The sequence below is a fragment of the Corynebacterium gottingense genome (genome assembly GCF_003693265.1).
Taxonomy (GTDB): Bacteria; Actinomycetota; Actinomycetes; order Mycobacteriales; family Mycobacteriaceae; genus Corynebacterium; species Corynebacterium gottingense.
The window spans coordinates 1-57671 of sequence record NZ_RDRE01000009.1; the positions used below are offsets into that span (position 1 = coordinate 1).

A 57671-nucleotide genomic window follows, 5' to 3' on the forward strand; every position below is an offset into this window, starting at 1 on the left:
TCGTCCTCGTCGGTCGCAGTCACCGTAGTGCCCTCAGGATTATTCACCTTGACACCAGTCGACTGCTCCTCATCAGTCGGCTTCACCTCAGACGGATTCTCGACACCCTCAACCGAAGTCGTCGGCGTCTCATCCTTCGGCTTGGTGATCTTCACATCAATCGGATCACCAACCGGCTTGCCGTCCTTGTCCTTGACAACAACCGTGCCATCCTGCGACGCAGTACCCTCCGGCACCGACACCTTGATCTCACCGGTGTCCGGATCAACCGTGACCGTCGCATCCTTAATCGGGTTACCGTCCTTATCCAGGACATCACCAGTCATGCCATCAGTCGGATCCTTAACCTTGTCATCCAAGGCCTTCTCCGAACCATCAGCCACAACCTCATCGGTCGCAGAACCGTCGGTAATCGACGGCGCAGGCGTCTCATCCTTCGGCTTGGTGATCTTCACATCAATCGGATCACCAACCGGCTTGCCGTCCTTGTCCTTGACAACAACCGTGCCATCCTGCGACGCAGTACCCTCCGGCACCGACACCTTGATCTCACCGGTGTCCGGATCAACCGTGACCGTCGCATCCTTAATCGGGTTACCGTCCTTATCCAGGACATCACCAGTCATGCCATCAGTCGGATCCTTGACCTTGTCATCCAAGGCCTTCTCCGAACCATCAGCCACAACCTCATCGGTCGCAGAACCGTCGGTAATCGACGGAGCAGGCGTCTCAGTCGGAGCATCGGTCGCTTTGAAAGCGCCACCCTTGGTGCGCTCACCATTTGGAGACTCTGCAACGAGGGTGTACTCCGTACCGTCCTCGAGCTTAAGCTTGCCGGATTTGAACTCGCCCTTTTCGATAGCGGCGGCGTCGTCAAGCGACGCAACGGCAATAGCGTCAGCATCCTCATAGTTCAGGTTGCCGTCTTCGTCTTCGCCCAGCTTGCCAGTCGGCACAGCCACAATCTTGACCGGTGCGGCGTCAGCATTCGTGACATCAAGCAGCGGGATGTCCTTGCCCTGAGTGTCCTTATCCTGCTCACGCTTAATGGTGCCCGACAAAGATTCGATCGACGGGAGGACCTGATCCGAAGCCGGCTTCGGAGCAGCAGGCTTGAAGGACTTCGCGTCTACCGGATCGGTGTCATCGGTAAGGACCTCGACATCGTCGCGAATACCATCGCCGTCAGTGTCTACAGCCGACGAGTCGGTACCAAGTTCACGTTCGTAGTCGTTAGTGAGCCCATCCCCATCGGAATCCGCAATGTTGAGGAAGTCGGACTTGAGCGTGCTCCTCAGCAGCGTCGGCTTAGCACCGCCATCTTGCTTTTCGTCGTTCGGCAGGGCCTTAGGCCACTTGTCCGTAAAGTCAACCGAGATCCAGGAGGTGGTGTCGATGCGCTTGCCGTACGGGGAATTGGCGAGGTTTTCAGCCCCCTCCTCAAGCTGGTACTCGATGGTAAAGCTGCCGGTGGCGTTAGCTGGGATTCCCACGATGCTGTCCATATTGACCCACACTTGGTCCTTGGTCTTTGGGTCAATGTCGGTCCCGTGTGGGACGTAGGACAGTTCGGGGCGAGTTGCGGTAGTAGCGAACCCTGTCTCCTTGTCGAAGTCCATCTTCCACTTCTTCGCACCCTTAACTGGATTGCCTTCCATATCAGACTTGTACACCGTGACGTCGGTGATGTGCTTCGCTACATCAGGGCTGATGTACTCGTTAAGAATCCAGTTCCAGTAGCTGTTGCCACCAAAGTTCCTAATTGCCATCGTGGCGGTGGTAGTGGATTTGATGGAGCCCTTCTCTTGGTCATACTTCAGCTGCTTGGAGATACCGTCTTGGTACACATTCTTGCCGGTGCCCTCGAAGGTGTTTGAAGGAACCCCGTCTACTTGTGCAAGCTGATTCTTGCCAACGATGTTGACATGCTGAACAGAGTTATTGAAGATTCGACCATCCTTGCGAACCCAGTAGTAGTCAACCTGCGAACCCTCTGCCGGAAGGCCAAGATCCTCAATCTTCTTGCCATTCTTCAAGAAGATCTGAATATAGGACGCATACGGGGCACCAGATGCGCCAGGAAAGTTCCTAGTATTTTCGAACTTCAGTCCCCATTCAGAACCCTTTGGGTCACGCTTGGTAAATGAACCCTGTGCGTCACCCTCAGTACCAACCAACTCGATGCGAGCGATCTGGGAGTAGAGGGCCTCATCACGGAATCGGATGTACTGGCCGTTCGCATCCGTATCCCCCTTCGGGGTCTTACCAGTATTCCAAATCGCCTTCCTTAGATGCGGAACCTTGAAGACGTACTGCGGGTTGTTTTGCTGTGCATCGGTAAACTCGGGCACAAGACCGGCATAGAGAAGGCCGTCCTCCTCACCGTTGTCATTGATTCGCCCGGAAGCCGCCGGAATGTAGTTACCGTCGGCGTCGGTAATTTCAGCCGCTTGCGCCATCTGAACGGTAGTCGGTGCAGCGACCGGCTGCGCAAATGGAGCGACAAGCGCAAGCGAAAGCGCTGCTGCCGCAATCGACGTCCCGCGGCGGCGGGCAACATTGTGCTTCTTCATGCTATGAAATCTCCCTTCCACGAAGATGTTCTGAACAACGAGAAAGCCAGAGAGCGCGTAGACCAAACGGCCGCGTCAGCTGACAGCGGAAAACGCCACGCAGACTTTCACACCTGTCAATCTAGTAAAAAACACCCGCGCTAGGTCTAAACGTGCCCCACCGGACGCCCGGACTCTAAGGTACAACTATTTGCACGTTCATTTACCTATAAAGGGGCAACAACCGTCATTGAACTGCACCTTTAAGACGAGGAAGCGGATTTGACAATGGTCCACGAACAAGTTCCTCACGGCCATCACCAAAGTCGAGACCCCACAAAAATTCTCAGCAAGCCACTCAGCAAGCATTGCAACATTGTTCGACTGTGAAAACCCTATCGTTTACGAGAGGGAAAAATATAGTCCGCCTTGACATTCTCCACACCCCCAGCTCAACCTCCATCTTCGCCCACCACGACGGTCCGCCCCAGCCTTCATGGATACACAAATGTAGCGAACATATTTTTTCTGCACGAACGTTCAACTTGCGGAAACTGGTCGAACTTAAATGTTGCCAATAATTGTCGATTCAGCCGCTGGTGATACCCCCTAGGGGGGGAGCAACGAGAGAATCGAGTGCCACTGTTTCTCGCGCAACACTCCGAAAAGGCGCGAGTTACCGCTCCGCTTCTAACTGCTTCGCCGCCTCTGCGGCGCGCGCTTGGGCCTCGTCGATTGTGTCCGCGGTGGCCAGCACCATCACGGTGTCTTCGTGAACCTCGACCGTCACCTCGTCGACGGCCATTGCTTGCGCGATCTGTGCGGTGGAGGGGTTCACGCCGTGGAGGAAGGCGGCGGCGCCGGGGGAGGTTAAGGTGGCGTCGATAGGCAATCCTGCGGTGGCGCGCGCGTGCAGATCGAACTGGTTGACGCGCTGGGTCACGCGCGTGAGCAGGCCGTCCGCGTCAGGGCGGGGCGTGGCCTGGGAGAAGTAGACCTCGTCGCCGTCGACAAAGAGCTCGATGGAGTACACGCCGCGCCCTGCGATCGCACCGCTGATACGCGCTGCAATCGAGCGGGCGTTGTCGGCCGCGGCCTGCGACAGCGCCGCTGGCTGCCAGGTTTCCACGAGCTTGCCGTCTTCGTGGCGGGTGCCAATCGGCTCGCAGAACCAGGTGGCCAACTCCCCCGTCGCCGGGTCGATGGAACGGGCGGTGAGAATGGTGACCTCGTAATCAAAGTCAATGTACTGCTCCACCGCCACCGGCTCGGAGGCGCCCTCGGAACCGCAGGCCGTCTGCGCCTTGGCAAACGCCCCGCGCAGCTCGGAGGCCTCGCGCACCACGGACTGGCCCTCGCCGGCGGTGGAACGGCCCGGCTTGACCACCAGCGGGTAGCCCACCTGCTCCGCGCACGCCTCGAGCTCTTCCACGGTGTCGACGAACTTGTACGCCATCGTCGGCAAGCCAAGCTCCTCGGCCGCGGTGCGGCGCACGCCCTCGCGGTTGCGGGTCATGCGGCAGGCCTCCACCGTCGGGAAAAGCTCGCAGCCCGAGGTATCCACCAGCTCACGCAGCTTGGTCAGGTCCGTGCCCTCCCCCGCCACGGTGATGCCCGGGGTCATCGCACCCGGCGCGCCCTGCTCAAACGTGCCCACCTGCACTTCGTAGCCTAAACGGCGGAAAGAGGTTGCAAGCTCCTCCTCTACCGCAGACGTGCCAAGGATGAGCACCTTCGAGCGCTTCGCCGTATTCATAGGCGCCTACTTTATGTCCCGGCACTGCCCTGGGCAAACAGGCGCGCTGGGGAAACGGTGACGAGTTACCGCTCCATGACGTCGTTACGCACGATCGTCTGGTCGCGGCCCGGACCAACACCGATGTAGCTCATCGGCGCGCCGGACAGCTCCTCGAGGCGCAGCACGTAATCCTTCGCCTTCTGCGGCAGCTCGTCGAACGTGGTGCAGCCGGTGATGTCCTCGTCCCAGGCGGGCATCGTTTCAAAGATCGGCTCCGCGTGGTGGAACTGGGACTGGGTCAGCGGCATCTCGTCGAAGCGCTCACCGTCAACGTCGTAGGCCACGCAGATCGGGATCTCGCCGATGCCGGTGAGCACGTCCAGCTTGGTGAGGAAGAAGTCCGTGAAGCCGTTGACGCGGGCGGCGTAGCGGGCCACCACCGAGTCGTACCAGCCGCAACGGCGCTTGCGCCCCGTGTTCACACCGACCTCACCGCCGACTTCCTGCAGGTAGTCGCCCCACTTGTCAAACAGCTCCGTGGGGAACGGGCCCGCACCCACACGGGTGGTGTACGCCTTCACAATGCCCAGCGACGCCGTGATCTTGGTCGGGCCGATGCCCGCACCCACACACGCGCCGCCGGCAGTGGGGTTGGAGGAGGTGACGAACGGGTAGGTGCCGTGGTCCACATCCAGCATGGTGGCCTGGCCGCCCTCCATGAGCACGTGCTTGCCCTCGTCCAGTGCCTTGTTCAGGGTGTACTCGGCGTCAATCACCATCGGCTTAAGGCGCTCGGCGTAGGACATGAAGTACTCAAAGATCTCGTCCGCCTCGATGGCCTTGCGGTTATACATCTTCACCAGCATCTGGTTTTTCACATCCAGCGCGGACTCGATCTTCTGGCGCAGGATGGACTCGTCAAAAATGTCCTGCACGCGAAGTCCCACGCGCGCGACCTTGTCGGCGTAGGTGGGGCCGATGCCGCGGCCAGTGGTGCCGATGGCACGCTTGCCCAAGAAGCGCTCCTGCACGCGGTCCAGCGTCTGGTGGTACGGCGCAACCATGTGGGCGTTGCCGGAAATGCGCAGGCGCGAGGCGTTCGCGCCCCGGGCTTCAAGCCCGTCGATCTCCTCAAACAGCGCCTGGAGGTTGACCACCACGCCGTTGCCAAGGATCGGGGTGGCGTTCTCGCTGAGCACGCCGGCGGGCAGCAGTTTCAGCTCGTACTTCTCGCCGCCAACGACGACGGTGTGTCCGGCGTTATTGCCGCCGTTCGGCTTGACCACGTAGTCAACCTTGCCGCCGAGAATGTCGGTGGCCTTCCCCTTGCCCTCGTCGCCCCACTGGGCGCCCACAATGACGATGGCGGACATGCTCACTCCTTATATCAGGCAGTAATCCGCGCTTATTGTAGCGTGAGCCTTATGCGTCTTATTCATTGCGCGTGCGCTACCGATTCCTCCATCCCGGGTGCCGAGCACCACCAACTCCCCGCCGTACCGACGCGCAAGGACCTGCGCTTCCTCGACGCCGCGGCGAAGGAGTGCCTGCCGGAAGACCCCACTCCGTCGCTCGCGGAGATCCAGGCCTCCCCCAACGTCGCGCACCTTGGCCAGCCGGCGCCTGCGCCGCAGCAGCCCGACGAGCGCTTGCGCATCGTCGTCTCCGGCACCGACAAGGCGCTCGCCGCCGTCCTCACCCGGATGATGCGTGGCGACTACCTGTGGGCGGAGATCGCTTACCTCCCCGTCGATCCCTCCTCGCCCGCAGCGGTGGCGTGGGGATTGAGCGGGCTCGACCGCGACGCTCTCATCTCCCTTGCCACCTCTGGGCCAGTCGTGCCGTCGCCGTGCGTGCGCACCGACACCGGCGAAGTGGTCGCGGGGGCAGCCGCGATCTACCACGACGACGGCGCAAGCGAGTACGTCGGCGAGATCGTCGTCGACTCGGAGCGGCTCCTCTACCGCAGCGGCTCCGAGCCCTCCGCGCGCTTCCACGGGCAGTTTGGCGCGCGCTTGGTACCTACCCCCGGCGCCCCGGGAATTGCGTCCTCCGCCCTGACAACTCCGCTGGTGCCCACCGGGCCTGTCTCCAGGCGCTCACCGGCGCAACTAGAGCGGTTGCACCGCCTCCCCCTCCTCCGCGGACTCACCCGCAACGCGGGCGTTGCGCCCGGTCAGACGGATTCCTCGCGCGTCCTCACCGGCCGCGCGCTGCAGTCCGGTGGCGACGCCATCACCGTCGAGCTCGACGGGGTGGTACGCCCCCGAACGGTGGAGCGGGTGACCTTTTATCGGCACCTCCGCGACATCCAGAGCGTCAAAATGGGGGCAGATTCTGGGATGTGACACATCTCACATAGGCGATTTCTTTACGCCCATACTGAGGTGGCCGTTATCACTTCGAGACGTTTACCCAGCGCGCACACAGCACCTCAAGTCATCCAAACGTCACGTTCTTGCAGGTCACCGCTAGCGGACGGGGGATTGTACCGGCGGTCCACGAATCCGTCATTAGTTCATTTTTTCGATATGCCTCAATCGGGCCGGACTAAGACGGCCGTTCAAGCGAGAATCTCAAATCCGCCCTACATTCGTTCTTGTTCGCAACGCAGCGAAGCGCGAGCCAGTGCTCGCAGGCTTCGTCGCTAAGCGAGACAGTCCACACAATGGGCTGAGTTAGATAGACCCCTGAACGAACTCGAAACACGAAGGAGCTTTTCAGCACCATGGCTAACACCAACCGCATCGAAGATCTGGCAAACGCCACCGCATACGACGTTGACGGCGACAAGATCGGCGGCGTCAAGGACGTCTACGTCAACGACACCTCCGGCCAGCCGGACTTCGTGTCCGTGAACCACGGCCTGTTCGGCGCCGGCACCTCCATCGTTCCGCTGCGCGGCCACACCCTGCGTGACGGCGAGCTGCACCTCGCATTCCCGAAGGGCCGCATCGAGGACGCTCCGGATCTGGACGAGAACGGCCACCTCACCACCGAGGACCAGGATGCGTTCTACCGCCACTACGGCCTGACCGACACCAAGGACGTCACCACCTACGACACCGGCCGCCACGCTGCTGCTGGCACCGGCGCCGCTGCTGGTGCTGCAGGCGTCGCAGGCGCCGGCGCTGCCGCTGGTGAGCGCGAGGTGACCACCGACGAGACCGCTCGCGCAAACGCTGCTGCCGGCACCCGCGAGAACGTCGCTGACACCGACAAGGACGCGATCATCCGCTCCGAGGAGCAGCTGAACGTGCAGAAGGACCGCGTTGAGTCCGGCCAGGTTCGCCTGCGCAAGTACGTCGTGAACGAGACCGAGACCGTCGAGGTCCCGGTTGAGCGTGAAGAGGTTCGCGTTGTCCGCGAGCCGATCACCGACGCTGACCGCGCCAACTACGACGGCAAGATCGGCGAGCAGGAAGCTTCCGTCACCCTGCACGAGGAGCGCGTCAACGTCTCCAAGGAGTCCGTCCCGGTGGAGAAGGTTGCCCTGGAGAAGGACACCGTTCAGGACACCGAGCGCGTCTCCGAGGAGCTGCGCAAGGAGCGCTTCGACACCGACGGTGTCGAGGGCGTCGTCGACGGCAAGAACACCAAGAAGTAAGCCCCTCCGCCGGTAGGTAACCGGCACACCCTTTCACGAGAGCCCGGTGGGTACCACTTCCCACCGGGCTCTCGCACGTCTTCGGGTGGACGCTATTCGTCGTAAAGCTCAGGCGGATACTTGGGCGAGGAGGACGTCGGCGCGAGCACCGATGCCGCGGACTCGTGGGACATGCCGCTGACTTCGAGCAGATCGACGATGAGCGAGCGCGTCTGCGCCAGGATGGCGTACGCCGAGAGCACGGCATCCTCCGGCACCGCGTCCATCGACGCGCGCTGGCCCGCCACGCGCAGCTCGTTGACGATGCGGGGGATGGCAATCGCCTGCGCGCGGCGCGAATCAACCCCGTAGACCTCGGAGAACTCCATGCAGATGTGCGAGAGCGTATCGATGAGCTCCACCTGCTGCTCCGTCACCGCATCCCCGTCCTCGCACAGCACGTGCGCGCGGCGCGCCAGCACGCGAGTCGTGCGGACCGCGTTATCCACCGGCGGGATGACCAGCGAGAGCGAATTGATGTAACGGCGCACGCTCCACAGGAACGGGGAAATGCGGATCGACTCCTTGCCGGACTTCACCGCCGACGCCATCTGGTCAATATCCGTCTGCGAGCTACGGATGGCCTCGAAGGCTTCGTCGATGATCTCGGGATCGCGCTCGCGCAGCCCGTTCGCAACGTCGTTAAGCACCGAGCACAAAATGCCCATCACCTTCGAGATCTCCGACCTCGCGCTCTGCATCGGCGCCTGAGGAAGCAGCGCGAGCGTCACCATCGAGACCACGACGCCGACGATCGCGTCGAGCGTCCTATCAATGCCGGTGACCTCCGCGCCCGGCGGCATGATCGTGGCAATGAGGACCGAACCGATCGCGACCTGGTTAATTGCCAGCTGCGACTTGGTAAAAAACGACGCGATCGCGAGCGATCCGGAGACGATCAGCGCGATCTGCCAACCGCCCTCGCCCAGCCGGTAGAAAAGAAGGTCCCCCACCAGCACACCAATCGTGCCGCCGATAGCCAGGTCCCATGCCTTGGAGAGGCGCTCTCCGCCCGTCATGCCGATCATGATGATCACGGAAATCGGGGCGAAGAACGGGCGCTGGTGGCCGAGCAGATCCTTGGCAATCCAGTACGCGAGGCCCGACGCGATGCCGATCTGCAGGATGGGCAGTAGGCGCTTCCGCACGCGCAGCAGGCGCGACTGCACCGACTGATCGACCTGTTTCAGCCGTTCTTTCGTAGTCAGCCGGTGCTTCGCGCTTCCGGCGTCCTTCTGTTCCTCCATGGTGCCTACATTAGCCACCGGGCGGGCGCGCGCACGAGAAAGCGCCGCCCCACCGCGACGAATCAGCGGGGGACGGCGCTACTGGTCTGCGAAAGCCCTTACTTGGACACGGTGTGACCCACGGAGCGCAGGTCCTGGCAAGCCTCGATGACACGCTGGGTCATCGCAGCCTCTGCCTTCTTCATGTAGGAGCGCGGGTCGTAGACCTTCTTGTTACCCACCTCGCCGTCGATCTTCAGGACGCCGTCGTAGTTCTCAAACATGTGCGACGCGACCGGGCGGGTGAACGCGTACTGGGTGTCGGTGTCAACGTTCATCTTCACAACGCCGTAGCCCAGCGCCTGCTCGATCTTCTCCTTCTCGGAGCCGGAGCCACCGTGGAAGACGAAGTCGAACGGCTTGGAGCCAGCGTCCTGGCCCAGCTTCTTCGCGGCAACCTTCTGGCCCTCGTCCAGGACCTCGGGGCGCAGCTCGACGTTGCCCGGCTTGTACACGCCGTGGACGTTGCCAAAGGTAGCGGCCAGCAGGTAGCGGCCCTTCTCGCCGGTGCCCAGGGCGTCGATGGTCTTCTCAAAGTCCTCCGGGGAGGTGTAGAGGTTTGCGCCGTGCTTTGCCTGCACGCCGTCCTCCTCGCCGCCGACGACGCCGATCTCCACCTCGAGGATGATGTTGGCGTTATGTGCCTTCTCCAGCAACTCCTGCGCGATCTCCAGGTTCTCATCGATCGGGATAGCGGAGCCGTCCCACATGTGGGACTGGAACAGCGGCAGCTCGCCGCGGTCGACGCGCTCCTGCGAGATGGCAATCAGCGGACGGACGTACTCGTCCAGCACTTCCTTCTGGCAGTGGTCGGTGTGCAGCGCGATGTTCACGTCGTAGTGCTTCGCAATCTCGTGTGCGAATGCTGCCAGCGCCTGCGCACCCGCGACCTTGTTCTTCACGCCCAGACCGGAGCCGAACTCAGCACCGCCGGTGGAGAACTGGATGATGCCGTCGGACTCAGCCTCGGCAAAACCCTTGATGGCTGCGTTGATGGTCTCGGAGGAGGTGCAGTTGATGGCCGGGAATGCGTACCCGCCCTTCTTGGCACCGTCCAGCATCTGGTTGTAGATCTCGGGGGTTGCGATTGGCATGGGGAATGTCCTCCCTTGTTGCTCTTGGTAGTACGTAGCCCAGTATGCACCTTTTACAGTCCGGTTGCACGAGAAATTCTCGCGGCCGCCTCGAGCAGCATCCATCCCGACAGTTGCACGGAGAGATCGCGTTCGTCGATACGCACTAAGCCCACGGCCTCGCTTATCGACGCCGGCCCAAACCCATAGTTATGCGGCAGCAGCGCATCCTCTGTCCACTCCGCGGCGAACACGGGCAGGCCATCGACTTCCAGCCGGTGCTGCCACAGCGATTCCGCCGAAGCGCGGACCAGCCGCGCGGCGATCTTCCTCGTCGCAATGTTCTCCCGGCTGTCCCGCGGCAGGCGCACCGCCACCTCCGCCAGGTAGCGGGCGAGGATCCCCTTGAACAGGCCGCCGTCGCCGTCGCCCGACTCATACTTCGGGCTGATGATCACGCCCTGCGGGGTGGCCAGGTGCAGGGCGATGGCCTGCACGATCGCGCGGATGTGCGTGATGTAGAACACGGAGGCGTCGGCGCGCTCCGAGTTGGCAAAGGAGTCGATCGGTTCGTCGTGGTCCAGCCCCGCATCGTCGCGAAGCGCAAGGGCGACCTCGAGGCTGGCACCGAGCACCGTGCCCTGGTTGTAGGTGTAGATTTTCTCCACGACCTCGGGGCCGTGCATGCGCATACGGATCCCGTCCTCAAGCAGGCCGTTCTCGCGCACCAGGTTGTCAAAGATCCAGTCCAGGATCTCCCGCGACTTGTCCAGCCGGCCGGTGCGCGCGAACAGGATCGCTGCCGGGCCGTTGGACGGCACGTTGTAGAAGGTTTCGGCGCGGCGCCACGGCAGGACACCCGTGACGGGGTCGATGCCCTCGAGCAGGTCGAACTCGAGCTTGTCCAGCGCCTTCGACCGGTGAATGCCGTCGAGCTGGAGCGCGCGGTTCCAAGCGAGGGCCAGCCAGGCCTTGTCGTCGTAGTACTTGTTGGCGGTGAGCCGCCACACCGAGCGCACGCTCATCGCGCGCAGCGTGTCCTGCAGGCGGTGGCGGCGCTCCAGCGACGGCTGGCGCAGCGCCGCATCAACCTGGCAGTCGATGTAGTGTGCCTGCCACCAGAAGTGCCAGTGCCAGTACAGGCGGTCCTTCACTCCCGGCGGCCAGGTCACGACGGCGAGGTTGGTGCCGGGCATGCCCCACAGCTTCTGCGAGTGGCGCCTGTGAATGGCCTGCTCCGCCAGGTCGGCCCGATGCGGCCACACTGACCCGGATTCTGACACCTACTGCTCCCATCACACGCGACTAGCTCGTACTCCCTATATATTGCCAGAGCCCCCAGAAGCGTTTCAGTAGAATCGGAGAATACCTACCACGCCTGGCTCAGGTCCGCGTGCTGGCGCACCCACGCGTGCATCGCGATGCCCGCGGCGACGCCCGCGTTGATGGAGCGCGTCGAACCAAACTGCGCAATCGAACAGGTCATGCTGGCCGCGTGCGCCGTCTCCTCCGTTATGCCGGGGCCTTCCTGCCCGAAGACCAGAACGCAGCGCTCGGGCAGCTCCGCCGTCTCCAGCGGGACGCATCCGGGGGTGTTGTCGATGGCCACGACCGGGATGTCCTCCGCACGCGCCCACGCGGCAAAGTCCTCCACCGTCGCGTGGTGGTGGATGTGCTGGTAGCGGTCCGTCACCATCGCGCCGCGGCGGTTCCAGCGCTTGCGGCCAATGATGTGCACCTCCTTGGCCAGGAAGGCGTTCGCGGTGCGCACCACGGTGCCGATGTTCATGTCGTTTTCGAAGTTCTCGATCGCCACGTGAAACGGGTGCCGCTTGCGGTCGAGGTCCGCGACGATCGCCTCCATGGACCAGTAGCGGTAGGCGTCGACCACGTTGCGGCGGTCACCATTGGCCAGGAACTCTGGGTCCAGGTGGGCGTTCTCAGGCACGGGCCCCTCCCACGGCCCGACGCCGTGGCGGCCCTCATTCCACTCGGTGGGCCCCTTCGCGGGCCCCTTCGCGGGCTCCGTGTCTGCGGGCTCAGGCAAGGCCGAGGTCCTCGAGGCCGAGGAGGAAGCGGTACTCCAGGCCGGCGTCCTTGAGCACGGCGTCCGCGCCCGTCGCGCGGTCCACCACGGTGGCGACAGCGACGACCTCGGCGCCCTCCTCGCGGCAGGCCTGCACCGCGGTGAGCGGGGAATTGCCGGTGGTGGTCGTGTCCTCGACCACAAGCACCTTCTTGCCCACGATGCTCGGGCCCTCGATGCGGCGCTGCATACCGTGCTTCTTCGCCTCCTTGCGCACCACGAAGGCGTCGATGTCGCGCCCGTCCGCGTGCATGATGGCGGTGGCGACCGGGTCCGCGCCCAGGGTGAGGCCACCGACGGCGTCGAACTCCAGGTCCTTGGTCAGCTCGCGCAGCTGCGCGCCGATGAGGTGGGACGCCTCGTGGTGCAGGGTCGCGCGGCGCAGGTCCACGTAGTAGTCGGCCTCCTTGCCGGAGGACAGCGTCACTTTGCCGTGGACGACGGCCAGTTCCTTGACCAGTTCTGCCAGCCTTGCTTTGTCACTCATCAGTGTTCCTTTCCATGTGCTGTTCAGGGTCTGTGTCCGGCCTGGTGCTCGGGCGCGAGTCGTCGAAGATGGACGGCGGCCGCTGCTCGCGACGCACCCGAGTCAGGTCCGCCGGCGCGTCGGCGTCGGCGGGGTGGCCGTCGGCGATGGGCGCGACCTCATCGCCGCCCAGGTCGCTGTAGTCAATGTCGCCGCGGCGCGCCCCGGTGATGCGGGTGGGCATCTCCAGCGGCTCGTCCGGCCGCTGCACGGTCTCCGCGCTTGGCGACGCCTCCTCCACCAGCGCCGGAGCGGGAGCCGGCATCTCGCGGGTGGGGTAGCCGAAGCTGAGGGGTTCGGCGGATTCGGGCGGGAGGGTGCGGGCGGCGTCGGCAAGCAGCGCGAGCGGAGCGAGCGTTTCGTCCCACTCGTCGGCCGCGGAGGCGCGATCCATCTCCGCGAGCACCCAATCCGACTCGAACCAGGCGGCGGTGACGCTCTGCGGCAGCTTGGACAGCGCCGTGCGCACGCGGACGTCCATGAACCGCTCGACCGGGCCCGCGTGGGTGCCCAGCACCGTAAAGCCCTCGGCGTGCGTCACTTCCACCAGGTCAGCGGAGGAATCCGCGTGGAAGCCCTCGCGGCGCATATCCACTACGACGTCGCTGACGCGACCGGTGTCCATCGCGATAACGGTCACGCCGCCCAGGTCCATGACGTGCACGGTGTGGCCGTAGATCGCACCTGAGGCGATGTCCTTGGGCACCGCACCTGCCGACGCCGCACCACGCTGCCACTCCCCCACCAGCTCGTCGGAGTGCTTGGCAAAGTCGAAGCCGTGCCCCTCGGCCCACGCGCGGCGCTCGCGCCTCGACGCCCCGGGGAACTGCAGGCCAGACTTCCGGTGCGCCCGGCGCGCGGGCTGCGGTGCGGGTTCTGGTTCAGGCGCTGGTTCTGGTTCTGGTTCGGGCTCGGGCTCCGGTTCTGGTGCCGGCGCGGGTTCTGGCTCTGGTGCTGGCTCGGGCTCCGGCGCGGGCTCGGGTTCCTCGCGCGATTCTTCCTCGTGGAGCGGAACCCAGCGCTCCGAGGCGGGCTCGGCCGGCTCCGCTGGCTCGGCCGGTTCAGCGGGTTCCGCCGGTTCGGGGCGCTCGTGCGCGGGAGCGGGGGCGGGTGCTGCGGCGCTTCCGCGATCACTGGAATCGCGGGAGTCAGCGAACATGAGGTAGCCGCCGGCTGCGAGCGCGATCAACGCGAGAACAAAAAGTAAAGGTGCCATCGCGTCACGATATTACTGCGTCGGCCCAACATCCGGGCGGTTGAGGGGACGGCGCGGCCTACAGGTCCGTGGCCACCGGATTGGTCTTGTTAGCGCTCCACTGCGACCAGCCGCCGACGTAGTGGGTGACCACCGGCAGACCTACATGCTCCATCACGGCGAGCAGGAGGGCCGAGTGGTTGCCGGAACCGGAGTAGGCGATGACCTGCGCAGGATCCGTGTTCTGGGTCAGGCCCACCTGCGCGAAACGATCGCGGATCTGGTCCTCCGGCAGCAGCGTCTGCGACTCCTTGTCAAAGAGGTCGTAGACGGGCAGGTTGATGGCACCCGGGATGTGGCCGGCGCGGAGGTCCAGGATCTCCCTGCGGCCGTCGAAGCGGTCGGCCCCGCGGGCGTCGATAAGCATGCCCTCGAAATCGCGGACTTCCTGCATGGAGGCGGTGGGGAGGTTGCCCGGCTGGACTGCCTTACTGCGCTTGACCACGGGGCTGCCCGGGCCGGCGAGCGAGTCGAAACCGTTGCGGTCCCAGGCAGCGAACCCACCGTCGACGATATGGACGTCCTCGACACCCATCCAGCGCAGGATCCACCAGGCGCGGGCCGCGTAGAGGCCAATGCCCTGGTCGTAGATGAAGACGGGGCGGCCGTCCTCGATGCCCCAGCTGTGGATCGCGTGCTCCGCCACTTCCGGCTTGGGCAGTGGGTTGCGGCCGACGCGGCTGCCCGGCATGCCTGCGAGCTGCGCAGCCGGATCGCAGAACTGCGAGGTCGGGATATGCTCGGAGAAGTACTTCGACAGCGCCTTCCCCTCCTGCGGTTCCCACAAAGACGCCAAGATGGTGTACTTCCTGCCGGTCTGAATTCGTTGCCGAAGGTCGTCGGCGGAGACAAATACGCTCATGGGCGCCAGTGTAGCGCCGGGACGCGAGGCACACAGCGCGTAAGCGCGTTAGGCCATGTAGCCCGGCGCTTGTTGGATCGCGCCCTCCGCCTCGAGCCCGTCGAGCCACTCGCGGATCCCCTCGCGCGGGCAGTCCGGGCCGATGCTCGCGGCGAGCATGCCGCCGGGGCCAAGTTCGACGCGGCACCCAAACGCGAGCAGCGTCTCCGCAATCTCGTGCGGCTGCTGGGTCTCGGGCAGGATGCGCATTGTCGACGCCCCACCCCTGACCACCACGGTATCCACATGCCAGTTGCCGCCAACGCGCACGCACTCGACGATGTCGCCGACCGCCAGGGACGTATCCACAAACGGCACACTCGCCACAACGAAGTGGTTCCCACCCAAACTGTGCGCGGCCAACTGCTCGTTTTCCACACCCGGCATGGCAACGCGGGCGAGGATCTTCGTTGGATACTGCATATCTCGGAGCCTACCGCCCGCGTCAAATGCGTGAGTGCGTTTTGGGACGAGCGGGTGCCGGGGACACCTCGTTACCCCCAGCACATATTCAGCCATACAATGGTTCGCGTCACATCCATTCTCCGATCCTGAGGAGGCAGACCTTCATGACAACCGCTACTTCCATGCGCGCCGCCGTGGTCAAGGAATTTGGCCCCAAGTTGCACGTAGAAGACATCGACCTACCCACTCCGGGGCCCTTCCAGGCGCTGGTGAAGCTGCACGCCTCTGGCATCTGTCACACCGACCTGCACGCAGCGGAAGGCGACTGGCCGGTGAAACCCGCGCCGCCGTTCGTCCCCGGCCACGAAGGCGTCGGCGAGGTTGTCGAGCTCGGACCGGGCGAGCACCCCGTCCAAGTCGGTGACATGGTCGGCAACGCTTGGCTCTGGTCTTCGTGCGGGGAGTGCGAATTCTGCCGCACCGGGCGCGAGACCTACTGCGCTAAAGCCGAGTACGGCGGCTACACTGTCGACGGCTCCTTCGGTCAGTACATGCTGGTAGACACCCGCTACGCGCCGCGCATCCCCGACGGCGCAGACCCGGTGGAGGTCGCGCCGATCCTGTGCGCGGGTGTGACCGTCTACAAGGCGCTCAAGGTCACTGAGACCAAGCCCGGCCAGTTCGTGGTGATCTCCGGCATCGGCGGACTCGGCCACGTCGCCGTGCAATACGCCGTCGCGATGGGCATGCGCGTGATCGCCGTCGACATTGCCGACGACAAGCTGGAGCTGGCAAAGAAGCTGGGCGCAGAATTCACGGTCAACGCGAAGGAGCAAGACCCCGCCGAAGCGGTGCAGGCATACACCGAAGGTGGCTCGCACGGCATCGTGGTCACCGCCGTCCACCCGAACGCGTTCGGTCAAGCTATCGGCATGTGCCGCTCCGGCGGCACCATCGTCTTCAACGGCCTGCCGCCGGGGGACTTCCCGGCGCCGATCTTCGACATCGTGCTGCGCGGCATCACGATCCGCGGCTCCCTGGTTGGCACCCGCCAGGATATGGCCGAGGCGCTGGACTTCTACGCGCGCGGCAAGGTGGCGCCGCATGTGACCGCCTGCGAGCTTGACGACGTCAACGATGTCTTCGAGCGCATGCGCCAGGGCAAGATCGACGGGCGCATGGCGATTAAGTACTAGGTGCGCCGCTGGCTGAGGTCCTTCGGGGCTTCAGCCGGAACTAAGTGTCACTCAATTAGACTCCCAAGGGTGACTGGTTATCTTGCTCCCACGAAAAAGGTCCGGGTCGCCGACCTTGCGCAGAAGAAGGCGTCCGGTGAGAAGTAGGCGATGCTCACCGCCTACGACTACTCCACCGCCCGCGCGTTCGCCCAGGTCGACATCGAGTGCTTGTTGGTAGGAGACTCGGCCGCGAACGTCGTCTACGGCTACGGGTCCACCAACCAGATCGGCGTTGACGAGATGGTCCACCTCGGCGCCGCAGTGGTGCGCGGGGCGGGCAACGCGCTCGTTGTGATCGACCTGCCCCTTCGGCACCTACGAAGCGAGCGACGAACAGTGCGTGCACACCGCCACCGACATGGTGCGCCGCACCGGCGCGCACATGGTCAAGCTCGAGGGCGGCGTGCGCATCGCCCCGCGCATCCGCGCGCTCAAAAACGCGGGCCTCGCGGTATGCGCACACGTCGGATTCACCCCGCAATCCGTCGATAGCCTCAGCGGCTTCAAAGTCCAGGGCCGCGATGCGGGGGCGGAGCTTTTGCTTGACGACGTCCACGCAGTCGTCGACGCAGGCGCGGACCTCGTCGTCTTCGAAATGGTTCCCGCGGCGCTCGCCGCGAAGATCACGCGCGAGTGTCCGATCCCCACCGTCGGCATCGGGGCCGGCCCGGACACGGATGCGCAGGTTCTGGTCTGGCACGACATGGCTGATCTGCCCGCAGGCGATCACCGGGCGCGCTTCGTCCGCCGCTTCGGCACGATCGGCGCCGACCTCACGGCTGCTGCCGCCAACTACAAGCGCGCGGTACACACCGGCGAGTTCCCCGCCGAGGAGCACACCTTTTCGTAGCCGTTAGCTAATCTGGATCGGCGCGTTGTCGAGCAGGCGCGTCGAGCCGACCTTAGCGGCCACCAGCAGGCGGGCCTCGCCGGTAAAGCCGGCCGGGAGCTCGGCGAGGTCTGGTCTGGTGGCGACGAGGTAATCGAGGTGGAGGTCGGGCGTGGCGTCGAGAAGCGAGCGAGCGGCATCGACGCTGCCGGTAGCGATTGCCCTGGGGATGGTGAGGGCGACCTCACGCTCGGCGGCACTGAGGTAGCGGTTGCGCGACGACAGGGCGAGACCATCGGCGTCGCGCACAATCGGGCACCCGTGGACGCGGACCGGGAGATGCAGGTCCTCCACCATCTGGCGGATCAGCGCGAGCTGCTGGTAATCCTTCTCACCGAAGAACGCGTCGCGAGCTCCTGTGAGCGCGAACAGCTTCGCCACCACCGTGAGCACGCCCGCGAAATGTGTCGGGCGGGTCGCGCCCTCCAGCACCTGACCCAACGGGCCCGGCTGGATCGTCGTGCGCGGGCCGTGGGGGTACATCGTCTCCGGTCTCGGCGCGAACACAGCCTCGACGCCCTCCGCTTCCAGCTTCTCTACGTCCTCGGCGAGCGTACGCGGGTAGGCGTCCAGGTCCTCGCCCGGCGCGAACTGCAGCGGGTTGACGAAGATACTCACCACCACCGGGTTGCCCAGAGACTTTGCCTGCCTGACCAGAGCGAGGTGGCCCTCATGCAGCGCCCCCATCGTCGGCACCAGGGAAACAGGGCCGTGGCCGATGGCGTCGGTGAGGGACTCAGGGGTGTGGACCAGATGTGTCATGTAGATGATTATGGAACGTGCCAAGCAATTACGGGGATTTCTGCAGGTGCAAGGTGACGCCCGTCTCGCGCATCATCTCAAATGTGTCTGCTGTATCCACACCCATCGCCAAACAGGCATCCGGAATAAGAATCCTTTTCCGTGAGTGCGGTTGTGAGCGCTCATGGGTTACGACCGTATGTTGATGCTCACGAGCGTAAGCAACGAGAAGATAATCGGCGTGATTTCCTACAAAAGCGTTGATGGCTTCCTCCCGGTACGCTCCTGAAACAGCCCACTGAGAAAGCGGCTGGAAGTGCTTCGTCGTTGGCTGATCAATCGCCCTGAACAAACCAGGATTTGCACGCGTCCACTCAGCGAGCTCATCATTGCCCTGTAGGAGTTCATCCCGGACGGCTTCGATACTGCACACCAAATCTTGCCGATACGCGCCTTCGAGCCAATCCCAGAATCCCGGCGCGAGGTCGAAAGCGTAATACCGGTTCTTCGCCTCAATGAGGATGTTGGCGTCGATCAGGAACATCAGGCAACCCCCAATTCTTCCGCAAGATTCTCAAACGTTGCATGTTTTTTCGCACCAAGCAACTGGTACGCGTCCCGGTACGCAGTGGAGCCTTCCAAAGCGCTCGCGATCACGGCTCGAGAGAAACTGCGACTGAGGCGCAGTGGCTGGGTGTAGTAATAGTTGCCGCCGCCATCGCTGCGTCGCGTATCAAAAAAAGACATGACACGCCGCTTCTCTACTTCATACGCCTTGGTGTATTCATTCCAAGGAAGCACCTTGGCATCATAAAGACGTTTAAGGATCACCAGCGTACTGACGCGATAGGTCCTAGCAAGGCGTTCCAACTCCTCTACGTTCACGACGCCCTGAAATTCCTCAATCAAAGCATGCATCGGCACAAGCACCTCTGCAGCGACTTGGTTGCACCAGAGCTCAGCCTTAGGACCATCCTTAGCTGTCATGGCGGCTTCCGAGAGTGCGCTGCCACCTAACCAAATGTGTGCCAGCTCGTGAATCAGCGTAAAGATTTGGGCTGCTTTGGTGTCCGCTCCGTTGACAAAGATCAGTGGGGCGAGGGAGTCCGCTAAAGCAAATCCTCGGAACTCACTAGGATCCAGTCTCCGGTGCGGATCGGAACCAACGACACCACTTACCATGACCAAGACGCCGACTCCCTCGATCCGGTCAATCAACTGACGCAAAGCCTGTTCCCAATTGGGGAAGGTGGCGCGTGCATCAAGACCAAAATCTAACGCGTTCCGAATCTGGCTCGCGACTTTTTCAACTGGCGAATTCAACGTGGCAGCACCAACAAAGGAGACTTCGTCGAAATCGTTCATCAAGGCATGTTCGCGATACCAGTCTTGACGCTGCTGACACTGGTAGATCGTGTCAAGGAGATCTGCCGAGGGTTGCTGAACCCCAATGTTGCCCAACGTCCTCATATCCGGGATTGGAATCGCCTCTACCGGCGGTTCCGGAAGAAAAAGCAAACCCAAAGGCGTATGCGTAGCGTTTGCAAACTTCTTTAATTGTTTGAGTGTGGGGCGTTCTTCTTGAGAGAGCCATAAGTCAAGCTTCGGAGCACGACGAACAGTAGTGTCCTCATCCCAACCACTCCGCCGAACAGCCCAACGAAGAACCTCTGGGGCAACATCCACCCGCACTACCATTCCACTCACCTCCACCGACTTTGTGGATCGACTACGTAGGCATCATCATACGTTTCTTTGACATCCGCCCAGGGGGCCGCAGGCTCCTAAATGGAGCTAGCTCCATTTGGCCGACCAGTCAAACCGCGACCTGCGGTTTTGCACTGCCACAGGGTGCAAATGGAGCTAGCTCCTTGTGGACGACAGACGGACTACGGCCCGGAGGCCTGCTCGGCCCCGCCGCCGACACCGACTTACGCAGCGTCGACGGTGAGGTGCTCCCCGCCCTCTGCGACGTCCACGTTGACGGTGTCGCCGTCGCGGACGTAGCCGGCGAGCAGCGCCTTCGCCAGGCGGTCGCCGATGGCCTGCTGGATCAGGCGGCGCAGCGGGCGGGCACCGTAGGCCGGGTCGTAGCCGCGCTCCGCCAGCCAGGCCTTCGCGGCGTCGGAGACGTGGAGCGTGAGGCGCCTGGAAGCGAGACGCTCCGCGAGCGAGCCGAGCTGGATGTCCACGATGCCGACGAGCTGCTCGGACGACAGGGCGTCGAAGACGACGACATCGTCGAGGCGGTTGATGAACTCGGGCTTGAAGTGGTGCTTCACCGCGTCCATGATCTGGTCGTGGCTGCCGCCCGCGCCCAGGTTGGAGGTGAGGATGACCACCGTGTTGCGGAAGTCCACCGTGCGCCCCTGGCCGTCGGTGAGGCGGCCTTCGTCGAGAACCTGCAGGAGGATGTCAAAGACGTCCTGGTGGGCCTTCTCCACCTCGTCGAAAAGCACGAGCGAGTACGGGCGGCGACGAACGGCCTCGGTGAGCTGGCCGCCGGCGTCGTAGCCGACATACCCCGGAGGGGCGCCGACCAGGCGGGAGACGGAGTGCTTCTCGCCGTACTCGGACATGTCGATGCGGACCATCGCGGAATCGTCGTCGAAGAGGAACTCAGCCAGCGCCTTCGCCAACTCGGTCTTGCCCACGCCGGTGGGGCCGAGGAAGAGGAAGGAACCGATCGGGCGGTTCGGGTCAGCCACGCCCGCGCGCGAGCGGCGCACCGCGTCGGACACCGCGTTGACCGCGTCCTTCTGGCCGACCACGCGCCCGGCCAGCAGCTCCTCCATGTGCAGGAGCTTCTCGGTCTCGCCCTGCATCATCTTGCCTGCCGGGATGCCGGTCCAGGAGGACACGACCTCCGCGATCACGTCCGGGGTGACCTCCTCGGTGAGCATCGTCTTCTGGGTCTCGCTGGCGCTCGCCTCCGCGTCCGCGAGCTGCTTCTCCAGCTCGGGGATGCGGCCGTAGCGCAGCTCGGAGACCTTGGCGTAGTCGCCGTCGCGCTCCGCGATCTCGGACTCGTTGCGCAGCCGCTCCAGCTCCTCCTTCGCGGACTGGACCGAGTCGATCTCCGCCTTCTCGTTGGACCAGCGAGTTTTCAGCTCGTTCAGCTTTTCACGCTGGTCAGCGAGCTCCTGGCGCAGGTCCGCCAGACGCTGCTGCGAGGCTGCGTCCGACTCCTTCTGCAGCGCGATCTCCTCGATCTCCAGGCGGCGGACCACGCGCTCGAGCTCATCGATCTCCTGCGGCGAGGAGTCGATCTCCATGCGCAGGCGCGAACCGGCCTCATCCACCAGGTCGATCGCCTTGTCCGGCAGGAAACGGTTGGTGATGTAGCGGTTGGACAGCTCGGCGGCCGAGACCAGCGCGGAGTCCTGGATGCGCACGCCGTGGTGCACCTCGTAGCGCTCCTTCAGCCCACGCAGGATGCCAATCGTGTCTTCCACGGTCGGCTCGCCCACGTACACCTGCTGGAAGCGGCGCTCCAAAGCAGCGTCCTTCTCAATGTGCTGGCGGTACTCGTTCAGCGTGGTCGCGCCGACGAGGCGCAGCTCGCCACGGGCCAACATCGGCTTAATCATGTTGCCCGCGTCCATGGCACCCTCGCCGCTCGCGCCGGCGCCAACAATGGTGTGCAGCTCGTCGATAAAGGTGATGATCTCGCCGTCCGCCGACGTGATCTCGTCCAGCACGGCCTTCAGGCGCTCCTCGAACTCGCCGCGGTACTTCGCGCCCGCGACCATGGACCCCAGGTCCAGGGAGATCAGCGTCTTGCCCTTCAGCGACTCCGGGACGTCGCCCGCGACGATGCGGCGGGCTAGGCCCTCCACGATCGCGGTCTTGCCCACGCCGGGTTCGCCGATCAGGACCGGGTTATTCTTCGTGCGGCGGCTCAGTACCTGGACCACGCGGCGGATCTCCGAATCTCGCCCGATCACCGGGTCAATCTTGCCCTCACGGGCGCGTGCGGTCAGGTCGGTGGAGTACTTTTCCAGCGCTTGGAACTGGTCCTCCGGCGTCTCGGTCGTGACCTTCTTGTTGCCGCGGACGGACTGGAACGCAGACTTAATCGCATCGTACGTGGCGCCGCGCTTGGTCAGCAGCTCCGCGGCCTCATCGGTGCCGCGGGCGATGCCGGCGAGGAGTACCTCGGTGGACACGTATTCGTCGCCAAGCTCCCCGGCGAGCTCTTGCGACGCATTAAGCGCGTTGAGCGCATCGCGGTTGAAGTTGGGGTTGGCCATGTTCTGGCCCTCCGCCTTGGGGTAACCGGCGACCAGCTCGCCCGCCTCGCGCGCGACCGTCGCGGGGTCAACGCCCGTGGCTTTGAGGACGGGGGCGGCGATGCCGTCTTCCTGCGTAAGAATTGCCTGCAGCAGGTGCGCCGGGCGAATATCTGGATTCCCTGCCGCGGAGGCCTTCTGCAGCGCCTGCTGGATGGCCTCCTGCGTCTTTGTTGTGGGGGTAAAGGATGCCATGGTCAACATCGTCCTTTCCGTGTGCGTTTATGTTCGTCGTGTTTTATCTCCCGTTTTACTCGGGTCACTTCCTATAACGCACCGGAAGTTGAGTCTGTTCCACTCAACCCTGTTTTGTTGTTTACTCCCGCTTTGCCGGGACCCACTTCGAAGCAAAGGACAGAATCACCACGCCCACGGCCACCGCGAAGGCGATCCAGCCTAAGCCCGTGACAAAGCCGGCGATCACCGCGATGGGCGCGAGGATGGTCATGCCGATCTCAAACGGGGCGAAGCCGACGTACGCCACGCCGTACTCGTTGAGCGTGCCGGACTTCAGCTTCGGGTCGACCATCTTGAGCAGTGCGATACCGGTGGCCACTGCCGCGGTCGCCCAACCCCAGCCGAACAGGCCACGCTCGAGCCAGTTGGTGCCAAAGAACAGCGGGCCCGCCCACAGCATCCACACCACGCAGAACACGGTGCCCAGGACGAACAGGAGCAGGAGCGCCTGCCAGTACCCGGCGAGCGCCGCGGGCACGATCGACGCGATACCGAAAGCAATCATGTAGTCGGTCGCTGCGCCGGAGATGGAGCTAATGGTGTCGCGGTCCAGGTAGTTCGGCCGCCCGACAGCCTTCAGCAGGCCGCGGCCAATCAGGCCCACCACGCACGCCATCGCGAACAGGGGGATGGACACGTTTTCCCACTGCGACTTCACCAGTTGGTTCAGCATGTACGCGATGAGCACGGTAAACACCACGAAACCACCGTGCAGCGCCAGCGGCTCGATGGAGGACGGGTTGGTAGTCGCCTTGCCGATGGAGGGGCGCTCAGATTCGTCGTCAATATAGCCAGTGCGCAGCTCGCGGGGCAGGTCGCCGCTCAGCTCAGTCGCCTTGCCCTTGCGGATGCCCCAGTTTGCCACGATCACGCCGCCAACGATGGCCACCAGTGTGCCCACGGTCGCGGACGTAAAGCCGATGGACGAGGCGTTTTCCACCCCGACCCCCTCCAGCGCGGAACCGACCGCCGCCGCGGTGCCGAACCCGCCGACGAAGCCGACCGGCAGCATCATGCCGAACCAGGGCTCCGTGCCAAACAACGGCGCAAACAGGTACAGGCCCAGCAGGATGAACAGACCCCACTGCCCCATAAACATCGAGGTCGAATACGCCCACATGTTGCGCGCACCCGCGGCCACGGAGCCGCCGAGCTCCATCGAGTACGCCATTGACGCGAACACCACGGCGATCAAAAGTGTCGTGTATGTGCCCACGCTGTCAGACCAGTTGATCACCCCGAGCACTTCCTGCCCGAGGACAAGACCGATCAGCCCCGCCGTGATCGGCGCAGGCAGCAGCAACGCCTGTAATACTTTCAGCCGGTTGCGGAGTACGTTGCCAATGATCAGAAGCACCGAGATCCAGCCAATATCAGTCAGCATTGTGTACGGCGTAAATTCCATTGCTGCCACCTACCTTACCCATTGTTTTAGATGTCACATTACCCTGTAACGCATGAGCTCTTTCCGCACCGCCTCCCGCGAAGCAGCCCAAGTTTTGCTTAACGACGAATCGCTGTCCCGGTCCACACTCTGGACCTACTTCGTTGCTGAATTCCCTGAGGCAACCGGTCTTCTCCCGGCCGGCGTGACGGAAGCAACGCACTCCATGGTGTCCGTGCCGGGGAAGGCACTGCTGCGCGTCGCCGACACCGCGCCGGACGACGAGTCGGTGGACCCCACCGCTCTCGCCCCGGCCGTCGAGGGGGGTCTGCGGGACTGGGCCCTGCACATGCGCAGGACCGGCTTTCCCTCCGCCGAGTACCCGCGCGCGGCAAAGCTGTACCAGGACCTGATCGCTTCCATGCTCGGCCACGAGCTCGACGAGCGAGTCGCCCGGACGCTGGAGGAGTTCGGTGAGGTCATGCGCAGCGCGGCCGAGCAGGCTGACCAGAAAGGTATTCCGGCGGCCTCCGCCGCCCAGGTCACCTCGGTCATCGAGGCCTCGTCCTTCGAGGGCGCCCCCGCCGCAGCGCGCACCCGCATCGTGCGCCTGGAAACCAGCACGCCCATTCCGTACGAGCCCGGGCAAGTGGTGCCGGTGCTGCAGACGAACCGCCAGGGCGTGTGGCACGACCTGGCGCCAGCGTTGCCGTACAACGAGCTCGGCCAGCTGGAGTTCCACGTCCGCGAGGAGTTGGACGTGGAAGTGGGCGACTACGTCACGCTCGGCGCAGCTTACGGGACTGCTCCGCTGCGTGGCGTCGATAAGCGCCCTGGCCACAGGCTCCTCATTGTCGCCGACGGCACAGGCCTGGCGGCGGCGAAGGCGATGGTGTTCGACCTGATGGAGCGCGACGAGCGTCCCGAGGTTGAGCTGATGATCGGCGTGGAGCACGAGGACGAGTTCTATGACCTGCACACGTTTGCTTCGCTGACCTCGAGCTCCGAGGTGCACGATTGGCTCACCATCACCTGTGTTGCGGAGCAGGTGATCGACCCGGAGGACCCGGAGTCGCCCGCGATTGTGGAGGGGCTGCGCCGCGTGTGGATCGGCGTCGAACGGCTCGCATCGGCGACGGGCACTTGGTGGGGCCGCGACGTCGTGGTCTGCGGCAGCGTCGCCCGTTGCACGCTGATCACGGACGCCATGAAGGAAGCTGGCGCGCCGGCACTGACCGTGGTTGCCATGGACGAGGAAGCCGATTGGTTTAACGAGCACTAGCCGAGCCTCTCGTATTCCTCAATCCACAGGTCCTCGTACTCCCTCATCGTCATCGCGTTGTCGTCGCGGTACGGCCGCTGGTACGAGGGCGAGATAAACCGCGTGCCGTCCGGGAAGACGAAGTGCACGTCGTCGGCGTCTTTGATAATCCGCGTGTGCCCCTCCGTCACCAGTGAATGACACGCAGAGCACAGCGGCAACAGGTTTTCCATCGTCGTTTCGCCGCCCAGCGCCCAGTCCTCCACGTGGTGAACCTCGATGAACCTGGTATGGGTGCACCCCGGCACCGCGCATTCACTGCCCCACATTGTCATGAGCGCGTTGAGCTGCGCGTCGTTGGCAAGCCGCGCCGACTTCGACGTGTTGATGATCAGCCCCTGGTCATTCACCTCGTTCACCCGCACGATGGCGTTCGACACGGCGTGGGCAATGCTTATCGACGCCTCTCCCACCCCATTCGGCATATAGGCCCGCCCATCCGTCGTCGTCACGATATTCACGTGCGCTCCCGGCGCGCGCAGTGGGTTCTTCGGCTTGCTGCGCACCACATTCACCATGCCCATAAACGCCGCGAGCATGGCTTTCCCCACCGGCAGGCCGAAGCCGGATTGGTTAGTCATCTCCTTCAGGGCCTCGTCGACGCCGTCCTGTTCCACCACCTCCGCGAGGTCGACGTCGTAGTAGGACAGTTCGCCGATCTTGAGGGCCGCGGCGACCTTCGCGCCTTCCAGCGGGCTGAGGTCCGCCCACAACCCGAATCTGCCGTTCTTCCGCTCCGCAATGCGGACATACGAGGAGGGTTTGCTCTCTCCCTCCTCGCCCTCACGCTGGCGCCACGCGAGCTCGGCTTCAAGCTCGTGGTAGCCGAGCTTGATGGCCAACTCGACGAGCTCGGCTTCATCGTTGTGTTTGAGATACGGCAGGAGTAGCCGCACTTTGGAGTAGTTCACGTCTCCCTCGTTGAACGCCTCCGCAAGGTGCGAGTAGCACATGAGATCACGCGCGATGGAGACGTATTCGTGCGCGGTGGATTTTGAAATACCTAGCCGCCGAATGAGCCACTGAGCCGTCGTTGTTGCGCCGAGGCGACGCGCGAGTCGCAGCTTGTCAAAGATGCCGATGTCGCGCAGTAGCGCCGCCTTCTGCCGAGTCATTCGCCCGAAGGTCGATGCAATCCGGTCTGCTAATTGCGTGATTGCACAGGAGCCAGTAGGTGGATCCTGTTCGACAGCACCATCATCAGCGATAGCATTTTCGATATTTTCAGGACTGGGATGCTTTGGTGATTCGGTCATGATGCGTGGCTCCGTTCATGGGTTGTCGGGGTGTTGGCAATGAAGATAGCACCCCCACCGAACATCGACCTGACCTGCCTTTTCATCAAGTTAAGTACGTTAACAACGTTGACGTTCGCTAGCGCGTTGAGTCGCGGTAACCAACGACTGAAGGAAGTCCACATTGCGGACTTTTCTCAGCATTCTACGTTCGAACAACATCGATTTCGCGCACACCCATTCCAACGTGACTGAACGGAGTCCGCATTGCGGACTTTTCTCAGACGGCGGGCTCTACGACATTCGCGTCGATGCCTCAATATCCACCACCGGAAGCGCGCGGCGGGTTGCGCCAACGGCATCGAGATCAATGTCCGCGACGAGAATTTCCGGTCCGTATCCCGTCTCCTCAACCACGACGCCATCCGGCGCGACGACCACCGAGTGCCCGATCCCGGTCGGCCCCGACTCCTGCCCAGCCTCTCGCTCGAAGTCGGGACGGGCCTGTCCCGCTGCTGCAAGGAATACGCCCGAATCAAGTGCGCGCGCACGGGTGAGCAAGCGCCACTGCTCGAGCTTGCCGCCCCCATCCGCCCAGCTCGTTGGTACGACGATCACCTCGGCGCCGCGGCGGGCCAGCTCGCGGAACTGCTCCGGGAAACGAATATCAAAGCAGATAGCTACCCCTACGCGTACGCCATCGCACTCGAAAGTCACGAGCCGTTCCCCCGCTTTGACGGTGTCAGATTCGCGATAGTCGAACGCGTCGTAGGTATGAATCTTGTCGTAGCCCAGGTGCACGCCTTCACCCGTAATGAGCGCCGTGTTGTAGACCCGGTTGATCGTCTTCCCGTCCACCTCGCGGGAATCCGCAGGACGAAACATCCCCGCCACAATGGTTACCCCAACGTCCGCCGCGAGCTGCCGGAGCGCGGTGGCGAACTCGCCATCCAGCCCCTCGGCCTGCTCATCCAAGCGCCCCTGCCCGAAGGCCTGGCTCGTCGCCTCCGGCAACACAATCAGGCTCGCCCCCTGCTCGGCCGCCTCTCGAATGAGCGGCGACACCTTAGCCAGGTTTTCGCGCACGTCAGGGCCGGTGGTGGTTTGAATGCAAGCAAGTTTCATGCATCCAATGCTAAACATTTTCAAATTTGTTTGCCCTACCCATTGATTCGGTTGTTACGGTTGTATAGGGTTACACCATGAACTTTTTACACCTTACGCAATCCACAGCTTCCACCGCCCGCGCTCACACACCGCCGGACCTCACCCATTATGACCCACGCCTTTCCCCATCATCCACCGCAAACGCGTTATCCGCAGTCTGTTCACACCACACGTTAGCCATGCAGCACACCACCGGCGGGATCCACGCACACCTCGACGAGGTTGCCCGCTTTGCCGACCGCGTCTGCGACCTCGACAGCACCATCGCGGGGAGGCTCGATGCGCACCGATAGCACCGTCTACCAGCCCGCCCTCTTCCCCGACGAGTTGCGCCGGGCGGCGGATGAGGTGTGGGAGGGGCTGTGCGGCGTCGATAGGCAACTACTCAATGCGCGCCAGGCCAGCGAAGCTTTGGTTCGATCCGGCTTCGAAGGCCCTGCGGCGAACGCATCGAATGCGACCCTCAACGCCTACGCGGCCGAGCTGGAAACGCAACGCGCGGACCTCGAGCGGGTTCGTACAATTCTGCAGGTTGCCGCGCTGGCACACGCCTGCTTGGACGCGGTGGCGGAGGTGGCGATTCGGGCGGGGCACCACCAACTCATCCAGTGGCTCAACCGGCGATCCCAGGCGCTCGACCGCGAAACCGCGGACGCGCTGCGCACGAACGTGCCGCTCCATACTATCGACGGACTCTTCGCCCACCCCGACGACTCACTCGAGCAGGTCCACGCGCGGCACGCCGCGACTGTCCCCGCCGCGACGCTGCAGACCGTCGAAGCCAGCGGCGGCACCATCCTGGAAGCCGGGCCGGCGAGCACCACCGTGATGATTGGTAACACCGTCGCGCCCGAGCGGGTGATCACCATGGTCGCCGGCACGCACACCGGCAAGCCGGAGGACTTGGGCGGCGAGCTCGACAAGGCACAACGCATCGCCGCGCGCACCGGCGCGTCCGTCGTCGTCTGGCAGGGCTACGGCCCGCCCGCCAACATCCCCGACGCGGGCGCGCAGATCAACGCCGTGCGCGGCGCGGACAACCTCGCGCAGTTCCAAGCCGCCCTCGAATCTCGCTTCCCCAGCGCCCAAAAGACGATCGTCGCGCATAGCTACGGCACGCTCGTCCCCACACTCGCCGCCGCCGAGCACGGATTGCTTGTCGACGACCTGTGGCTCCTCGGCAGCGCCGGGGTCGCTGGCAACAGCGTGGACGACTTGGCGCTTGCGGGGCCGGACTCCACAGTGTTCGTCGTGGACTCGCCGGACGACATCATCCTCACCCTGCGGTCGGGCCCGGATGCTGCGCTGGGGGCCTCGCCGTCGTCGCCAAGCTATGGCGCCACCCCTATCGAGGGCGTGACCGGAAGCCATACGGACTATTTCACAGACTCGGCGTTCCTGTCTGCCTTAGCACAAGAAGGCGGACAATATGGGCGTTTTTAGGTATCATGTTTTGCGTTTAGTGATTCATCACCCAATAGGAGGGAATCCATGGCACAAAACTTTGCAGAAAACGTCGTAGCTAAGCTCGAAGAACTCGGCATCAAGCGCATCTACGGGCTGGTCGGCGACTCGCTAAATCCGCTGTCGGATGCAGTGCGCCAGAGCGACATCGAATGGGTCCACGTCCGCAACGAGGAGGCCGCCGCGTTCGCCGCTGGCGCTGACTCGCTCGCCGCCGATGAGCTCGCCGTCTGCGGCGCTTCCTGCGGCCCGGGCAACACCCACTTCGTGCAGGGCCTGTACGAGTCGCACCGCAACGGCTCCAAGGTCCTGGCAATCGCCTCCCACATCCCGACCATGGAGATCGGCTCCTCCTTCTTCCAGGAGACCCACCCCGAGCTGCTCTTCCAGGAGTGCTCCTCCTACTGCGAGGTCGTCCACAACCCGGACCAGGGCATGCGCGTGTTCCACAACGCTGTACAGAACACCCTGGCCGGCAACGGCGTGTCCGTGATGGTCGTGCCCGGCGACGTCTTCGCCGCCGACGTCACCGACGGCCCGCACACCGCGGACTCCGTCTACGCCACCGGCGCGAAGAAGCGCGTGTTCCCGGATCCGCACGAGGCCGCTCGCCTCGTCGAGGCCATCAACAACGCCGAGAAGGTCACCATCTTCGCCGGCTGGGGCGCTCGTGACGCCCGCGACGAAGTCTTCGCCCTGGCGGAGAAGATCAAGGCGCCGATCGGCCACTCCTTCCGCGGGAAGATGTACTTCGAGCACGACAACCCGTACGACGTCGGCATGTCCGGTCTGCTCGGCTACGGTGCGTGCCTGGACGCCATGGACGAGTCCGACCTGTTCATCATGGTCGGCACCGACTTCCCGTACTCCGACTGGCTGCCGGACGAGAACGTCGCGCAGATTGACATCGACGGCAGCCACATCGGCCGCCGCACCAAGGTCGACTACCCGGTCGTCGGTGACGTGAAGAGCGTCATTGAAAACATTCTCCCGCACATCGAGGAGAACAAGGACCGCAAGTTCCTGGACAAGATGCTCAAGCGCCACTACCAGCTGCTCGAGCACGTGGTGAACAACTACACCAAGAAGGCAGCCGAGTCCACGAAGCCGATCCACCCGGAGCTGGCAGCCTCCGTGCTGGACGAGCTGGCTGATGACGACGCCTACTTCACCGTCGACACCGGCATGTGCAACGTCTGGTCCTCGCGCTACCTCACCCCGAACGGCAAGCGCGACGAGGCCGCGTCCTTCCTCCACGGCACCATGGCCAACGCACTGCCGATGGCCATCGGCGTGCAGGCAGCCTTCCCGGACCGCCAGGTCATCTCCTGGTCCGGCGACGGCGGCCTGGGCATGCTCATGGGCGAGCTGCTCACCATCAAGCTGCACCAGCTGCCGGTGAAGGTCATGTGCTTCAACAACTCCTCCCTCGGCATGGTCAAGCTCGAGATGATGGTTCAGGGCATGCCGTACTTCGGCACCGACCACGAGGAAGCCAACTACGCCGAGATTGCCAAGGGCGTTGGCATCAAGTCCTTCCGTGTGGAGGACCCGGACGACCTCAAGCCGGTGATCAAGGAGGCCCTGGAGTACGACGGCCCGGCCCTCGTTGACATTGTCACGGACCCGAACGCGCTCTCCCTGCCGCCGGGGATTACCTGGGACATGATGAAGGGCTTCACCAAGTCCGGCGCCCGCACCGCCTTCCTCGAGGGCGGCGTCGGCCGACTGTTTGACCTGGCCAAGTCCAACCTGCGCCACATCGGCGGCGCAGCGGCCATCGAGTTCGGCGGCTAGTCCGGACGCACGAAAAAAGGGGACGCGGTCAGATCGACTGCGTCCCCTTTTTGCTGTCGCGGTTAGGGTTGTGCGCGGCGGCGTCGAGAAGCTGCGGGCTCCCACGTCACCACCGCTGTCGAGCGCGGCACGTGCACGAGCTCGCCGCCGCGGGCGGGGCGGGACTCGAGGCGCTTGCGCAGCTGGGTGTTCTCCTCGTGCTTCGCGGCCAGCTCTTCCTGCAACTCATCGATCTGCTCGGTGAGCTGGATAATCGTCTTGATGCCGGCCAGGTTCACGCCGTCCTCCTGGGACAGCTGCTGGATCCGGCGCAGCAACGAGATGTCCCGGCGCGAGTAGCGGCGCCCGCCGCCGCGCGTGCGCATCGGGGTGACTAGGCCCATCCTGTCGTAGGTGCGCAGCGTCTGGGCGTGCATGCCGGTGAGCTCCGCGGCAACGGAGATTACGAAGTACTGCTCGGTTTCCCTCGACACGTGGCTCACCTCCTACTGTGCGCCGGCCCACCCGGCGCGCGGGTCAAAGCCGGAGTCCCGCTCCGCCTGGTGGTAGGCGCGCAGCGCGCTGGTTGCGGCCGCATCCAGGTCGTCGGGCACCTTTACCTCGACGGTGACCAGCAGGTCGCCGGCCTTGCCGGACTTCTTCGGCACGCCGCGGCCCTTCACGCGCAGGGTGCGCCCATTCGGGGTACCTGCGGGGATCTTCACGCGGACGCGCTTCTCCAGCGTCGGCACCGTCACGGTGCCGCCGAGGGCGAGCTCACCGAAGGACACGGGAACCGTGACTTCCAGGTCGTCGCCGGAGCGGGTGAACACCTTGTCGTCACGCACGTGCACGCTGACAAACAGGTCGCCCGCGGGCGTCCCGTTCGGCCCCGCCTCGCCCTGCCCGGCCAGGCGCACCTTCTGCCCGTCGACCACGCCGGCGGGGATCCGCACCGTGATCGTGCGGGCGCGACGCACGGTGCCAGTGCCGCGGCAGGTGGGGCAGGGATCCTCGATGATCTCGCCCGTGCCCTGGCACTCCGGGCACGGCCGGGCCATGCCGAACGCGCCGTTGTTCTCCCGGATGTAGCCCGAGCCGGAGCAGTGGCTGCACCGGTGGGTCTTGCCGTCCTTGGAGCCGGAGCCGTGGCAGGTGGTGCACGGCGCGTCGCCAGTCAGCTCGACGGGGAAGGTGGTGCCCTTCGCCGCCTCGCGGAAGTCGAGCGTTATTTCCGTTTCGACGTCGGCCCCCCGCGACGGCCGAGCGTTCCTGCCAGCACCGCCGCCGCGGTTAAAGAGGCCACCGAAGAGATCACCAATGCCGCCGTCTCCAGCTTGTCCAGCACCGGCGTTTCCGAAGATGTCTGAGAATCCGGAGTAGTCCGAGAAGTCCGTCTGCGTCGTGCGAAACCCGCCGGGAAACCCGGTACCACCTCCCCCGAAGCGCCCAGCACCCATCATGGACTTGAACTGGTCGTATTCCTTGCGTCGCGCCTCGTCACCGAGGACGTCGTACGCCTCCGCCACGCGCTTGAACTTCTCCTCCGCAGCTTTGTCGCCGGGGTGAGAATCCGGGTGGTTTTCGCGTGCGAGTTTGCGGTACGCCTTCTTAATGTCTGCAGCCGAGGCGCTTGAGGAGACCCCGAGGTCACCGTAGTAGTCCTTGCCTGCCCATTCCTGTTGCATTGCCATCTCGCACCCTCCTTTCACGCAATGTTAGTGCGTTGCTCTCGAGTCATTCTGTTGTTCTACGAAAAGGGCCGGGGAAGAGTCCGCTTCGTTGTCGCTTCCTCGTTCCCCGGCCTCGAGCCGTTGGGCCGATCGTGGCCCTAGGCGTTGTCTGCTGCGTTGTCTTCTGCGCCGCCCTCAGCGTTGTCCGCAGGGTCCACGATGATCACCATCGCGTTGCGGATCAGGCGCTCGCCGACGCGGTAGCCCTTGCGCAGCACCGTCCCGACGACCTGCTCGCCGCCGGAGGACAAGTCCTGCACTGCCTCGTGAATCTCCGGGTTGAAGGGCTCGCCCTCCGCACCGAAGGCCTCGACTTTTTGGTTGGCCAGCACGCCGCGGAACTTGTCGGCGAAGGACTTCAGCGGCCCTTCGTTCAGGTCGCCGTGCTGGTCGGCCAGGTCAAGGTCATCCAGCAGCGGCAGCAGCTCGCTGGCAAACTTCGCCTTCGCGTGGTCCGCGATCTGGCCGCGCTCGCGATCGGTCCGGCGGCGGTAGTTCGCGTACTCGGCGCTCACTCGCTGCAGGTCCTCGGTGCGCTCGACCAGTTGCTTTTCGACGGAGTCGCCCTCCTCGACAACCTCCTCGGCGGCTTCGCCGTCGAGGCTGGCCTCAATGTCGGCGAGTTCCTCGTCGACGCTCTGGGCGCCCGCGGCTTCTTCCGCGGCCGCTTCAGCCTCGTCGGGGGTGACGAACTGCTCGTCGGTGTTCTCCGGTGCGCCCGGATCTTCCGGCATCTGCGGGTTCGGGTTCGTCATAACCTGACCACTCCTGACTTACTTGTTGTCGGAGTCGTTGGACTCCTCAGCGTCGTCCTCGACAACCTCGGCGTCAACAACGTTGTCGTCGCCTGCGGCGGCGTCGGCCTGGGTTGCGCCCTCGTTGGCCTGTGCCTCGTAGAGGACCTTGCCCAGCTCCTGGGACTCGGTGTTCAGCTTCTCCACGGCGGACTTCACGGCCTCGAGGTCGTCGCCCTTGAGCGCCTCGTCCACGGCATCTGCAGCCTCGGTGACGCGGGTCTTCAGGTCCTCCGGCAGCTTGTCGGAGTTCTCATCCATAAACTTGCGCGTCTGGTAAGCGGCGGTCTCCGCGTTGTTGCGGGTCTCCTGCTCCTCGCGACGCTTCTTGTCCTCCTCCGCGTGCTGCTCGGCGTCCTTGACCATGCGGTCGATCTCCTCCTGGGACAGACCGGAGCCGTCCTGGATCTTGATCGTGTTCTCCTTGCCGGTGGCCTTGTCCTTCGCGGACACGGAGACGATGCCGTTTGCGTCGATGTCGAAGGTAACCTCGATCTGCGGCACACCGCGCGGCGCCGGAGCGATGCCTGCCAGCTCGAAGGAGCCGAGCAGCTTGTTCGCAGACGCCATCTCGCGCTCGCCCTGGAAGACCTGGATCTGCACGCTGGGCTGGTTGTCCTCAGCGGTGGTGAAGGTCTCGGAACGCTTCGTCGGGATGGTGGTGTTGCGCTCGATCAGCTTGGTCATCACGCCGCCCTTGGTCTCGATACCGAGGGAGAGCGGGGTGACGTCGAGAAGCAGCACGTCCTTGACGTCGCCACGGAGCACGCCGGCCTGCAGGGCTGCGCCGAGGGCCACAACCTCGTCCGGGTTCACGGACTTGTTCGGGTCCTTGCCGGTCAGCTCCTTGACCAGGTCGGTCACGGCCGGCATACGGGTGGAGCCACCGACCAGGACGACGTGGTTGATGTCGCCGACGGAGAGGCCAGCGTCCTTGATCACCTGGTTGAACGGGGACTTGGTGCGGTCCAGCAGGTCAGAGGTGATCTTCTGGAACTCGGTGCGGGTCAGGGTCTCGTCCAGGAAGAGCGGGTTCTTCTCGGAGTCAACGGTGATGTACGGCAGGTTGATGGAGGCCTGCTGGGAGGAGGACAGCTCGATCTTTGCCTTCTCCGCAGCCTCGCGCAGACGCTGCATTGCCATCTTGTCCTTGGACAGGTCCACGCCCTGTGCGGACTTGAACTTGTCTACCAGCCACTCGACGATGCGGTTGTCCCAGTCATCGCCGCCCAGCTCGTTGTCGCCGGCGGTAGCGAGGACCTCAACGACGCCGTCGCCGATCTCCAGCAGGGAGACGTCGAAGGTGCCGCCGCCCAAGTCGAAGACCAGGATGGTCTGCTCGGAGTCGTTCTTCTCCAGGCCGTACGCCAGCGCAGCCGCGGTCGGCTCGTTGACAATACGCAGGACGTTCAGGCCCGCAATCTGGCCGGCCTCCTTGGTGGCTTGGCGCTGTGCGTCCTCGAAGTATGCCGGGACAGTAATGACCGCGTCAGTCACCTCGTCGCCCAGGTACGCCTCCGCGTCGCGCTTCAGCTTCATCAGCGTACGAGCGGAGATCTCCTGCGGGGTGTAGTCCTTATCATCAATGTTGATGGTCCAGTCATCGCCCATGTGGCGCTTGACGGAGCGGATCGTACGGTCAACGTTGGTCACCGCCTGGTTCTTTGCGGACTGACCAACCAGCACCTCGCCGTTCTTCGCAAACGCGACAACGGACGGGGTGGTGCGGGAACCCTCGGCGTTCGCGATAACGACCGGCTCGCCGCCCTCCAGGACGGAGACGACCGAGTTCGTGGTGCCAAGGTCAATACCTACTGCGCGTGCCATGTTGCATTCCTCCTGTAAACGTGGGGTTTATCAATAAGTTGATGTGCTGTGACTCAACTTCACGGCAACCACTGTAACAGATGATCTGCCGCTCTTGAGTCCGTCACACTCAATCCTTACAACGGCACGCGGTATAAAGTTGTTCCCACCCGACTCAACTTTTTATATTGTAGCAGCTCAGGGGACGTTTCTCACGGCTGGAATTGCGCCAAGGCGTCGTCAACAAACGGTCGCGCCGCGTAGCCCAGGCCGACGAGCGCGAACAGACCGAGCACGACGCCCGCGATGCCGAGCCCGGTGGTCTGGCTCGACGTCATGGAGCTTGCTGGCAGGACCGAGCTGCCGCGCGTCCTGCCGTCAGCGCAGTCCGAAAACGCCTGACTGTAGGACAGGATCGGCGCGGCGAACTCGGGCGCGTGGGTCTTGGCGGCGTCGATGATTCCGTCGCGGATGTCCACAAGGCTCGTGCCAAACAGGATGCCGCCGACGGTCCCGCCGACCACGGGACCGAAGTCCACGCCGTGGAGCGGCCCCTCCTCGCGCGCCTTGGCCGGAGTGATCGTGATCGTTTGGTCCGTAATCACGTCCTTCTTGGCGGCGTTGAGGAATCCGACCATGCGCCAGTACTTATCCTTTTGCGTCCCCAGCGCGAGCGCCGCCTGCGCGGCGGAGACCTTCTTGTCCGCGGGGACGGGCAGGTCGCTGGCGCTTGCCACGTCCTTTCGCACGCCGTATTCCCAGACGATTTCGGCTTGCGCCTGGGCGTCGTCACCCTCAACACTGTCGCGGACCTGCTCGCCCAGCCGAGTAAACAACGCGGAGTAGGCACCGTTGACGCGCTCGGTGTCCGTGTCCGTAAAAGTGATGGTGCACTGGTCTTTGTCGGAGTCGTAAGTGGTTTCGTAGGCGTTCGCGTGCGGGACGACGAGCGCCGAGGCAGAAAGCGCAGCGGCGAGGGCGGCGCCGGCGCAGCGCCTGGTGGTGTAGTTCACGTAGAGTGCTCTTTTCTTGAATGCAGGTTGGCCCCGCGGTCCGCGCATGGGGAGCGGGACGGCGGGGCGTCGATAAGCGAGGGGCTCTTAGAACAGCCCGGTCTCATTCTCGTCGTAGGAGACGAGCAAATTCTTGGTCTGCTGGTAGTGGCCCAGCATCATGAGGTGGTTCTCGCGGCCGATGCCGGACTGCTTGTAGCCGCCGAACGCCGCGTGGGCCGGGTAGGAGTGGTACTGGTTCACCCACACACGACCAGCCTGGATGGCGCGGCCAGCGCGGTAGATCGTGTTCTGGCTGCGGGACCACACGCCGGCACCGAGACCGTAGATCGTGTCGTTGGCAATGCGGATCGCCTCGTCGTAGTCCTTGAAGGTGGTCACGGACATGACCGGGCCGAAGATCTCGTCCTGGAAAATCTTCATGTCGTTGGTGCCCTTGAACACGGTCGGCTCAATGTAGAAGCCGTTCTCCAGCCCCTCAAGCTTGTTCACGTGGCCACCGGTGAGCGTCTCCGCGCCCTCCTTCGGGCCGAGCTCCAGGTAGCTGGTGATCTTGTCCATCTGCTCCTGCGAGGCCTGTGCGCCCATCTGCACGTCCGTATCCAGCGGGTTGCCCACCTTGATCTGCTTGACGCGCTGAACGCCGAGCTCGAGGAACTCGTCCGCGATGGACTCGTGGATCAGGGCGCGCGACGGGCAGGTGCAGACCTCGCCCTGATTCAGCGCGAACATGGCGAAGCCCTCAATGGCCTTCTGCTTGAAGCTGTCGTCGCGCGCGAGCACGTCCTCAAAGAACAGGGACGGGGACTTACCACCCAGCTCCAGGGTGACCGGGATGATCTTGTCCGCGGCCGCCTTGTTGATGATCTTGCCCACCTGGGTCGAGCCGGTGAACGCGATCTTGGCAATGCGGTCGGAGCCGCTCAGCGCCGCACCGGCCTCGTCGCCGTAGCCGTTGACCACGTTGACCACGCCAGCCGGGATGAGGTCACCGATCAGGTCCATCAGGTAGAGGATGGAGGCCGGGGTCTGCTCCGCCGGCTTCATCACCACTGCGTTACCCGCGGCCAGCGCCGGGGCGAGCTTCCACACCGCCATGAGCAGCGGGAAGTTCCACGGGATGATCTGGCCGACCACGCCGAGAGGCTCGTTGAAGTGGTAGGCGACCATGTTGTCGTCGATCTGGCTGAGGCGGCCCTCCTGGGCGCGGATCGCGCCCGCGAAATAGCGGAAGTGGTCAATTGCCAGCGGGATGTCGGCGGCGAGCGTCTCGCGCACGGCCTTGCCGTTCTCCCAGGTCTCGGCCACCGCGATGTCCTCGAGGTGCTCCTCCATGCGGTCCGCGATGCGGTGCAGCATGAGCGCACGCTCCGCCACCGAGGTCTTCCCGAACACGGGCGCCGCCTTGTGCGCGGCGTCCAGCGCCAAGTTGATGTCCGCCTCCTTGCCGCGCGCGACGCGGCAGAAAGTCTCGCCGGTGACCGGGGTGATGTTGTCAAAGTACTCGCCGTCCACCGGCGCGACCCAGTCGCCGCCAATGTAGTTGTCGTACTGCTCGCGGTACTTCACGCTGGAGCCGGCGGTGCCGGGGTTGGGGTAGACAGTCACGTTCTGTTTCCTTTCGCGGTTTAGGAATGGAATGTGACCCACCCTACACCACAGGACTGACGAGAGCTAGGGCATAGCGCCTATCGACGCCCCGCCAACCCCTCACACCTGCTCAAAACGGGATGCACGCCCCTGCCCCTTCGGGACTATGTCGCCCCTGTCCGCTATCCCATCCAAGAGGCGCTTCGACGTCCCCCGAGCGACGCCGGTAAGACGCATAAAATCACCAGTAGTGATCGCTTCGTGGACGCTCAGCCAACGCTCGACAGTGCACGTCGCCTCCAACGGGTCAGTGGTTCGGTACGGCAGCAACTCGCGCACCGGATCTTCGTTGCGATGCCGCTCAATTCGGTCCACCGTGGTCTCCCCGAGCACCCACACATCGTTGTACTTGGCAACGATCGGGGTGGCGTCGACAAGCGTCTGCTTCGCCACATCAAGCGCCGCCTGCGCAGATTCCGCAGATGCCTGGAGTTGCTCCGCAAGCTGGGACGGAGTGATAAACGGATGATAAAGAAGGTGGTAGAGCAAGATGCTGAGGCGATAATCCTCCTTGCGTTCCGCAGGGCGCAAGGAGTTCATTACCTCAAGCACGGGCGTGGAAGGCATGCCGCCGCGCAACGTGACTTCAACGGAAACACCACTTACCTCTTCGATCTGCGGCGGGTTGTGCCCAAGCGCGATCATCGCGCGGTACATGCGGTCAATGCCGACCCCCTGTTTATCCACAAGCCCGGTCGCACGGAACAAATCTGCAAGCGCCGGGTACCTCGCTTCACGCTGCGTGAGAATGTTTGACGCATTCACATGTCCTACGAATCCGCCCGGACTGTGGACTTCCAGCATCGCGTCCGAATCAGTCCACCGCACCTCCGTCGGCCCGGACCTGTTCCAATCTCGGTGAATAACACCGTTGAGGACCGCTTCACGCACCGCACTGCGCGGTAACTGCCGGATCGGCACGTGGCTAAAACCGTGTTCCACCGTGACCTGAGAGTTGAGCACATCCAGTGCGGTTTCTACTTGATAGATTTGCTCCGCCAACGACTGTTCCGGCACCGGCGCCACTCGGTTGCGCACGCTTCCACTTGGGACATCGAACTGCGTGAGCTCTAGGCCAACGGTTCCCAGGCTAGTTACCAACATCGCTGCAGCAGCAGAAAGTCGACCATCACTGCGGAGCGCCCCAAGAGAGCGGAGGAGCTCCTCATCGGTCTGCTCCCATGGTTCTGCCTGTCGCCACTTTCGCAGGATCGAAAGCGCCTCTGGTCGTGCGTCGGCAGCAGTGCGCTCGGAAGCAATTGCCGTTAGGTCGAAAGACTGCATCGACGCACGATGCTGCCACCACTCCGAGCGATCAACCGGCTGACACGAATCATCTACACGCCAGCGCAAACGATCAGACGTATCCTCAACAGGTGCCGGCGCCTGGCTGACAAGGATAACCAACAACCGAAACCCCTCGACTTGACGCGCCGAAATATCCGGAGCCACCCCGACCCGTGAGTTAATCTCCTGCCTCAGCCAATCAATGCTCAGCTCTGTGCCGAGTAAGCGCCCTGTGCCGTCTTCCACACCTACGATCAGGGCACCACCGCCGGGAGAATTCGCCATGCACGCCACTTCATCGGCAAGCTTGGTGGCAGCATCCGGATTCTCAGGCCGCCCCGGCAACAGCTCGCGCCCCTGCCTACGTCCAGCTTCTTCCTTAAAATCGATCGCCTGGGTTTCTTTTGTCCCCCTGAGACAGCCATCTTCTACCGAATCGAGAATCTGGGCAACCTCGCGCAGCAAGAATGCGCGGTGTTCCATTCCGCCGATCACTGCCATGTCCATCCTCCTCGTGTGCGAATCTCACAACAATCGCCAAAATAGCAAAAGATTGATAGATTAGACACCCCCTTAATCTGTCAATAATTCGCCAAATGACAAAACGCTGACAGATTAGGCACCCCCTTAATCTCACAATGAATCGTCATTCCAAGAGACTCCGGATGATTCTGCGTTCAACTCGACGCCGCGCCCAGCCCGGCCGACTCATGCGTTTCCGCGTATATCTGGCAGAATCAACGGGGTGAACAAGAAGAATTCCCACGACTTCGTCGGCGCGCTCGATACAGAGGCCCACGACGTCGACATGAAGCCCACCCCGGCCGACGCCGCCCAGGAGCTCTCCCAAGAGCCCACCGACCGCGGCGAGGTCATCGCCGCAGATGGTCGCACCGCCGCCGCATGGGCGCTGCGCTTCATCATCATCGTCGCCGCCACCGCACTGGTGCTCTACCTGCTCAAGTTCGTGTGGATGGGCCTGCTGCCCATCTTCCTCGCCCTCATCGTGTCCACGGTCCTCTGGCCGCCGGTGCGCTGGCTGCGCTCCAAGAAGTTCCCCGCGGCCCTCGCCACCTTCACGGTGATCATCGGCTTCTTCGGCATCATCGGCGGCATCTTCGCTGCGATGGGCCCGACCGTGAAGAAGCAGGGCACGCAGCTCTACGACCAGGCCGGACAGGGCGTCTACCAGATCATCGCCTGGGTCAACGAGCGCGTCGACCCCTCCATCATTGACCCGAACAAGATCCGTGAGCAGATCTCGCAGGTGACCGACGCGCTGCGCGGGCAGGCGTCGAATATCGCTTCCGGCGTCTTCTCCGGCATCGGCGCGATCGCCTCGGTGGGCACCACCCTGGTGCTCACGCTGATCCTCACCTTCTTCTTCCTCAAAGACGGCGACGGCTTCCTACCGTGGCTGCGCAAGTACGTCGGCGTGAAGGCCGGCTGGCACCTCACCGAGGTGTGCATGCGCTCCTGGAACACGCTGTCCGGGTTCATCCGCACGCAGGCAATCGTGTCGGGCGTGGACGCCATCTTCATCGGCATCGGCCTCCTCGTCCTGGGCGTGCCGCTGTGGCCGGTCCTGGCTGTGGTGACCTTCTTCGCGGGCTTCATCCCGATCGTCGGTGCGTTTACCGCTGGCGCCTTGGCCGTGATCATCGCGCTTGTGTCCAACGGGTTCATGAACGCCGTGTTCGTGCTCATCCTCATCATCGCCGTGCAGCAGATCGAGGGCAACGTCCTCCAGCCGATCCTGCAATCTCAGGCAATGGGCCTGCACGCCGCGATCGTGCTGCTCGCTGTCGCACTCGGCGGCACCATCTTCGGCATCGTCGGCGCATTCCTCGCCGTCCCCGTCGCGGCGGTCGTCGCCGTGTGGTTCCGCTACTGGGCCGAGATGGTCTCGCTGAGGACCGGCGAGATCACGGCGGACGACATTCAAATATCCACCGCGCAGAGCGAGAGCCTGGATTCTAGGGAGGCGTTCCTGGCCGTCCGCAAGCGCATGGCAAGCATGGCCAAGCTGCAGAAACCAGGCCAGAAGGCAACCTTGGGCTCGACGAAGGTGCCGCTTGACGACGCCGCGCCCAAGGATTCCGACTAAAAGGTGGACAGATCACGCATCGGTGCTTACCGTAGGCGCCGTACTGATACCGACGAACGAAGGAGCATCGTGGCTGACCTGAACGGTAAGAAGATCGCAATCATCTCCACCAACGGTTTCGAGGATTCCGAGCTGACCTCCCCGAAGGAGGCCGTTGAGGCTGCGGGCGCTACCACCGCCGTCATCGCTCCGGAGACCGGCGAGATCACCGGCAAGAACGGCACGGCCGTGAAGGTGGACCTCACCACCGCGGATGCCAACGCCGCTGATTACGACGCGCTCATCCTCCCCGGCGGTACCGGCAACGCCGACGCCATCCGCGTCGATGCCCCGGCCGTCGCACTGGTCAAGGAGTTCAAGGCTGCGGACAAGGCCATCGGCGTCATCTGCCACGGTGGCTGGATCCTCACCGACGCCGACCTGCTCAAGGGCGTCAAGCTCACCTCGGTGGCAAACGTGAAGACCGACCTGGTCAACGCCGGCGCCAACTGGGTCGACGAGGAGGTCGTGGTCGACTCCGGCTTCATCTCGTCGCGCACCCCGGCCGACCTCGAGGCCTTCAACGCCGCGCTGGTTGAGGAGTTTGCCAAGTAAACCTTAGGCCGCGTGCACGGTAGCGGGCGCTGCCGGTTTCTCAACGGGAACCGGCGCGCCCGCTACCGCTTTTTTCGCTTCTCGCGCCTTGCGCACGCCGCGCCAGGACAACGCCGCCCCCACCACAAGCACGGCGGCGCGTGCGGCCCACAGCCCCCAGTCGGGCGCGTAGAATGCGGCGAGCACCTTCGGCAGGTTCAACGCCACGATGAGCGTGCCCACGACGCCGCCGAGCAGGATGGGGTTCAGCCGCGAGACAAGCCACGCTCCGATCGGGGCGGCGATCACGCCGCCGATCAGCAGCGCAACCACGGCAGCCAGGTTGGCCACCAGGTCGTGCCACATCCCGATGGCAAAGCCGGCGGTCGCGGCGGCGGTGACCAGGAACTCCGCGGTGTTCACGGTGCCCACGATGCGGCGCGGTTCGCTCCGCCCCGCGGCCAGCAGCGTGGAGGTAGTTACCGGCCCCCAGCCGCCGCCACCGGTCGCGTCCACGAACCCGCCGAACACTCCCAGCCCGCCCAGGAAGGGCACCGAGTGCGGTTTCGCGGAAAGCTTTCGCTGCGTGATCCCGCGGGAGAAGCGGATCATCAGGTTCAGGCCGATGAGCGCCAGGATGAGCGACATCACCGGCTGCGCGGCGTTGGCGGACAGGTTGGAGAGCACGGTCGCGCCGATGAACGCGCCGACCGCGCCCGGCACGCCGATCGACGCCACGACCTTCCAGTCCACGTTGCCAAAGCGCCAGTGCGCCACGCCCGCCGCCAGGGTGGTCCCCAGCTCTGCGGTGTGCACCACCGCGGACGCGCCGGCGGGCCCGAGGCCTGCCAGCATGACCAGCATGGTGGTGGAGGTCGCGCCGAAGCCCATGCCCAGGCCGCCGTCTACAAGCTGCGCCGCCAGGCCGGCGACCGCGATGAGCAGCAGCGTGCTGAATTTATACATGGGGTTCTCCTTCCAGCGCCGCGCGGTAGCGGTCGGCCACAATGTCCGCGAGCGCCGTGGTTAGGGGCTGCGAGGCCGTGGCCTCGGGGAACGGGTGCAGGGCGGCCCGCGCCTGGTCCAGGAGCAGGCCGTCCGAGACGAAGAGCGGGAGTAGGTGGATGGGGGTCTGCGCCGCGCGCTCGGCCAGGGTGTTCGGCCCGCCGCGCGTCGCGGCGATGAGGGACGTTGGGCGCCCAGTTCGCTTTTCGACGCCACCGCGCACCCCCTCGTACCGCGCCGCCTGCTCCGCGTCGGACGTGCCGACTGGGTAGATGACGAGGTGGGCGTGGGGTGGGGCGTCGGCAAGCGCTTGCTCGGCGAGCACCCCGACGAGGTCCTCCCCCAGCCCGATGCTGGAGGCGCGGGTGAGCGGGAGGGACTCGGCGGCGGCCCGCATGTGCGTGGGGACGTCGTTGCGGGCGTGGAAGGCGTCGGTGAATAGGAGCGGGACCACGATGGCGCGGTCCTGACCAAGCGACGCGAGGTGCCGCGCGGCGCCCTCCAGATCGGGCTCGTCGAACTCGAGGTGAGCGTCCGCGCCGGTGACGCCGAGCCGGTTGGCGGCCGCCGTGGTCAGCGCGCGTACACCGTCGCGGGCCCGCGGGTGGCGAGAACCGTGCGAGAGCGTGAGCAGGGCGACCATGGCGACACCGATCTAGCGCAGGCGCGCGCCCACCAGGCCGGCGGCGAGCGTGTTGCCGGAGGACTGGTCGATGAGCAGGAAGTTGCCCACCGCGCCGCGGGCGGCGTAATCCTCCACCGGGAGCTCGGCGGCGGTCTGGATGGTCACGTGCGCGATGTCGTTGAGGCGCACCGCGTCCGGGTCGAGGACATCCTTGTCCGCGGAGTCCAGGTCCAACACGCGGTCCACGCTGACCACGCGGGCGCGCTCGAGCGCCGTCCCGTAGCGCAGCTTCACGGCCTTGCCCGGGGTGACGTCCTTCTCCGAGAGGCCGACCACGGTGGCGGTGAACTCGCGCACGGGCTCCGGGCGCGTCCCGGCGGCGAGGAGGTCGCCGCGGACCAGGTCGATCTCGTCGGTAAGCCGCAGCGCGACGGACTCGCCCGCGCGGGCGGACTCCACCTCGCCGTCGGCGGTGTCGATGCCCGCGACGGTGGTGGTGCGGCCCTGCGGCGCGGTGACCGTGTCGCCGACGTGGATGGTGCCGGCGTTGATGCGGCCCGCGTACGCGCGGTAGTCGCTGGCGTGCTCGCGCAGCACGTACTGGATGTTGAAGCGGAAGTCCAGGTCAAGGGCGCGGCCGGAGTTCACCGGCACGTCCTCGAGCACCTCGAGCACCGTCGGGCCGGTGTACCAGTCCATGTTGGTAGAGCGCTCGGCCACGTTGTCGCCCTTGAGCGCGGAGATCGGCACCACGATGGGTTGCTCGATGCCCAGCTCGTGCGCCTTCGCTTCGAAGGTGTCCTTGATCTGGGTGAACGTGTCCTCGGAGTAGTCGACCAGGTCGATCTTGTTCACCGCGAGGATCACGGTGCGCACGCCCAGGAGCTTGGCCACGGTGAGGTGGCGAATCGTTTGCTCGACGACGCCGTTGCGGGCGTCGACAAGCAGCACGACCACCTGGGAGGTGGACATTCCGGTCACCGTGTTACGGGTGTACTGCACATGCCCCGGAGTGTCGGCGAGGATGAAGGTGCGCTTGTCGGTGGCGAAGTAGCGGTAGGCCACGTCGATGGTGATGCCCTGCTCACGCTCGGCGCGGAGGCCGTCCACGAGCAGGCTCAGGTCCAGGCCCTCGAAGCCGCGGTCCGCTGAGCTCTGCTCAACGGAGGCGAGCTGGTCGGCGAGCACGGACTTCGTGTCGTGCAGGAGGCGGCCGACGAAGGTGGACTTGCCGTCGTCGACGGAGCCGGCCGTGCACAGGCGCAGCGTCTGGCGCGAGGCCAACAGGTCGGTGGCGGTGGTCGGGGTTGCGACAGTCATCAGAAGTAACCTTCCTTCTTGCGGTCCTCCATGGCGGACTCGGACAGGCGGTCATCGGCACGCGTTGCGCCGCGCTCGGTGAGGGTGGAGTTGGCGATCTCGGCGAGGACCTCGTCGATCGTGGTCGCGTCGGAGTCAACGGCGCCGGTGCAGCTCATGTCGCCGACGGTGCGGTAGCGCACGCGGCGCGTCTCAAGCGTCTCACCCTCGCGGGGCCCGCCCCACTCGCCGGCGGTGAGCCACATGCCGTCGCGGTTGAACACCTCACGGTCGTGGGCGAAGTAGATCGGCGGCAGCTCGATGCCGCGCGCGCCGATATACTCCCACACGTCCGCCTCAGTCCAGTTGGAGATGGGGAACACGCGCACGTTTTCGCCGGGCAGGGTTGCGCCGTTGTACAGGTCCCACAGCTCGGGGCGCTGGCGGCGCGGGTCCCAGCCGCCGAAGGAGTCGCGCACGGAGAACACGCGCTCCTTCGCGCGGGCGCGTTCCTCGTCGCGGCGCGCGCCGCCGAGCACGGCGTTGTAGCCCACCTCGGCGATCGTCTCTACCAGCGGCACGGTCTGCAGCGGGTTGCGCGTCCCGTCGGGGCGCTCCTGCAGGTCACCGCGGTCGATCCAGTCCTGCACCTCGGCCACGCGAAGGCGGAGCCCATGCTTTTCGACGACCCTGTCACGGAACTCCAGCACCTCCGGGAAGTTGTGTCCCGTGTCCACGTGCAGCAGCTCGATCGGCGCCGTCGCCGGCGCGAAGGCGCGCAGCGCCAGCTCCAGGACGACGCAGGAGTCCTTGCCGCCGGAGAACAGCAGGCCAACCTTGTCGAATTGGCCAGCGACCTCCCGCAGGATGTGGATCGACTCGTCTTCCAGCTCTTTCAGGTGCGGTGAGAGCGCACCGCTGCCGGCGCGCTCCCCGTTCGTTGCAACAGTCATGTGGTCCTTCTACTCCTTGTCCCAGGTTCCAGCGATCTAGTCAGTGTGCAGGCCGCACTCGGTCTTCTGCGCAAACGCCCAGCGTCCCGAGCGGGGGTCCTCGCCCTCGGCCACCGGGAGCGTACAGGTCTCGCAGCCGATCGAGGGGTAGCCCTGGGTGGTCAGCGGGTGGATAATCAGGTCATTGTCCGCGATGTAGGCGTCGGTGTCCTCCAGCGTCCAGGTCACCAGCGGCGAAATCTTCAGCCGGCCCGTCTTGTCCAGGCTCAGCGCGGGTGCCTCGGCGCGGGTCGGGCCGTCGTCGCGGCGCACGCCGGTGATCCAGCCGACGTAGGGGCTCATGTGCACCGCCAGCGGCTCCACCTTGCGCATCCGGCAGCAGGCGGTGGGGTTCCGGCGGTACAGGTTCGGCCCGTACACTTCGTCCTGCTCGGCGCGGCTGAGCTGCGCGGTCGCGCGGACCAGGCGGTTGTCCGGGTAGCGCTGCTCCACCTTGTCCGCCACCTCGAGTGTCTCCGCGAAGTGGTACTCGGTGTCCAGGAAGAGGAAGTCGGCGCCCGGCAGGAACTGCTTGGACAGCTCCGCCAGGACCGTGTTCTCCATGGACAGCGTGACCACGAGCGGGCCTGGTGCGTGTTCGTGGGCCCAGGTGAGGATGTCGGCCGCGGTGGCGTCGTAAAGCGATGCGGCGTACTTGTCCACGAGCTCGGCGTTGCGCGCGGCGGTAGCCTCGTCGAGCGGTGCGGTCGTGGTCGGGCCGTCGGGGCTGACCTCGGGGTTTTTGTACTGCGAGCTGTCGCCCTGCAAAAGGTTGATCATTTCGTGCCTCCAGTGTTGCGCGCCACCGCGGTGTGCCCGTGGCGAGCGAGTGAATCTTGCAGTGCCTGCGGGGTGGACGGCGCGGGCGCGGGGGCGTGGTCCGGGTCATCCTGCCCGTAGAACTTCACCTCGAAGATACGCAGGCAGGCATCGCACTTCCATGCGAACTCGGTCTCCTCATCCGGCCACAGCCCCTCGCCCGAGCAATATGGGCAGAAGGTCGGGTGGTTGCGGTTCGGGTTCGGCTGGCGACGAAAGCTCATCGCAGCTGCTCCTCGTCGGCCCGCAGCAGGTACTCGCGGAAGAGTTCACCCTCTTCGCGGTTGTCCACGTAGTTCTGCACGACGCGGGTGACGTACTCGGTGAGCTCGGTCGACGCCACCTTGTGGCCGCGCAGCTTGCGGCCAAAGTTCGCGCCCTCGCCGACGGTGCCGCCCAGGTGCACCTGGAAGCCCTCGACGCGCTCGCCGTCCGCGTTGGTCACCGTCTGGCCCTTCAGGCCGATGTCGGAGACGTGGTGGCGAGCGCAGGCGTTGGGGCAGCCGTTGAGCGAGATGGTGATCGGGCTGTCCAGGTCGCCGAAGCGCTCCTCCAGCTCGTCTGCAAGCTCGATGGCGCGAGACTTGGTGGTCACGTGCGCGAGCTTGCAGTACTCGAGCCCGGTGCAGGAGAGCAGGCCGCGGCGGAACTCGCTGGGCTTGGAGTACAGGCCCAGGTTCTCCAGGTCCGCCTGCAGCGTCTCGACGCGCGCCGGGTCGATGTTGAGCACGAGCAGCTCCTTGAACGGGGTGAAGCGCATGGAGGTGGAGCCGTAGCGCTCGACCAGCTCGGAGACCTCGATGAGCTGCTCGCCGGACATGTGCCCCAGGGTGGGCTTGACGCCGAGGTAGACGTTGCCGTCGCGCTGCTCGTGCACGCCGATGTGGTCGCGGTCGATGAGGTTGGTGGGCGCCTTCGGGCCGTCGGGCAGCGCGTAGCCGAGGTACTCGTTCTCCAGGACCTCGCGGAACTTGGACACGCCCCACTTGGCCACTAGGAACTTCAGGCGGGCGCGGTTGCGGAGGCGTCGGTAGCCGTAATCGCGGAAGATGCGCACCACGCCGGCCCACACCTCGGGGACCTGCTCGAGGGTGACAAAGGCGCCGAGTGATTGCGCGAGCATCGGGTTGGTGGACAGGCCGCCGCCGACGTAGCACTCGAAGCCGGGGCCGAGCTCCGGGTGCTCGACGCCGATGAAGGCGAGGTCGTTGATCTCGTGGACGACGTCCTGGCGCGCGTTGCCGGAGATGGCGGTCTTGAACTTGCGCGGGAGGTTCTGGAACTCCTCGTTGGTGACGATGTCCTGGATCTCGCGGATCGCCGGGGTGGCGTCAATGATCTCGTCCTTGGCAATGCCCGCAACCGGCGAGCCCAGGACCACGCGCGGCACGTCGCCGCAGGCGTCCCACGTGTTCAGTCCAACGGACTCGAGCTTCTCCCAGATGGTGGGCACGTCCTCGATGCGCACCCAGTGCAGCTGGATGTTCTGCCGGTCGGTGAGGTCCACGGTGGAGCGCGCGTAGTCGCGCGAGATCTCGCCGACCACGCGGGCTTGCTCGGTGGAGCAGATGCCGCCGTCGAAGCGGATGCGCATCATGAAGTATTTGTCTTCCAGCACCGAGTTGTCCTCGCCGGTGTGCTCGCCGCCGAGGTTCTGCTTGCGCTGCGTGTACAGGCCGAGCCACTTGAAGCGCGGGTACAGGTCCTCGCGGTCGATCGAGTCAAACCCGCCCTTGGCGTAGGTGTCAATGACGCGCTGCTTGACCTCCAGGACGGGTTCGCGCTGCTTGAGCTCCTCGTCGTGGTTGAGGGGCTCGGTGCCGTCGATAAGCCACTGCCCCTCTGGCTTCTTCGCGCGCTCCTTCACGGCGCGGGTCGCCGTCGATGCTGGCATGCCTTCCTCCTTACTACACAGACCGAACGGTCTATGGTGTGCGGCACTAAATTTCCGTGCGGTCGAGTTTGCCGTACTGAGCGGTCTACGGCAAGTACTATTTCCTTTCCCCAGCTCATACAGAGGTTTTTGCCTGAATGTTTTCCAAATCGCACCGAGCGGTTCGCTTATCGACGCCACGTCGACCCCGCACCCCTTGACACCAACCCATTTTTAGACCAAGCTGTCTGTACGCTATATTGGTCCAGTATTAACGGTTCCCTACCTTGAAAGGACACCCTCAATGAGTTTGCGCGTCGCCGTCGTCGGCGCCGGCCCCGCCGGCATTTACGCCTCCGACCTCCTCCTCCGCAACGATGAGCACGACATCCACGTCGACCTCTTCGAGCAGATGCCCGCCCCCTTCGGGCTGATCCGTTACGGCGTCGCGCCCGACCACCCGCGTATCAAGGGCATTGTGAAGTCCCTGCACAAGGTGCTGGACAAGCCGCACCTGCGCCTGCTGGGTAACATCACCATCGGCCGCGACATCACCATTGATGAGCTGCGCGACTACTACGACGCCGTCGTGATCTCCACCGGCGCCGTGCGCGACCGCGAGCTGCGCATCCCGGGCGGCGAGAAGTCCATCGGCGCCGGCGAGTTCGTCGGCTTCTACGACGGCAACCCCCGCTTCGAGCGCGGCTGGAACCTGGACGCCCGCGAGGTCGCCGTCATCGGCGTGGGCAACGTCGCACTCGACATCTCCCGCATCCTGGCCAAGACCGGCGACGAGCTCCTGGTCACCGAGATCCCGGACAACGTGTACGAGTCCCTGAAGAACAACAAGGCGGAGACGGTCCACATGTTCGGCCGCCGCGGCCCCGCGCAGGCCAAGTTCACCCCGAAGGAGCTGCGCGAGATGGACCTCTCCGACACCATCCAGGTGCTCGTCGACCCGGAGGACATTGATTACGACGCCACCAGCGAAGAAGTCCGCCGCGCCGACAAGTCCGTCGACCTGAACTGCCAGGTCCTGGAGCAGTACGCCATGCGCGAGCCGGACGACGCGCCGCACAAGATCTACATCCACTTCTTCGAGGAGCCGGTCGAGGTGCTTACCGACGACTCCGGCGCCATCACCGGCCTCCGCACCGAGCGCCAGGAGCTGGACGGCAATGGCGGCATCACGGGCACCGGCAAGTTCACCGACTGGCCGGTCCAGCAGGTCTACCACGCGGTGGGCTACCGCTCCGAGCCCGTCGACGGCGTGCCCTTCGACGTGGAGCGCAACGTCATCCCGAACGACGGCGGCCACGTTCTGGAGACCATCGAGGACGGCGCCGGCTTTGAGGACAAGCTCTACGTCACCGGCTGGATCAAGCGCGGCCCGATCGGCCTGATCGGCAACACCAAGTCCGACGCGAAGGAAACCACCGACATGCTCATCGCCGACGCGGACGCCGGCAAGCTGGCCACCCCGTCGCACACCGGCCCGGACGAGATCCTCGAGCTGCTCGACGAGCGCAACATCCCCTACACCACCTGGGACGGCTGGTACCGACTGGACGAGGCCGAGCGCAAGCTGGGCGAGCAGTCTGCCCTGCCGCGCGAGCGCAAGAAGATCGTCGAGTGGGAGGAAATGGTCGAGCACGCCCGCAACGTGCCGCAGGTGCCCTAGGTATCTCTGGGAGGGCCGGCGAGTGCCGGCCCCTTGAGGTACAAGGCCCCGCCTGATCCGGTGCTAGCATTGCACCGTTTCTATTCGCCGTTGTCGTTTCCGCGCGCAAGGGGCCCAAATGCTTCTCATCCGTCTGCTCGGCAGGTATTCCAAGCAGTACTGGCCGGCCGCGCCCTTCTCAGGATCGGTTTCGGATCTCAAACCCGAGGTCAGCTGCGAATACCCAACCTGGGGGATCTGCACAAAGTAGCAGAAGTCCAGAGGCCGAGGAATGTGGATAGGGCCGCACTTCAGATAAGCTCAGCTTCCCTCACCAAGAGTGCCAGTTGAACGCGGTTATTGATTCCGAGTTCATCAAAAATCTTCGTCAAGTGGGTTTTGACCGTAGCGGTTGATAACAACATCGCTCTCGCTATCTCCTGATTAGTTAAGCTCTGTGCAACTAAGATCGCTATTTCCGTTTCCCTTTCGCTAAGGCCCGCTAGGGCCTGTTGAGCTTGAACCCGCCGATTAACCTGGCCGTCCCGGGTGTACGCGTCAAGCAGGATGCGAGTATGACGAGGGGAAAGAGTGACCTTGCCAGCGGAGGTGTCCCTAATTGCTTGGATTACGGATTCAGGAGGCGCGTCTTTCAATAGGAACCCGATAGCACCGGCCTCAAGGACCTCCATGACGGTCGATTCGTTATCGAATGCAGTCATCATCAATATTGCTTGGCTATGCCCAGTCTTGAGAATCGATTCGGCAACTTGAAGGCCTGCAACGTTTGGCATCCGGACGTCCAGAACAACCACGTCGGGACGCAGACTCGGAAGCTGATCAATAGCCTCAGCACCGCTTCCTGCTTCGCCGACAACTTCGATATCGTCGGTCGCTTGGAGTATGAACTTCAAGCCCCGGCGAACCATCGGATCATCATCCACTAGGTACACACGTATCATCCGATGGTTTCCCTACGCGATCACCGATTTGGGCCAAGGGACTATAACGTGTAGTTCAAAGCGACCGGACCGTTCTCCAAACCGCACAACGCCACCGAACTTGCTTACTCGCCGTTCTACCCGTTTCAAACCCGTCCCACGGCGCTTCTTAACTAGATCTCCCGATTCAACCTCACGCACGGAGTTCTGGATATAGATTTGTAATTCGCCTCCTTCACTGCCACTCAGTTCAACAGAAATCGGGCTTTGTGGAGCATGAACACTAGCATTGGCTAGAGCCTCTCGAACTACTTGCGAGACGAGCTGGCGCATTTCCCGTGGCATTTCATCCACCTGGCGAAGCGATCTAGTGTTCAGCGTAATGTCGGCCCCGCTTCTCCGATTTTCAGCCACGATCGCAGCTAAATCTTCGGGGGCCTGGAAAGCCGACGCATCGTCCAAGCGGTCAATAAGAACTCTGAGGTCCGCTAACGTCTCTACCGCGGTCTCTCGTATCAATTGAGCGTTCTCCTTGATCACGTCGGGGCCAGCTTCGGAGTTGACCTCGAGGCCACCCGCTTGCAGTGACAACAACGCTAGCTTATGGCCAACATGATCGTGCGCTTCATTGGCGATCCGGGCTCGCTCCCTGAGGACGGCCTCTGTAGCCACCCTTTGCCGCTCTAGCTCTTTATGCTGCGCAATCACCCGGTACGACTCAACCAGATTTCTATTGTAGGAAATAACCAGCCCAGCCAGGAACGGCACAATGACGAGAACCGTGCCTTCAACCAGCCAGGCAATAGTTGGATCATTGGTTTCCTTCTCACCCGCCTGAACAGTGACGATCGTTTCCTTCTCCGACCACCCGACTCGGCAGAGGACGAAGGCAGCGACCACAGCCGCGAAACTGCCCCATCCTCGCTTACGCAGTGCCAAGTTGAACACGGTCGGAAGAAAGAAGACGTTAGTTGCAAAAAGAGCACAAACTGCTGGCGGAAAAAGAACCAGAAAGGGATGTCGTTTGCGTTGAAATTGCAGCGCGATCATCAATGCGATTAGCGCTATTAACGCCACCCGACTTTGCTCGCTAGCTCCGCTCAGTGAGACGAAACCGATCAAGCAGATTGACGCAAGGTAGATGAGGTCGCTCCACGTCTGACCCCCAAAAGGGACCGTCACCCGAATCTGAGACTACGCGCTCCAAAGTGACGCCCCCTTTTAGTCGCAAAGATCCTTGACCAGCAAGAAACAGGCGGAACATTGCGCAATTCTAGCTCGTCAACACACACTCGGGCAACTGAGGATTCATAGCTACTTGGCCAAATTTTTAAATGTCCAGTTGGCCGATACCCGGATCGGACCCGGTAATTTAAACTGAGGATGGCGGTCAAACGGTCGCCCTCCCCACTGAAGTCATCGGAAATAGAAAGGAGTACACGTTGGACAAGGAAAACGTTGCCCCGTTCGAAATGGAGCGGATCGACTACCCGGTAATCGAGGAAGACGCTCCAATGCCCCCATTGAGCCAGGAGATGGTCCGACAGGAAGCAAAGCAGGGGCTTCTCGAGATCAGAGATTTTGTGACCGGGGACGAGTTTGTCGCGATGCTGCAAGAACTGTATGCGCTACCGGTTCAGGAACGCGACGAGTTCGTTCGAGGCACGATCCTCGACGAAGATGAGTTAGAAGATCGAGGTATCCATGTGCCTGAGGGCCTGAAGATCCAACGTTCGCGGTTTGGCGACGGCCGACCCACTCTGTTTTGCGTGGCGAAACTCTTGTCAGACGGGGTCAGGAAAGTGACCTACACGTTCGACAGCGACGCGGCACTAGCTTAAGAGGTGCACCTGTGGAAGTGACTAAGAAATTCACGGATAGAGCCAGTTTTCACGGCGCAACTAAAACTGAGCTCGAGTCGAATGATGCTGGTCGACGACTGTTCGGGCTTGCGAATCAGGCGGCTCTTTTTCCGCACCAAGGCGAAATCTTTCTCAACGAGAAGAAATTGGTCCTTGGTGACTGGCTGACTCTGTGGCCCACTGATATCCAGGATGTTGACGTCGAGTTCACACCCGAGTATGGGCGCTTCACAGCGGGCGGTAGCCGAGGCGGATTTCCCTCTCTCGGATTCGTTAGGGATCTTGGTAAGCCCCTGAACCTCTATCTCACTAACGGAGACAGAATCTCACTTCTAGTGAACTTCAGACTCGTCAGTGGAACTAACGACAATAAGTCCTGGCTCGAGAAAATTCGCTCGTTCGCCAACATCGGATGACTCCCTTTGTTCACCCCAAGCAAATCATTGCAATACCAGAAAGGATTCACCATGTCCGTAAATACTTCACCATGTCCGTAAATACCACGTTCAACAAGATCGACAGCGAGATCGCCGAGGTAGAGCTTCGCATCAACAAGGAAACGATCACGAAGCAAATCGATGACTTCATCGAAGTTATCGCTTCTGATGGGTTCATCGGCTACATCAACGATGTCGCTCAGCTCCCCACCCATGCGAAAAGGAAGGAGCTTACTGCAAAGACCGCCAATCTCGAGACTTTGCGAGAGCGCGGAGTGCCAGTTCCTGACGGACTGCGATTCACAACGCGCGAATTCGAGCTACCCGAAGATGGTCGTGAGGCTGAGGGTCCCCTGCTCAAGGTTCGACCGGAACTTGATCCGCGAATGGGAGGCTGCATCAGCATCGGTTTCTACGTCTGCGCCAGCTACGGCAACTAGCTAAAGTTGCGCCCTAACCACCTACGAAGTAGCCCCGATTACAAGCGGGGCTACTTGCCTACGAATGGTACTTAGATGAAAACACCTCAAGTCGCTGTAAAACTTTCTAATCTTAGCAAGAGGTATGGTTCGACTCTCGCACTCGATGACATCAATGTAGAGGTCCCCGCAGGGACAGTAGTGGGTCTTGTGGGGTCGAACGGTAGCGGAAAGTCCACACTTCTACGCCTTATTGCCGGAGTCGAACGCCCTTCCCACGGGGAAATCGAGTTCTTCGGGAAAAACCTCGCCTCCAGCGAAACTATAGGGAGCGGGACTGGAGCTGCAATCGACGCAATGGCGCTTTGGCCGTGCTGGTCAGTCAAACGAACTTTGACATACCTTGGTCAACTGACTGGGCGAACGGACGAGGAAGTCAAGGACGTGATTAAATCCCTGTCGTTGGGTGAGTATTCGTCGAGAAAAGTTCGGACGCTATCGTTTGGAAACCGTCAACGGGTGCAAATTGGTGCTGCTTTGATTAATGGTTCACTCCTGACCATTCTTGACGAACCAATGAACGGTTTAGATCCCCAGGGGCGCCTGCTTATGCGAAACCTCATAGAGCAGTTACCAACTGACGAACGCACTGTCTTAATCTCAAGCCACGACCTCAATGAAATTCAAACCCTTTGCTCCCACATCATCCACCTAGAACGCGGAAGAATGATTTTTGCTGGTGAGCTCGCTAGCTACGTGGGGGAAGCGAAAACTTTCTTAGTACATTATCCGCCGGAACTGAGTGAGGCGATCAGTTCCATCATTGATCATCGGCGTGTCCGAACTGGCTCGCACAGCCCTGGCGTGCTGGAGGTGGACGATCAGAATGTCGAAACCCTACGGACCCTAATGGAGGAGCACTCCATTCCGGTCTTGAATCTGGAGACGAAGAAGCACACTTTGGAGGATCAGTTTCATGCACACGGCAGACCGTAAGACGGTGGTCAAAGTCGAAACCAGAAGGTGGATACTTCATCCGGGAGTCTTTGCTCTACTCGTAGTTGTGCCGTTACTAACCGCACTGTTGTCATACGCCGCAGTCATGGCATCAAGCGGGGCCTCCTCAGATGCCGGTGCGGTCTCGATCGACACCACGGCAGCACTCGGGCCCGACTCAGAAGATCCGGAGAAGCTGGATCTCGCCGCAACCTCGATCTATCTACTAGCGCCACTTGCCGCTTCACTCCACGGCGTTCTTTTCGCTGGAAGCGAGCTCTCATCGGGCGCTCTGCTCAATATTGCGGTCGCGGCGCGGCGTTTGAGAACGATCTTCGCCGTTCGGGCGCTATCTCTGGTACTTTTGTCGTTAATAACCGGAGCAATCCTAACCGCATTATCGATCGCCGGGTTGACGACAGGTTTGAGGCAAGCCGAAGTACCAAGCCTCACCCCCGAAGCGCCCCTTGGTACCGTCATCCTGGGCGGATCCATTCTCTACGCCACCGTTGCCGTGATCGCATTTGCGGCAGCAACACTGCTAAGACGGTGGGTCGTCGTTTTGGTTGCACTCGTAGCTTACTTCGTTGTTGCAGAACCCCTGCTAGCCTCAATGCTGTCCGAACGTGCTTCGAACTGGTTGCCTCACGTTTCGCTTGGAAAGTGGGTGGACCTTGAGCCCGAGAGACGATTCGCTTTCCCAACTATGGTTCTGGCGCTTTTGGCTCTGGTCACTGCCGTGGTTGGCACGCAGCGTGATCGAGCTGCGAGGTAAGACCGTTTCTGTGAATTCAGGAGACTAGATGGATCTGTTCCGCCGACTCGCTCGCTATCGTCGTGAGATTTTCGCGGTGCTCATACTCCAGCTGGTTACCACCCTCGCCACGCTGTACCTACCGGACCTCAACGCAGACATTATTGATAACGGTGTCGCGCGCGCAGACGTGCCCTACATCTGGAACGTGGGCCTGCGCATGCTCATCGTCGCACTCATCCAGATCGTGGCGGCCATCGGCGCGGTGTGGTTCGCCTCCCAGGTGGCCATGAAGACCGGCCGGGACATCAGGGCCGCCGTCTACGACCGAGTATCGGGCTTCACCAGCGAGGACATGGCCCGCTTCGGCACCGCCACCCTAGTCACCCGCGGCACCAACGACGTCCAGCAGGTGCAAATGACATTCCTGCTGTTCATGAACTTCATGGTCGCCGCACCCATCATGGCCATCGGCGGCATCATCATGGCCCTGCGCCAGGATGCGGGGATGTCCTGGCTCGTTGTCACGGCGGTGGTCGTGCTCGCCGTCGTGGTGGGCGTCATCGTGGCGATTCTTATGCCGCTGTTCAAGCAGATGCAGAAGCGGCTGGACGCAATCAACGTCCTGCTGCGCGAGCAGATCGCCGGCATCCGCGTGGTCCGCGCGTTCGCCCGCGAGGACTACGAGACCGAGCGGTTCACAGACGCGAATCAGCAGATCACTAAACTCAGCCTGAATATCGGCCGGGTATTCGTGACCATGTTCCCGGTCATCATGCTCATCCTGAACCTGGCGACAGCAGCGGTGCTCTGGTTCGGCGGCCACCGCGTGGACGAGGGCCTGGTAGAGGTGGGCGCGCTCACCGCGTTTATGCAGTACCTCATGCAGATCCTCATGGCGGTGATGATGGGCGTGTTCATGCTGATGATGCTGCCGCGCGCGATCGTGTGCGCCCGCCGCGTGGCGGAGGTGTTGGGCCACGCCCCGCAGATCGTCGAGCCGGCGCGCCCTACTTCCCCCACCGCCCGCACCGGTGAGGTGGAGTTCCGCGACGTCACCTTCACCTACCCCGGCGCCGACGCACCCGTTCTCAAGCGCGTGAGCTTCACCGCCCGCCCGGGCACGACCACGGCGATCATCGGCGCCACCGGCTCGGGCAAGACGACGCTGCTCAGCCTCATCCCGCGCTTGCACGTGGCCACCGAGGGGCAAGTGCTTCTCGACGCCACCCCCATCGACAACCTCGCCCGCCCCGACATCGTCGAGCGCGTCTCCATGGTCCCGCAGAAGCCCTGGCTGTTCAGCGGCACCGTCGCCTCGAACCTGCGGATGGGCAACCCGGACGCCACGGACGAGGAGCTGTGGAACGCGCTGCGCGCGGCGCAGGCCGACTTCGTCGACGACCTGGACATGGAGATCTCGCAGGGCGGCACGAACGTCTCCGGCGGGCAGCGCCAGCGCCTCTCCATCGCGCGCATGCTGGTGGCGCAGCCGGACGTGTTCCTGTTTGATGATTCCTTCTCCGCGCTCGACGCGTCCACGGACGCGCGCGTGCGCGCCGCGATGACCGAGTACACCGCGGGCAAGGTTGTGATTGTGGTGGGGCAACGGGTGGCGTCGATTAGCGGTGCCGACCAGATTCTCGTGATGGAAGCCGGCGAGATCGTGGCACGCGGCACCCACGAGGAGCTGCTGGAAAGCAGCCAGACGTATCGGGAAATTGAGCAGAGCCAGAAGGCGGTGCAGGCATGAGTGAGCAAGAGCCTCGGAAGGCGAAACATTTTTGGCCCTCGGCGAAGCAGCTGATCGGGCT

50 protein-coding genes and 1 pseudogene (1 of these 51 running past the window's edge) are annotated in these 57671 nt (G+C 63.5%); 17 read left to right on the forward strand and 34 right to left on the reverse strand.

The window, feature by feature from the left end; all coding sequences use genetic code 11:
* The 3 genes from EAW56_RS06945 to EAW56_RS06955 form a co-directional block, all read right to left on the reverse strand.
* A partial coding sequence (locus EAW56_RS06945; protein WP_425267107.1) for a hypothetical protein occupies positions 1-2573 on the reverse strand: 2573 nt, incomplete at its 3' end.
* A gap of 655 nt (positions 2574-3228) precedes the next feature.
* Positions 3229-4308, reverse strand: a complete 1080-nt coding sequence (locus EAW56_RS06950) for an ATP-grasp domain-containing protein (RefSeq protein WP_095275644.1) — start codon at positions 4306-4308, stop codon at positions 3229-3231.
* 65 nt (positions 4309-4373) lie between these two features.
* The gene (locus EAW56_RS06955; protein ID WP_095537527.1) at positions 4374-5663 is read right to left on the reverse strand and encodes an adenylosuccinate synthase; all 1290 of its coding nucleotides are present in this window, start codon (positions 5661-5663) and stop codon (positions 4374-4376) included.
* A gap of 51 nt (positions 5664-5714) precedes the next feature.
* Here EAW56_RS06955 and EAW56_RS06960 point away from each other — a divergent pair, with 51 nt between their 5' ends.
* Together EAW56_RS06960 and EAW56_RS06965 are read left to right on the forward strand one after the other, a co-directional pair.
* A complete protein-coding gene (locus EAW56_RS06960) occupies positions 5715-6638 on the forward strand; it encodes a hypothetical protein (RefSeq protein ID WP_095554791.1) in 924 nt (307 codons plus the stop codon).
* Between the two features lie 380 nt (positions 6639-7018).
* Complete coding sequence (locus EAW56_RS06965; protein WP_122085849.1) at positions 7019-7897, forward strand: PRC and DUF2382 domain-containing protein; 879 nt, start codon at positions 7019-7021, stop codon at positions 7895-7897.
* Between the two features lie 92 nt (positions 7898-7989).
* On the opposite strand, the gene EAW56_RS06970 is transcribed toward EAW56_RS06965, so the two are convergent.
* The 8 genes from EAW56_RS06970 to EAW56_RS07005 all read right to left on the reverse strand — a co-directional run bounded on the left by EAW56_RS06970 (position 7990) and on the right by EAW56_RS07005 (position 15486).
* On the reverse strand, positions 7990-9183 hold the full coding sequence (locus EAW56_RS06970; protein WP_122085851.1) for an FUSC family protein: 1194 nt from the start codon (positions 9181-9183) through the stop codon (positions 7990-7992).
* 98 nt (positions 9184-9281) lie between these two features.
* The gene (gene fbaA, locus EAW56_RS06975; protein WP_095536080.1) at positions 9282-10316 is read right to left on the reverse strand and encodes a class II fructose-bisphosphate aldolase; all 1035 of its coding nucleotides are present in this window, start codon (positions 10314-10316) and stop codon (positions 9282-9284) included.
* Positions 10317-10369: 53 nt separating this feature from the next.
* The gene (locus tag EAW56_RS06980) at positions 10370-11560 is read right to left on the reverse strand and encodes a glycoside hydrolase family 76 protein (protein ID WP_240510532.1); all 1191 of its coding nucleotides are present in this window, start codon (positions 11558-11560) and stop codon (positions 10370-10372) included.
* A gap of 104 nt (positions 11561-11664) precedes the next feature.
* Positions 11665-12342, reverse strand: a complete 678-nt coding sequence (locus EAW56_RS06985; protein ID WP_122085852.1) for a TrmH family RNA methyltransferase — start codon at positions 12340-12342, stop codon at positions 11665-11667.
* Positions 12335-12868, reverse strand: a complete 534-nt coding sequence (gene pyrE, locus EAW56_RS06990) for an orotate phosphoribosyltransferase (protein ID WP_122085854.1) — start codon at positions 12866-12868, stop codon at positions 12335-12337. Before pyrE ends, EAW56_RS06985 begins: the two co-directional genes overlap by 8 nt.
* On the reverse strand, positions 12861-14123 hold the full coding sequence (locus EAW56_RS06995; RefSeq protein ID WP_208636494.1) for a type III secretion system chaperone family protein: 1263 nt from the start codon (positions 14121-14123) through the stop codon (positions 12861-12863). Before EAW56_RS06995 ends, pyrE begins: the two co-directional genes overlap by 8 nt.
* Before the next feature lie 58 nt (positions 14124-14181).
* Positions 14182-15024, reverse strand: coding sequence for a sulfurtransferase (locus EAW56_RS07000; protein ID WP_122085856.1), 843 nt, complete (start codon positions 15022-15024; stop codon positions 14182-14184).
* A gap of 48 nt (positions 15025-15072) precedes the next feature.
* Positions 15073-15486: a DUF4265 domain-containing protein gene (locus tag EAW56_RS07005; protein WP_095536075.1), complete on the reverse strand. Its 414-nt coding sequence runs from the start codon at positions 15484-15486 to the stop codon at positions 15073-15075.
* A 146-nt stretch (positions 15487-15632) separates the two neighbouring features.
* Between EAW56_RS07005 and adhP the strand changes: the two genes are divergently transcribed.
* Both adhP and panB read left to right on the forward strand, forming a co-directional pair.
* Positions 15633-16664 (forward strand): alcohol dehydrogenase AdhP, encoded by a 1032-nt coding sequence (gene adhP / locus EAW56_RS07010; RefSeq protein ID WP_122085858.1) that lies wholly within the window; start codon positions 15633-15635, stop codon positions 16662-16664.
* A gap of 69 nt (positions 16665-16733) precedes the next feature.
* Positions 16734-17556, forward strand: a pseudogene (gene panB, locus EAW56_RS07015) (3-methyl-2-oxobutanoate hydroxymethyltransferase).
* A 3-nt stretch (positions 17557-17559) separates the two neighbouring features.
* Here panB and panC read toward each other — a convergent pair.
* From panC to EAW56_RS07040, 5 genes are all read right to left on the reverse strand, one after another.
* A complete protein-coding gene (gene panC, locus EAW56_RS07020; protein ID WP_122085859.1) occupies positions 17560-18357 on the reverse strand; it encodes a pantoate--beta-alanine ligase in 798 nt (265 codons plus the stop codon).
* Between the two features lie 28 nt (positions 18358-18385).
* A complete protein-coding gene (locus tag EAW56_RS07025; RefSeq protein WP_095275659.1) occupies positions 18386-18880 on the reverse strand; it encodes a DUF4411 family protein in 495 nt (164 codons plus the stop codon).
* Entirely contained in the window at positions 18880-20034 is a 1155-nt protein-coding gene (locus EAW56_RS07030) for an ImmA/IrrE family metallo-endopeptidase (protein WP_122085861.1), read from the reverse strand. The genes EAW56_RS07025 and EAW56_RS07030 overlap by 1 nt, the downstream gene beginning before the upstream one ends.
* A 233-nt stretch (positions 20035-20267) precedes the next feature.
* Positions 20268-22823 (reverse strand): ATP-dependent chaperone ClpB, encoded by a 2556-nt coding sequence (gene clpB, locus EAW56_RS07035; protein ID WP_122085920.1) that lies wholly within the window; start codon positions 22821-22823, stop codon positions 20268-20270.
* Between the two features lie 121 nt (positions 22824-22944).
* Positions 22945-24270, reverse strand: coding sequence for a sodium/glutamate symporter (locus tag EAW56_RS07040; protein WP_122085863.1), 1326 nt, complete (start codon positions 24268-24270; stop codon positions 22945-22947).
* Between the two features lie 52 nt (positions 24271-24322).
* On the opposite strand from EAW56_RS07040, the gene EAW56_RS07045 reads away from it, so the two are divergent.
* A complete protein-coding gene (locus tag EAW56_RS07045; RefSeq protein ID WP_147453263.1) occupies positions 24323-25531 on the forward strand; it encodes a ferredoxin reductase domain-containing protein in 1209 nt (402 codons plus the stop codon).
* Here EAW56_RS07045 and EAW56_RS07050 read toward each other — a convergent pair.
* Positions 25528-26685, reverse strand: coding sequence for an HNH endonuclease signature motif containing protein (locus EAW56_RS07050; protein WP_167457408.1), 1158 nt, complete (start codon positions 26683-26685; stop codon positions 25528-25530). The two genes, EAW56_RS07045 and EAW56_RS07050, sit on opposite strands and share 4 nt — an antisense overlap.
* Positions 26686-27099: 414 nt before the next feature.
* Positions 27100-27930, reverse strand: a complete 831-nt coding sequence (locus tag EAW56_RS07055) for a carbon-nitrogen hydrolase family protein (protein ID WP_095554006.1) — start codon at positions 27928-27930, stop codon at positions 27100-27102.
* A 321-nt stretch (positions 27931-28251) separates the two neighbouring features.
* On the opposite strand from EAW56_RS07055, the gene EAW56_RS07060 reads away from it, so the two are divergent.
* Positions 28252-29415 (forward strand): alpha/beta hydrolase, encoded by a 1164-nt coding sequence (locus EAW56_RS07060; RefSeq protein WP_095554005.1) that lies wholly within the window; start codon positions 28252-28254, stop codon positions 29413-29415.
* Positions 29416-29463: 48 nt separating this feature from the next.
* Complete coding sequence (locus tag EAW56_RS07065; protein WP_095554004.1) at positions 29464-31233, forward strand: pyruvate dehydrogenase; 1770 nt, start codon at positions 29464-29466, stop codon at positions 31231-31233.
* 62 nt (positions 31234-31295) lie between these two features.
* Here EAW56_RS07065 and EAW56_RS07070 read toward each other — a convergent pair whose 3' ends face one another.
* The 7 genes from EAW56_RS07070 to EAW56_RS07100 form a co-directional block, all read right to left on the reverse strand.
* Positions 31296-31706: a heat shock protein transcriptional repressor HspR gene (locus EAW56_RS07070; protein WP_095554003.1), complete on the reverse strand. Its 411-nt coding sequence runs from the start codon at positions 31704-31706 to the stop codon at positions 31296-31298.
* A 12-nt stretch (positions 31707-31718) separates the two neighbouring features.
* Complete coding sequence (gene dnaJ / locus EAW56_RS07075) at positions 31719-32906, reverse strand: molecular chaperone DnaJ (protein ID WP_122085867.1); 1188 nt, start codon at positions 32904-32906, stop codon at positions 31719-31721.
* 137 nt (positions 32907-33043) lie between these two features.
* Positions 33044-33700: a nucleotide exchange factor GrpE gene (grpE, locus tag EAW56_RS07080; protein WP_122085869.1), complete on the reverse strand. Its 657-nt coding sequence runs from the start codon at positions 33698-33700 to the stop codon at positions 33044-33046.
* Between the two features lie 18 nt (positions 33701-33718).
* On the reverse strand, positions 33719-35566 hold the full coding sequence (gene dnaK, locus EAW56_RS07085; protein ID WP_095536061.1) for a molecular chaperone DnaK: 1848 nt from the start codon (positions 35564-35566) through the stop codon (positions 33719-33721).
* Positions 35567-35757: 191 nt separating this feature from the next.
* Entirely contained in the window at positions 35758-36558 is an 801-nt protein-coding gene (locus tag EAW56_RS07090; RefSeq protein ID WP_122085871.1) for a hypothetical protein, read from the reverse strand.
* An 87-nt stretch (positions 36559-36645) separates the two neighbouring features.
* Positions 36646-38166, reverse strand: coding sequence for an acetaldehyde dehydrogenase ExaC (gene exaC, locus EAW56_RS07095; RefSeq protein WP_122085872.1), 1521 nt, complete (start codon positions 38164-38166; stop codon positions 36646-36648).
* 102 nt (positions 38167-38268) lie between these two features.
* Positions 38269-39996, reverse strand: coding sequence for a DUF5635 domain-containing protein (locus EAW56_RS07100; RefSeq protein ID WP_122085922.1), 1728 nt, complete (start codon positions 39994-39996; stop codon positions 38269-38271).
* 307 nt (positions 39997-40303) lie between these two features.
* On the opposite strand from EAW56_RS07100, the gene EAW56_RS07105 reads away from it, so the two are divergent.
* Both EAW56_RS07105 and EAW56_RS07110 read left to right on the forward strand, forming a co-directional pair.
* The gene (locus EAW56_RS07105; RefSeq protein WP_122085924.1) at positions 40304-41602 is read left to right on the forward strand and encodes an AI-2E family transporter; all 1299 of its coding nucleotides are present in this window, start codon (positions 40304-40306) and stop codon (positions 41600-41602) included.
* Positions 41603-41671: 69 nt separating this feature from the next.
* Positions 41672-42196: a type 1 glutamine amidotransferase domain-containing protein gene (locus EAW56_RS07110; protein ID WP_095537503.1), complete on the forward strand. Its 525-nt coding sequence runs from the start codon at positions 41672-41674 to the stop codon at positions 42194-42196.
* Between the two features lie 3 nt (positions 42197-42199).
* On the opposite strand, the gene EAW56_RS07115 is transcribed toward EAW56_RS07110, so the two are convergent.
* Genes EAW56_RS07115 through EAW56_RS07145 form a run of 7 tightly spaced genes read right to left on the reverse strand, consistent with a single transcriptional unit; the run spans position 42200 to position 48809 of the window.
* A complete protein-coding gene (locus EAW56_RS07115; RefSeq protein ID WP_095554773.1) occupies positions 42200-43141 on the reverse strand; it encodes a sulfite exporter TauE/SafE family protein in 942 nt (313 codons plus the stop codon).
* Entirely contained in the window at positions 43134-43823 is a 690-nt protein-coding gene (locus tag EAW56_RS07120; RefSeq protein ID WP_095554772.1) for a sirohydrochlorin chelatase, read from the reverse strand. Before EAW56_RS07120 ends, EAW56_RS07115 begins: the two co-directional genes overlap by 8 nt.
* 12 nt (positions 43824-43835) lie before the next feature.
* On the reverse strand, positions 43836-45125 hold the full coding sequence (locus EAW56_RS07125; RefSeq protein WP_122085874.1) for a sulfate adenylyltransferase subunit 1: 1290 nt from the start codon (positions 45123-45125) through the stop codon (positions 43836-43838).
* Complete coding sequence (gene cysD, locus EAW56_RS07130) at positions 45125-46057, reverse strand: sulfate adenylyltransferase subunit CysD (protein WP_122085875.1); 933 nt, start codon at positions 46055-46057, stop codon at positions 45125-45127. Before cysD ends, EAW56_RS07125 begins: the two co-directional genes overlap by 1 nt.
* Before the next feature lie 36 nt (positions 46058-46093).
* Complete coding sequence (locus EAW56_RS07135) at positions 46094-46876, reverse strand: phosphoadenylyl-sulfate reductase (RefSeq protein WP_095554771.1); 783 nt, start codon at positions 46874-46876, stop codon at positions 46094-46096.
* The gene (locus EAW56_RS07140) at positions 46873-47139 is read right to left on the reverse strand and encodes a hypothetical protein (RefSeq protein ID WP_095546640.1); all 267 of its coding nucleotides are present in this window, start codon (positions 47137-47139) and stop codon (positions 46873-46875) included. Before EAW56_RS07140 ends, EAW56_RS07135 begins: the two co-directional genes overlap by 4 nt.
* On the reverse strand, positions 47136-48809 hold the full coding sequence (locus EAW56_RS07145; protein WP_095554770.1) for a nitrite/sulfite reductase: 1674 nt from the start codon (positions 48807-48809) through the stop codon (positions 47136-47138). Before EAW56_RS07145 ends, EAW56_RS07140 begins: the two co-directional genes overlap by 4 nt.
* 283 nt (positions 48810-49092) lie before the next feature.
* Here EAW56_RS07145 and EAW56_RS07150 point away from each other — a divergent pair, with 283 nt between their 5' ends.
* Entirely contained in the window at positions 49093-50469 is a 1377-nt protein-coding gene (locus tag EAW56_RS07150; RefSeq protein WP_122085877.1) for an FAD-dependent oxidoreductase, read from the forward strand.
* Between the two features lie 290 nt (positions 50470-50759).
* Here EAW56_RS07150 and EAW56_RS07155 read toward each other — a convergent pair whose 3' ends face one another.
* Both EAW56_RS07155 and EAW56_RS07160 read right to left on the reverse strand, forming a co-directional pair.
* Positions 50760-51392: a response regulator gene (locus tag EAW56_RS07155; RefSeq protein WP_233127002.1), complete on the reverse strand. Its 633-nt coding sequence runs from the start codon at positions 51390-51392 to the stop codon at positions 50760-50762.
* A 30-nt stretch (positions 51393-51422) separates the two neighbouring features.
* On the reverse strand, positions 51423-52511 hold the full coding sequence (locus EAW56_RS07160) for a sensor histidine kinase (RefSeq protein WP_133064032.1): 1089 nt from the start codon (positions 52509-52511) through the stop codon (positions 51423-51425).
* A 320-nt stretch (positions 52512-52831) separates the two neighbouring features.
* Between EAW56_RS07160 and EAW56_RS07165 the strand changes: the two genes are divergently transcribed.
* From EAW56_RS07165 to EAW56_RS07195, 7 genes are all read left to right on the forward strand, one after another.
* Positions 52832-53230 carry a hypothetical protein gene (locus tag EAW56_RS07165; protein ID WP_095537492.1) on the forward strand — a complete coding sequence of 133 codons (399 nt, stop codon included), beginning with the start codon at positions 52832-52834 and terminating at the stop codon, positions 53228-53230.
* A gap of 17 nt (positions 53231-53247) precedes the next feature.
* Entirely contained in the window at positions 53248-53667 is a 420-nt protein-coding gene (locus tag EAW56_RS07170; protein ID WP_133064031.1) for a hypothetical protein, read from the forward strand.
* Positions 53664-54128, forward strand: coding sequence for a hypothetical protein (locus tag EAW56_RS07175; RefSeq protein WP_133064030.1), 465 nt, complete (start codon positions 53664-53666; stop codon positions 54126-54128). Before EAW56_RS07170 ends, EAW56_RS07175 begins: the two co-directional genes overlap by 4 nt.
* Before the next feature lie 75 nt (positions 54129-54203).
* Positions 54204-55103 carry an ABC transporter ATP-binding protein gene (locus EAW56_RS07180; protein WP_122085879.1) on the forward strand — a complete coding sequence of 300 codons (900 nt, stop codon included), beginning with the start codon at positions 54204-54206 and terminating at the stop codon, positions 55101-55103.
* Positions 55084-55878 (forward strand): ABC transporter permease, encoded by a 795-nt coding sequence (locus tag EAW56_RS07185; RefSeq protein WP_038592731.1) that lies wholly within the window; start codon positions 55084-55086, stop codon positions 55876-55878. Before EAW56_RS07180 ends, EAW56_RS07185 begins: the two co-directional genes overlap by 20 nt.
* Before the next feature lie 28 nt (positions 55879-55906).
* The gene (locus tag EAW56_RS07190; RefSeq protein ID WP_095547865.1) at positions 55907-57610 is read left to right on the forward strand and encodes an ABC transporter ATP-binding protein; all 1704 of its coding nucleotides are present in this window, start codon (positions 55907-55909) and stop codon (positions 57608-57610) included.
* Positions 57607-57671: the start of an ABC transporter ATP-binding protein gene (locus tag EAW56_RS07195; RefSeq protein ID WP_122085880.1), read on the forward strand. It continues 1816 nt past the right edge of the window; 65 of the gene's 1881 nt are visible here — the first part of the coding sequence; its start codon is at positions 57607-57609; its stop codon lies off the right edge, out of view. Before EAW56_RS07190 ends, EAW56_RS07195 begins: the two co-directional genes overlap by 4 nt.

Coding starts and splice junctions, on each gene's coding strand:
- EAW56_RS06950 (WP_095275644.1), bottom strand. CDS start 4,308: ATGAATACGGCGAAGCGCTCGAAGGTGCTCATCCTTGGCACGTCTGCG.
- EAW56_RS06955 (WP_095537527.1), bottom strand. CDS start 5,663: ATGTCCGCCATCGTCATTGTGGGCGCCCAGTGGGGCGACGAGGGCAAG.
- EAW56_RS06960 (WP_095554791.1), top strand. CDS start 5,715: ATGCGTCTTATTCATTGCGCGTGCGCTACCGATTCCTCCATCCCGGGT.
- EAW56_RS06965 (WP_122085849.1), top strand. CDS start 7,019: ATGGCTAACACCAACCGCATCGAAGATCTGGCAAACGCCACCGCATAC.
- EAW56_RS06970 (WP_122085851.1), bottom strand. CDS start 9,183: ATGGAGGAACAGAAGGACGCCGGAAGCGCGAAGCACCGGCTGACTACG.
- fbaA (WP_095536080.1), bottom strand. CDS start 10,316: ATGCCAATCGCAACCCCCGAGATCTACAACCAGATGCTGGACGGTGCC.
- pyrE (WP_122085854.1), bottom strand. CDS start 12,868: ATGAGTGACAAAGCAAGGCTGGCAGAACTGGTCAAGGAACTGGCCGTC.
- EAW56_RS06995 (WP_208636494.1), bottom strand. CDS start 14,123: ATGGCACCTTTACTTTTTGTTCTCGCGTTGATCGCGCTCGCAGCCGGC.
- EAW56_RS07000 (WP_122085856.1), bottom strand. CDS start 15,024: ATGAGCGTATTTGTCTCCGCCGACGACCTTCGGCAACGAATTCAGACC.
- EAW56_RS07005 (WP_095536075.1), bottom strand. CDS start 15,486: ATGCAGTATCCAACGAAGATCCTCGCCCGCGTTGCCATGCCGGGTGTG.
- adhP (WP_122085858.1), top strand. CDS start 15,633: ATGACAACCGCTACTTCCATGCGCGCCGCCGTGGTCAAGGAATTTGGC.
- panC (WP_122085859.1), bottom strand. CDS start 18,357: ATGACACATCTGGTCCACACCCCTGAGTCCCTCACCGACGCCATCGGC.
- EAW56_RS07025 (WP_095275659.1), bottom strand. CDS start 18,880: ATGTTCCTGATCGACGCCAACATCCTCATTGAGGCGAAGAACCGGTAT.
- EAW56_RS07030 (WP_122085861.1), bottom strand. CDS start 20,034: ATGGTAGTGCGGGTGGATGTTGCCCCAGAGGTTCTTCGTTGGGCTGTT.
- clpB (WP_122085920.1), bottom strand. CDS start 22,823: ATGGCATCCTTTACCCCCACAACAAAGACGCAGGAGGCCATCCAGCAG.
- EAW56_RS07040 (WP_122085863.1), bottom strand. CDS start 24,270: ATGGAATTTACGCCGTACACAATGCTGACTGATATTGGCTGGATCTCG.
- EAW56_RS07045 (WP_147453263.1), top strand. CDS start 24,323: ATGAGCTCTTTCCGCACCGCCTCCCGCGAAGCAGCCCAAGTTTTGCTT.
- EAW56_RS07050 (WP_167457408.1), bottom strand. CDS start 26,685: ATGACTCGGCAGAAGGCGGCGCTACTGCGCGACATCGGCATCTTTGAC.
- EAW56_RS07055 (WP_095554006.1), bottom strand. CDS start 27,930: ATGAAACTTGCTTGCATTCAAACCACCACCGGCCCTGACGTGCGCGAA.
- EAW56_RS07060 (WP_095554005.1), top strand. CDS start 28,252: ATGCGCACCGATAGCACCGTCTACCAGCCCGCCCTCTTCCCCGACGAG.
- EAW56_RS07065 (WP_095554004.1), top strand. CDS start 29,464: ATGGCACAAAACTTTGCAGAAAACGTCGTAGCTAAGCTCGAAGAACTC.
- dnaJ (WP_122085867.1), bottom strand. CDS start 32,906: ATGGCAATGCAACAGGAATGGGCAGGCAAGGACTACTACGGTGACCTC.
- grpE (WP_122085869.1), bottom strand. CDS start 33,700: ATGACGAACCCGAACCCGCAGATGCCGGAAGATCCGGGCGCACCGGAG.
- dnaK (WP_095536061.1), bottom strand. CDS start 35,566: ATGGCACGCGCAGTAGGTATTGACCTTGGCACCACGAACTCGGTCGTC.
- EAW56_RS07100 (WP_122085922.1), bottom strand. CDS start 39,996: ATGGCAGTGATCGGCGGAATGGAACACCGCGCATTCTTGCTGCGCGAG.
- EAW56_RS07105 (WP_122085924.1), top strand. CDS start 40,304: ATGAAGCCCACCCCGGCCGACGCCGCCCAGGAGCTCTCCCAAGAGCCC.
- EAW56_RS07115 (WP_095554773.1), bottom strand. CDS start 43,141: ATGTATAAATTCAGCACGCTGCTGCTCATCGCGGTCGCCGGCCTGGCG.
- EAW56_RS07120 (WP_095554772.1), bottom strand. CDS start 43,823: ATGGTCGCCCTGCTCACGCTCTCGCACGGTTCTCGCCACCCGCGGGCC.
- EAW56_RS07125 (WP_122085874.1), bottom strand. CDS start 45,125: ATGACTGTCGCAACCCCGACCACCGCCACCGACCTGTTGGCCTCGCGC.
- cysD (WP_122085875.1), bottom strand. CDS start 46,057: ATGACTGTTGCAACGAACGGGGAGCGCGCCGGCAGCGGTGCGCTCTCA.
- EAW56_RS07135 (WP_095554771.1), bottom strand. CDS start 46,876: ATGATCAACCTTTTGCAGGGCGACAGCTCGCAGTACAAAAACCCCGAG.
- EAW56_RS07140 (WP_095546640.1), bottom strand. CDS start 47,139: ATGAGCTTTCGTCGCCAGCCGAACCCGAACCGCAACCACCCGACCTTC.
- EAW56_RS07145 (WP_095554770.1), bottom strand. CDS start 48,809: ATGCCAGCATCGACGGCGACCCGCGCCGTGAAGGAGCGCGCGAAGAAG.
- EAW56_RS07150 (WP_122085877.1), top strand. CDS start 49,093: ATGAGTTTGCGCGTCGCCGTCGTCGGCGCCGGCCCCGCCGGCATTTAC.
- EAW56_RS07175 (WP_133064030.1), top strand. CDS start 53,664: ATGACTCCCTTTGTTCACCCCAAGCAAATCATTGCAATACCAGAAAGG.
- EAW56_RS07180 (WP_122085879.1), top strand. CDS start 54,204: ATGAAAACACCTCAAGTCGCTGTAAAACTTTCTAATCTTAGCAAGAGG.
- EAW56_RS07185 (WP_038592731.1), top strand. CDS start 55,084: ATGCACACGGCAGACCGTAAGACGGTGGTCAAAGTCGAAACCAGAAGG.
- EAW56_RS07190 (WP_095547865.1), top strand. CDS start 55,907: ATGGATCTGTTCCGCCGACTCGCTCGCTATCGTCGTGAGATTTTCGCG.